The organism is Actinoplanes sp. NPDC000266, assembly GCF_042899005.1.
In the GTDB taxonomy this organism is placed as follows: domain Bacteria; phylum Actinomycetota; class Actinomycetes; order Mycobacteriales; family Micromonosporaceae; genus Actinoplanes.
On the sequence record NZ_JBIAZI010000002.1, the window covers coordinates 731,954 to 777,891 of the forward strand.

Consider the following 45,938-nt stretch of genomic DNA (forward strand, 5'->3'; position numbering starts at 1 on the left):
CCGGGGCCGAGCCGGTCGTACGCCGGCACGTGCGCGACGTCGCGGCCCTGCTGGAGTCGGCGCTCGCGGCCGCCCGCACCGACGTCGTCGTCGTGTCCGGTTCGTCGTCGGCCGGCGCCGCCGATCACCTGCACGGCGTGCTCGGCCGGCTCGGCGCGACCTGGCACGTCCGCGGCGTCGCCTGCCGGCCCGGTCATCCGCAGGCGCTGGCCGAGCTGCCCGACGGCCGCTGGGTGGTCAGCCTGCCCGGCAACCCGTTCGCCGGGCTGGTGGCCGCCCTGACGCTGCTCGAGCCGCTGCTCACCGCGCTCGGCGGCCGGCCGCCGGCCGCCCTGCCCGAGGTCCCGGTCGGCGGCACGGCCCAGCTGATGCCCGGCGGGGTACGCATCGTGCCGGTGCGCCGCGACCCGGACCGGCGGATCGCGGCCTGGCGGATCGCGGCCGGGACGAGCTCGGCCGGCCTGCGGGCGGCGGCGGGGGCCGACGCCCTCGCCGTACTGCCGGAGACCTGGGCCGACGGCGACCCGGCGCCGATCCTCGCCGTCCCCTGAGCGGTATACGCTCGGCGCCGGGGTGATGACCATGGCGGGGCTTCTCGGCCGGCAGCGGGAGTGCGAGACGCTCGACCGGCTCGTGGCGACCGTGCGGTCCGGCCACAGCGCGGTGCTCGTGCTGCGCGGCGAGGCCGGCATCGGCAAGACAGCCCTGCTCCGTCACCTGCACGACGCCGCCGGCGACGGCGCCCGGGTCGCCCGGGCGGCCGGCGTCGAATCCGAGATGGAGCTGGCCTTCGGCGGCCTGCACCAGCTGTGCGCGCCCTTCCTCGACCGCCTCGACCGGCTGCCGGCCCCGCAGCGCGACGCCCTCGCCACCGCGTTCGGCCTGGCCGCGGGCACCCCGCCCGACCGTTTCCTGGTCGGGCTGGCCGTGCTGAGCCTGCTAGCCGAGGTGTCGGCCGAGCGGCCGCTGCTCTGCCTGGTCGACGACGCGCAGTGGCTCGACCGGGTGTCGGCGCAGACCCTCACGTTCGTCGCGCGGCGGCTGCTGGCCGAGCCGATCGGCCTGGTCCTGGCCGTCCGTTCCCAGGGTGCGGACAAGGAATCGGGCGTCCTTCCCCAGCTCGACGTGGGCCGCCTCAGCGACGCCGACGCCCGCGCGCTGCTCGACTCGGTCACGCCGGGCCGGATGGACCAGCGCGTCCGCGACCGGATCGTCGCCGAGACGCAGGGCAATCCGCTCGCCCTGCTCGAGCTGCCGCGCGGCCTCTCCCCGGCCGAGCTGGCCGGCGGGTTCGGCCGGCCCGACGCGCGGCCACTGGCCGGGCAGATCGAGCAGAGCTTCCTGCGCCGGGTCGCCGCGCTGCCGCCCGGGACGCAGCGCCTGCTGCTGATCGCGGCGGCCGAGCCGGTCGGCGACGTCACCCTGCTGACCCGGGCCGCCGAGCGGCTCGGAGTCGATGTGGCGGCGGCGTCAGCGGCCGAGGCGGCCGGGCTGATCACCCTCGGCGCCCGGGTGCGTTTCCACCATCCGCTGGTGCGCTCGGCGGCCTACCGGGCGGCCGAGCCCGGCGACCGGCAGGAGGCGCACCGCGCGCTGGCCGAGGCCACCGACGGGTCGGACCCAGATCGGCGGGCGTGGCACCGGGCGAACGCCACCGTCGGCGCCGACGAGGAGGTCGCGGCCGAGCTGGAGGCCTCGGCCGGCCGGGCGCAGGCCCGGGGCGGTGTGGCGGCGGCCGCGGCTTTCCTGGCCCGCTCGGCCGAGCTCTCCCCCGATCCCGTACGCCGCGGCGAACGCGCCCTGGCCGCCGCGCGTGCCACCTACAGCGCCGGCGGCTTCGACGCCGCGCTCGAACTGCTGGACGCGGCCGAGCTGAGCCCGCTCGGCGACCGCGGCCTCGCCTCGTCCCATCTGTTGCGCGGCCAGATCGTCTTCGCCTCCCGCAGCGCCGGGGCCGCCCTGCCGCTGCTGCTCGAGGCGGCCCGGCGCCTGGAGCCGATCGACGCCGGGCTGGCCCGCGAGACGTACCGCGACGCGCTCTACGCCTCGCTCACCGCGGGCCGCCTGCCCAGCGGCGCCCAGGTCGCCGACGTGGCCCGGGCCGCGCTGGCCGCGCCGCCCGGACCGGACCCGGAGACGGGCCGGCTGCTCGACGGCCTCGCCACCATCGCCACCGAGGGCTACGCGGCCGGGGTGCCGATGCTGCGCGAGGGCCTGTCGGCGCTGCCGGTCGCGGACCTCACCGGCGAGCAGGGGCTGGGCTGGCTGCCGTTCGCCTGCCGGATGGCCCACGACGCCTGGGAGTTCGCGACCTGGTCGGCGCTGTCGGCCCGGCTGGCCGAGATGGCCCGCGAGGTGGGCGCGCTGTCGGTGCTGCCGTCGGCGCTGCTGCTCCGGCTGTCCAACCGGGTCTTCGCCGGCGAGTTCGGCGCCGCCGAGTCGCTGGTGGCCGAGTCCACCGCGATCGGCGAGGCGACCGGCAGCCGGTTCTTCGCCCAGTACGGGGCGATGGTGCTCGAGCCGTGGCGCGGGCGCGAGGAGGCGACCCGTGAGGTCGTCGACGCGATCACCCGCGACCGGGCCCTGCGCGGTGAGGGCAAGGTGCTCACCGCGACCCAGTGGGCCGAGGCGGTGCTCTACAACGGGCTGGGCCGGTACGAACAGGCGTACGCGGCGGCCGAGCGCGGCGCCGGAAACCCGCAGGAGCTGGGCCTGTCCACCTGGTCGACGGTCGAGCTGGTCGAGGCGGCCGCGCGCAGCGGACGGCCCGAGCGGGCCGCGGCCGCCGCCGAGCGCCTCGACGAGCTGGCCCGGGCCGCCGGCACCGACTGGGCGCTGGGCACGTCGGCCTGCGCCCGGGCCCAGGTCAGCGAGGGCCCGGCCGCCGACGAGCTCTACCGGGAGGCGATCGAGCGGCTCGGCCGGGCCGAGGTCGGGGCGCAGCTGGCCCGGGCCCGGCTGCTCCACGGCGAGTGGCTGCGCCGCGAGGGCCGCCGGGTGGACGCCCGCGAGCAGCTGTCCGCCGCCTACGAGGCGCTGAGCCGGATGGGCGCCGAGGCCTTCGCCGAGCGGGCCCGGCGCGAGCTCCAGGCCACCGGCGAGACGGTACGCCCGCGCGCGGTCCCGCCCGTCGCGAGCGCGCTCACCGCGCAGGAGGCGCAGATCGCGCGGCTGGCCGGCGCCGGGCTGACCAACCCCGAGATCGGCGCGCAGCTGTTCCTCAGCCCGCACACCGTCGAGTGGCACCTGCGGAAGGTCTTCGCGAAGCTGGGCATCGCGTCGCGCAAGCAGATCCGGGCCAGCCTGCCCGAGGGCATGGCGGCTACCGCCTGAGGCATCGCTCCAACCCGGCGAGCTCGCCCTCGGCGGCGGCCCGGAAGGCGTGCACGAGCCGCCGGTGCTCATTCGTGTCGACCGCTTGGCGTCGCTTGCCGGCGAGCGCCTGATGCCCCCGCCGGACGAGTTGGCGTGCATGGTCCTCCCCCAGACCCAGAACCTGTGAGATGTGGCGGTACGGATAGTCGAATGCTTTGCGGAGCAGATAGGCCGCCCGTTCGGCGGGCGTCAATCTCTCCAGCAGCATGCGTAACGCGGAGTCGACCGCCTGACGCCTTTCCGCGAGCTTTTCCGGGCCGGGGCCGCGCTCCACCGCCTCGGTCATGACGTACGTCTCACGACGCCACCGGGCCGACTGCTTGACGTTGATGGCGAGCCGGACGGCGGTCACGGCGAGGAACGCGGGCGGGTTGGCCACGGCCGTACGGTCGGCGCGTTCCCACCGCAGCCAGGTCTCCTGCACGACGTCCTCGGCTTCGGCCCGCTCGCCGATGACGTGCAGCGCCGCCGCCAGCACGCGCGGGCGCGCCGCCTCCCACTCGCCGATCACCGTCCGCCCCCTTCGTCCGCTCCCGGTGACCAGCCTTCCCCCGTGACCCCGTGGCCCGCGCCCCGTGGACACCGTGGTCGCCTCCGTGGTTGTCACGGGTGAGGCTCTTTCCTCATCGGCATTCCGACAATAGGATTCGGTGAACCGGACGCGTATTGCCGGGTGACGATAGCGTCACCGCTCGCGTTCAAGTGGAAAATCACGGCGCTGATCTGCGCTTTCTCCCGGCGGCGGCGCCGGAAGCGGCTTTGTTACCCGCGAGCAACCAGTGGCAATCCATCAGGAAACAAGAAACACCGCCCTATCGTCCGATTCGCAATTCTTTCTCGATTCGATTTGTGCGGGCGGTTTTCTCGTGAACACCGAAACAATGGCGGGCCCACAGAATGACGCCGAGGCCCGGATGGTCGCCCTGCACGCCGCGCACGCCCGGCCGCTGCTGAGCTTTCTGCTCAACCTGTGCAACGGCGAGCGGCACGCCGCCGAGGATCTCCTGCAGGAGACGATGATCCGGGCCTGGCGCAACCTCGACACCGTGCCCACCGAGCACGAGAACGCCCGCCGCTGGCTGTTCACGGTGGCCCGGCGGGTGGCCATCGACGCGGTCCGGATGCGCAAGGCCCGGCCGGCCGAGACCGGCAGCCTGGACATGAGCCGCCTGCCGACCGGCGACGACACCACCGAGACCGTGGTCGCGGCGGACACGCTGCGCCGGGCCGTGGACGGGCTCAGCGACGCCCACCGGACGATCCTGGCCGAGCTCTACATCGAGGGCCGGTCGACCAAGGAGACGGCGAACCGGCTCGGCGTGCCGGTCGGCACCGTCAAGTCCCGGGCCCACTACGCCCTGCGCACCCTCAAGGACGCCCTGCTCAGGGTCTCAGGATGAGGTGAGGACCCAGCGCCCCTGCTCGAAGGTGAGGATGCCGAGGGCGTCGCTCCGCAGGCCGGAGTGGTCCTCGGCGCTGAACCGCAGCGGGCCGTTGATCCCGTCGAGCCGGGCGTTCTCGATGGCCGCCCGCAGCCGTTCCCGGTCGGTGCCGCCGGTCGTGACGACCGCGCCGGCGATGAGCTGGAGGGCGTCGGCCGCGAACGAGGCGAAGCCGGAGTACGCCCCCTCGGCCCCGGCCAGGGTCTTCGGGAAGGCCAGATGGACGCCCTCGGCGGTCACCTCCGGCCCGGCCCCGGCGCCCAGGTAGATCTCGCCGGTGTAGTGCGCCGCCCGCAGCTCCCGCACCACGATCGGGGCCGCCGGCGAGACGGCCCAGACCACCACGGCCCGCGGCCGGGCGGCGACGATCTTCGAGACCTGGATGGTCATGTCGGCGTCGGCCTGCCCGAACTGCTCGGTCTCGGCGACGTCGACGCCGGCCGCCCGGGCCCGGCGGGTGAACTCCTGCTGGCCCTCCTGACCGTAGATGTTGCTGACCGCGACGACGCCGACCCGGGTCACGCCCCGGCGCACGAGCTCGTCGGTGATCAGCTGGGCGTCCTGGCCCGGCGTCTGGGTGGTCTTGAAGACGTACCGGCGGTCGCGGACCGGGCTGGTGACCGCGCCGGCCGCCGCGAGCGAGACCGTGGGCACCCGGTTCTCGGTGATCGCGGGGACGGCGGCCAGGGTGCACTGGCTGCACCCGCCGGTGATGACCGCGTCGGCGTGGTCGTTCTTGATCAGGTCGTTGATGTTGGCGACCGAGGTGTTGTTGTCGGTGCGGTTGTCCTTGACGACCAGTTCCAGCCGGCGGCCGCCGAGCACGCCGCTCGCGTTGAGCTGCCGCGCCTTGAGCTCGAGCGCGCGGCGCGACGCCGTGCCGATGGAGGCGGTGGGCCCGGACAGTTCGAGGCTCACGCCGACGACGATCTCGTCGGCGGCCTTGGCCGGGGTGGCGCAGCCGGCCAGCAGCAGCGCCAGCAGGGTGAGGGGGACGAAGCGTCGCATCGCTATTCCTTACTGAGGTACGCCTCGCGCACGCGGGCGTTGCCCCGCAGGACCCTCGTCGGTCCCGAGGCACTGATCCGGCCGCGTTCCAGCAGGTAGCCCCGGCGGGCGACGCGGAACGCGACCTCGGCGTTCTGCTCGACCACGAGCACACCGGTCTCGGCGCCGGCCAGCGCCGAGATGATTTCGGCGACCTCGGCCATGACCCGCGGGGCCAGCCCCAGCGACGGCTCGTCGAGCAGGATCAGCTCCGGGCCGGCCATCAGCGCCCGGCCGATGGCCAGCATCTGCTGCTCGCCCCCGGAGAGCGTGCCGGCGGCCTGACGGCGGCGCTCGGCCAGCCGCGGAAACCTGGTGTAGACGTCGTCGAGCGAGGCCGCGAGCATGCCGGCGGGCTGGCCGCGCCCGCCGAGCAGCAGGTTGTCGTGCACCGACAGCGGCGCGAAGACGTGCCGGCCCTCGGGCACGGTGGCCACGCCGGCCCGGGCGCGGCGCTGCACCGGCCAGTCGCCGATCTCGCGGCCGTCGAGCAGGATCTGCCCCATGCGCGGGCGGACCAGCCCGGCCACCGCCTTGAGCAGGGTGGACTTGCCGGCGCCGTTGCGGCCGATCAGGCAGACCACCTCGGAGGCGTTGACGACCAGGTCGACGCCGTGCAGCGCCTCGATACGCCCGTATCCGGCGACCAGCCCGGTGACCCGCAGCAGCGGCTCGATCATAAGTACGCCTCTTGGACGACGGGATCGGCGGCGATCTCCCCGGGGGTGCCGTCGGCCAGCAGCGAGCCCTGGTCGAGCACGAGGACCCGGTCGCTGACCCGCAGCACGCTCGGGACGTCGTGCTCGACCAGCAGCACGGTGACGCCGCGGTCACGGACGCGGCCGAACAGCTCCAGCAGTTCGTCGCTCTCGCTGCCGGCCAGGCCGGCCAGCGGCTCGTCGAGCAGGATGACGCGCGGCCGCAGAGCCAGGGCGCGGGCCAGTTCGAGGCGCCGCTGACGCCCGTACGGAAGCTCGCCCGGTCTTATGCCGATATCGTCGGTCAGGCCGACCTCGTCGAGCAGATACCCGGCGCCGGGGTCGACCACCAGGACGTTGTCGAGGACGCTGAGCGAGCCGAAGAGCTGCAGGTTCTGAAACGTACGGGCCAGGCCGGCCCGGGCGATCCGGTGCGGGCGCAGCGCGGTCAGCTCGCGGCCGTCGAGCAGCGCCCGGCCCCGCTCGGGCCGGACCGTCCCCGACAGCACGTTGATCAGGGTGGTCTTGCCGGCGCCGTTCGCGCCGATCAGGCCGACGATGCCGCCGCGGTCGTGCCGCAGTGTCAGCCGGTCGAGCGCGGTCACTCCGCCGAACCGCACGGTGACGTCCTGGACCTCGAGGACGGCGTTCATCGCCGCCTCCCCCATCGGATGCCCGCCAGCCCGCGCGGGAGAAGCAGAAGACTCAGGATCAGGGCTATTCCGTACGCCGTGAGCTCGCTCCCGCCGCCGACCTGATCCTTGGCGACCTGGGCCAGGCTGATCACCACGAACGCGCCGAGCGGGGCGCCCCACACCTGGTCGCGGCCGCCGACGCTCACGATGATCAGCAGCTCGACCGAGTTGAGCAGCCCGAGCATGCTCGGGTCGACGAAGCGGTACCAGTGCGCGTAGCCGCTGCCCGCGATCGAGGCGAGCACGGCCGCCACCACGAACGCGGTCCGGCGCAGCGCCCCGATGTCGATGCCGCTGGCGGCGGCGCCGACCGGGCTGTCGCCGGCCGCGGTCAGCGACCTGCCCAGCCGCGACCGGATCAGCAGGTCCACGCCGATCATGGCGACCAGCAGCACCCCGGCGAACAGGTAGTAGGTGCCCTCGTCGCCGCCGGGCAGCGGCGGCAGGCCGGTGATGCCGGCGCTGCGGCCGGTGAACGGCAGCTCGTTGGCCAGCGCGGCCAGGGTGAGCCCGAACGCCAGGGTGGCCAGGGCCAGGTAGTGCCCCTGCACCCGGAAGATCAGCAGCCCGAGCAGCCAGGCGGTGGCGCCCGCGAGCACGGCCCCGGCGAGCACGCCCCACCAGATGTCCACGTGCCAGCGGGTGGTGAGGACGGCCGACGTGTAGCCGCCGATGCCGTAGAACGCGGCCTGCCCCAGCGAGACCTGCTGGGCCAGCCCGGTCAGCGGCACCAGGCCGAGGGCGCCGATGGCCAGCAGCACCATGAGCACGGCGGTCGACATCGTGTAGAACGACGAGCGGGTGAAGACCACCGGCACGAGCAGGAGCAGGACGGCGAAGACGGCGTACTTCCTCATACGCGCCGGGCCCTCCGCAGAGTGACCAGACCGCCGGGGCGGACCAGCAGCACCAGCACGAGAAGCCCGTACACGATGGAGTCGCGGTAGCCGCTGCTGACCAGGCCGGTCACGAACGCCTCGACCACGCCCACGGCCAGGCCCCCGGTGACCGCGCCGAACGGCGACGAGAGGCCGCCGAGGACGGCGGCGGTGAAGCCCTTGAGCCCGAGCGTCACCCCGACCGTGGGGTCCGGTGGCTGCAGCGGCGCCAGCACGATCCCGCCGATGCCGGCCAGCACGGCGGCCACGACCATCGCGATCAGGCCCATCCGCATCGGCGACAGGCCCATGAGGCGGGCCATCTCGCGGTCGGCCGCGGTCGCCCGCATCGCCCGGCCCCAGCCGGTGCGGTTCAGCAGCGCCCACACCGCGGCCGCGGCCAGCAGGGTGGCCCCGGCGCACCACAGGTACTGGGTGGACAGGAAGGTCCCGAACAGCCTGACCTGGTCGTTCCCGCCGAAGGGATCGGCCGGGTGCTGCTCGGCCCCGAAGACCAGCAGCGCCGCCCCCTGCACCAGGATAGACGCCCCGATGGTCAGGATGATCAGCCGGTCCGGCCCGGCCTTGCGGGCCGGGGCCAGGACGGCCACGTGGATGAGGGCGCCGATCGCGGCCGCGACGGTCAGGGCCAGCGCGGCCGCGGCGATCTTGGGCGCCCCGGCGCCGGCCGCGACCGCGTAGGTGAGCCCGCCCAGCATGACGAAGTCGCCCTGGGCGAAGTTGATGATGCCGGTGACCTGGTAGAGCAGCGAGATGCCGAGACCGACCACGGCATAGGTGCTGCCGTCGGCCAGGCCGATCAGCACATAACTCAACGCCGCGTCCACGAGCTCGCCCCGTCGCCTTTCCGACACCTGCCTTCACCGCAAGCAACGGGGCGTGGCTAAAGATGTTCAGTGACCGGGCCAGTTGTCTCCGTCACCTGTCGTCGCTGCGGCCGCTGAAGATGGTCAGGAAGAACAGGAACACGTTCAGGATGTCGAGGAAGATCGACGCGGCCAGCAGGGGCGCCGAGTCGATGTCCGTGTTGCGGCGCAGCCGCTGGAAGTCGACCAGCGTGAGCGCGGCGAAGATGACCAGCCCGATGATCGAGTAGATCAGCGCGCCGTTCGGGATGTTCACGAAGATCAGCACGATGCTGAAGGCGATCAGCGCCAGCAGCGCCCAGAACGCGAACCGGGCGACCTGGCTCAGGTCACGCCGCGTCGCGTAGCCGGCCGAGCCGAACCCGGCGATGAACAGCGCCGTCGCGCCGCCCGCCTGCCACAGGGCCTGCGGGTCCTGGCTGGCGTAGAAGGCCAGCGTGGGCGCCACCGCGAGCCCGATGAACAGCCCGAACAGGGCCAGCAGCCCCACCGTCCACTCGCGTGAGCGGCGGGCCGTGAACTGCATGCCGATCAGCGCGCCGAACGACAGGATGTACGAGATGATGGCGGCTCCGCCGCCCAGGTCACGCCCCAGATAGGCGCCCAGGGCGAACAGAGCCGCCGTTCCGGCCACGAACGCCATCGTGCGTGCGAACAGCGCGTGGCTCTGGTCCCGGGCAGCGACCCCCGCCGGCCCGTAGGCGATCGAGTCATTCATGACTGCACCTTCTTCCTTCGACCAGAACCACGTACCCGCGCGCCCCGTGTTCAGGGTCCGGACGAGAGTGCGGTCACACCGTGGCGGCGCTCACCGGGGGTGGCGGCGGCGGGCCCTCACCCCCGGGCTCCTCCACGTTGGCCGGGTCGACGGTGATGGTCAGGCGGGCCACGTAGCCGCAGGAGACGTCGCCGGTGACCGTGGCCATCTCGCGGGCGGCCAGGTCGTCGCGGAAGACCATGTCGGTGGCCAGGCTGATCCGCGCCATGTTCGCGACGCTCTGCTCGTAGCCGGGCGCGGTCGCGTACACCTCGTCGGCGACCTCCTCGGGAAAGGCGATCTGCGACGTCTTGCGGATCGGGCCGGCCCCGCCGGTGGCGTCGGTGAGCGACGAGTAGACCTCGAAGTGGATGTGCGGCCAGCGCCCCTGGTAGCAGGCCGGGAAGACGCTGGTGAAACTCACCCGGCCCGAACGGTCGGTCACCTGGATGCCGCGCAGGTAGTTCTCCTCGGTCACACCGCTGGAGTACAGCGAGTAGCGGCCCTCGCGGTCGCAGTGCCAGGCGTAGACGGCCGCGCCGGCCAGCGGCTTGCAGGTCAGGTCCTGCACGACCAGCGAGAAGGTGAGCGGCACGCCGCCGGCCACCCCCGTGGGCCCGCCGAACGAGGAGCGGATGTCGCGGCGGACGACACCATTGATCGTACGGACGTCCGGGCCGTTGGATCCGTCTGCCGGGAACGGACCCGCGGTCTCGGACTCGACCTCCTCGAGGCAGGCCTTGACGGTGGCCGCTTGCGCCCCGCCGGGCCACAGGCCGGTGAGCGCCAGCGCACCGGTGCCGCCGGCGACTGCGAGCAGCCGCCGGCGGTCGAAGGTGAACCCTTTGTCGTGCACCGCCCGTACGTAGGCCTCGTTGCTGTTCTCCATGAGCTTCCTCCCTGAAGGGGTTGGAGCCCGGAGCCTCACATCGAAGTCTATGAATGGCCTGTGATTGATCTATATCCGCTCATACCGGAAAGGTCATACCCGGGGCGACACGTGGTAGTGGGCTATCCGCCAGCCTCCGGCGGTGCGCTCGACCACGACGGTCAGGTTGACCAGGGCCCGGATCTCGGGGCCGACCGTGAAGTCGGCCTCGGCCCAGCCCAGCACCGCGTCGTCGCCGAGGCGGCGGGTCAGCCGAAGGCGGTAGTCGACTGTCATGCCCCGAGGCTGGCCGGCGTAGTAGGTCTCCACGCCGGGACGGCCGACCGTGTACGGGCGCAGGCCCTGGAAGACGGCGTCTTCGGTGAACAGCGCGGCCACCGCAGCCGGATCGTGCTCGGCGATCGCCTTCCGCCATTCGTCCAGTACCGGGCGGAGGACCGCCTCGTCGAGGAAGTCGGTCATCAGTGGCCCGCGCTCTGGCCGCCGTCGACGTGCAGGATCTCGCCGGTGACGAACGGCGCGTTCTCCAGGAACAGGATGGCGTCGGTGATGTCGCTGATCGCGCCCATGTGGCCCACCGGGTGCAGGGCCGACAGGAACTCGTGCGTCTCGGCCGGGTGCATCGGGGTGGCGATGATGCCCGGGGAGACCGCGTTGAAGCGGATGCCGCTCTTGGCGTACTCAATGGCCAGGCTCTTGGTCGCCGAATTGAGGCCGCCCTTGGTGAGCGAGGCGAAGACCGAGGCGAGCGCGCTGACCGGGTGGTCGGTGAGCGTGGTGGTGATGGTGACGACGTGACCGCCCTCCCCCTGCGCCAGCATCGCCTCGACCGCCTTCTGCGTGACCACGACGAAGCCGCGCAGGTTGATCGCGGTGACCGCGTCGAAGTCCTCGGCCGTGTATTCGGTGAACGGCTTGGCGATGAAGACGCCGGCGTTGTTGATGACGGTGTCGACGCGGCCGAACTCGCTGAGGGCGACCTCGACGATCCGGGCCCCCACGGCCGGATCGGCGATGTCACCCGGCACGGTCACGACGCCGGGATCGTTGGAGGGCGCGATGGTGCGCGAGTTCGCGACGACGTTCCAGCCGAGCTTGCGGTACGCGGCGACGGTGGCGGCGCCGATCCCCTGGGAGGCACCGGTGACGACAGCTACCTTGTTGTTTGTCATGACCAGAGAGTGCGTCGGGTTCGGATCGAGCGGCACGACTGCTTTCCTCCCTCGTGAGAGGCTGCCCCTACCATGGAGCTCCGTCAGCTGCGCTACTTCGTCGCGGTCGCCGAGGAACTCAGCTACGCCCGCGCCGCCGAGCGCCTGCGCATCGCCGGGCCGTCGCTGTCACAGCAGATCAAGGCGCTCGAGCGGGACCTCGGCACGCAGCTGTTCGACCGGGACCGCCGCACGGTGCGCCTCACCGCGGCCGGGCAGGCACTGCTCCCGCGGACCAAGGCGCTTCTCGATCACGCCGACGACCTCCGGCGTACGGCCAAAGGCCTGTCCTTGAATCAGCCCGTACGCCTGGGCTACGTCAACTGGCGGCCGCCCGACCTGGAACAGCGGGCCGCCGGCGTGGCCCAACTGCTGGTCGACGCCTGGGTGCTGCCGTCACACGCGCAGGCCGCCCGAGTCGTCGACGGCAGCCTCGACCTGGCCATCTGCTGGGTGCCGACCACCACGATCACCGACGACAAGCTGGAGGCGCGGCTGCTCGGCTCCGACCGGCTCTACGCGATCGGCGCCGGCGCCGACGGCGACCCGGTCCGCGCCGCCGACACCGTCGTGCTGATCGACGCCGACGAGACCAGCTGGTCGTCGTGGAACCGCTGGGCGCTGGCGATGGCGGCGGAGACCGGGGCCCGGGTCGAATACGTGGCCGAGGGCGGCGTCACCGGGGCCGCGTTCTTCGACCACGTGCGCCGGCTGCGCCGCCCGGTCGTCAACAACCCGAAGAGCCAGACCGCACCGGTGCCGCCCGACCTGGTGGCCCGCCCCATCCGCCATCCGGCCCCGTACTGGACGTGGTCGCTCGTCTCCCGCATCGACGAGCCGCGGACCGCGGTGAAGGCGGTCGTGGAGGCACTGACCCGGTCGGTCGACCGGACCTGCCTCGACGACCCCAACGCGTGGCTGTCACCGGAGGACCCGCACCGGCCCTAGCCTCCGGTGACGAGCCTGATCGTGAAGCCGCCGGCGTCGCGGTACATGGCGACGTGGTCACAGGACTGGTGAGCGATCCACAGGCCCAGCCCGCCCGCCACGCCGTCGCCGGTGGGCAGCAGGCCCGCGAACGGGTCCTTCGGGCCGGGACCGCCGTCGGTGACCGAGACGACGATGCGATCGGCCGAGCTCCACAGGCGCAACCGCACCGGGGCCCGGCCGTGCCGATAGGCGTTGGCCACCGCCTCGCTGACCGCCACGACCAGGTCGTCCACGTCGTCCGGGGCCAGCCGGCCGCCGTCGGCGTCCCGCACCGCCTGCCGGGCGTCGCCCAGGGTCGGCTCGGCGATGTCGGCCCGCGGCGCCTCGCGCTGAAGCGGGTCGGGCACCGGCGGGCGCCGGTCGCTGAGGAAGGTCACCGGGTCGACGTACGTCTCGTTCGGCACGTGGCGGCCGTCGGGCAGCGCGGTCCGCGGATGGGTGCGCAGCACGTCCTCGCGCACATGCCCGGGGGCGGTCCGCATGTCGTACGCGCACATGCTCCAGAGCGGGAACTCGTCGTACGCGTGGTTGATCGCGGACTCGTAGCGGGCCCACGAGTCCCAGGCCGGCCCGAACATCTCGGTGGTCAGCTCGCCGATGATCCGGATCTGCGCCGCGCCGCCGGCCACGTGGCCGGCCAGCAGTTTGCGGTACGCCCGGATGGCGCCGGCCGGGCGCGCGTACATGGCCCCGCCGGACATGAAGGTCACCGGAGCGTCCCCGGGCAGCGCGGCCCGCACCACCCCGGCCGCCCGCTCCCCCAGAGCGACGATGGTGGGCTCCCCCGCGGCGACGCCGCCGAGCAGGAAAGGCACGGCCACGGCGAGCAGATCGTCGTCGGAGTCGTAGCAGACGGCTTCGTGGTAGTAGCCGTGATAGCCGGCCGCGGCACCAGTTCTGGTCATCGGGTCGCCTCCACCCGGACGTGCGTGAGTTCGAGCAGGCCGGCGAGGCGGGCCACCGCGCCGAGCCCGGTGCGCAGCACCGCAGTCGTGGACTGCGACTCGGCGTACCGCTGAAGGGTCAGAAGGGCCCGATGGTCGATGAACCGCAACCCGGACCCGTCGACGACCACTTCGTCGCCGGCCCGGTCGAGATCGGTGCGCCGCAGCGCGGTGGCGAAAAGCTCGCCGGCCGAGGTGTCGAGCTCACCGTCGAGAACCGCCTCGGCGCTGGTCGCGCCCGGGTGCAGCTGGAACGACACGCCGGCGGCGTGACTCGACTCGTGCAGACAGGCCAGCTCGGCCACGGCGTGATCGCCCAGCTCTCCGCGGTCGTAGGCGCAGACAGCGCTCATCGGGTGGTGCCGCATGTAGCGGCCGATCACGTATTCGTACCGGGCGAAGGCGTCGCGCTGCTCATCGGTGCGCACCAGAGGCGTGACATCGGCAACCACGCGAAACCCGGTGAAGCCGGCGGCGAGGGCATCCTCGGTCGCGGCGGCATAGGCGGCCACCTGCCCGGCCGGGTCGACAACCTCGTCACCGGCGTAGGCCTCGGTGAACCGGATGACGCGAACGGCGTCACCGCCCGGAAGGCCGGAAACCTCGGCGTGCCGGCTGGGGACATACCAGACCCGCTCGCCGGCCGCGAGACCCGCGTCGACACACTTGCGGGCGTACGCGTCGAAAAGACTTTGATCTTCATACGACCAGCACTCGTGCCCGGCTCTGATCGCCGGACTCATGCGCCGGGCACCGTGGCACTCATCACCCAGCAACAGTAGCCACCTCAGCCGAGGGCCGCGACGGCTGGAGTCCCGGGGGCGGCGCATGCGGGACTCTTGCCCCAACGAGTGAATCTTGTAACGTGGCGGCGTGTCGGCTTCCTGGCAGATGAAAGGCGTAGCCCTGTTCGTGCGAATGGCCTACGCGCGCCGCTTCAGCAGCACGGCGGCCGGGGAGCGAACGCTCGCCCGCCGAAAGGGCCCATCGGCGCCGCCGTTCACGACGGTGATGTCGACGGTGAACGGCTTCCCGGTGCACACCATGGGCGAGCCGTCGCCCGGCCCCGCGGTCCTCTACCTGCACGGAGGCGCCTACACGAACGAGATCGTGAAGGAGCAGTGGGCCCTGGTCAAGGACATCGCCGAGCAGACCGGCCGCGACGTGCACGTGCCGATCTACGGGCTGGCGCCTCGGCACAACGGCCTGGAGGCCTTGGCGTTCGTGACCGAGGTGATCCGAGGCCTGGGCCGCCCGTGCTACCTGGTGGGCGACTCGTCGGGTGGAGGGCTGGCCATGCTGGCGGCACAGGCTGTGCCGTCGTCGGTGGTGGGGTTGACGATGATCGCGCCATGGCTGGACCTGACGATGTCGAACCCGGAAGTGGACGCCCTGGAGCCGCACGACCCGTGGTTGGCCCGGGCGGGGTTGAGGCCGATAGCAGCGGCCTGGGCGGGTGACCTGGCGCTGGATGATCCTCGGGTGAGCCCGCTGTACGGTGACTTGTCCCAGCTGCCGCCGACCCAGATCCTGGTCGGCACCCGAGACATCACGATGCCGGACTGCCGCCTGCTGCGCGACCGAGTCCCCACGCTCACCTATCACGAGCAGGAGGGCGCCATCCACGCCTACCCCCTGCTGCCCGTCCCCGAGGCAGCCGCCGGACGCCAGGCGATCTACGACCACATCAGTTCGACCTCTTGACAGTCCTTCAGGCGATCTGGCGGAGGTCGTTGCCGTAATCGAAGATGATCCGCATTCGGGCCCCGAGCGCTCGCGCATACCTGCTCAAGGTCGCCACCTCATTGGTCTCGAGCTCCCCGTTCTCGATCTGGCTGACCCGCCCGGGCGAGACACCCATCAGCTCGGCCACCTGCCGCTGCGTCATGCCCAGCCGCTTACGCTCCTCGGCGAGGTGATACGCGCTGACCCAGGCTTCGGTGCGAGCGCGCTCCGCCGCCAGAGCTTCGTCGTCTCCGTCGTGCAGTTCCGCGCGGAGATCCTCCCAGTCCTCGAACTCGCTCATGAGTCGTCCCTTCGCTTTCTCTCTTCAGCCAGCCAGAACGGCCTGTGACCACGGGTCGAAAACGAACAACACTCTGATCGAAACATCCCGGCCCGAACGGGGCCGCAGCTCCTTGAGGTTGCGGAGAGTGGACCCCTGCAACGTGTCGACCATCGGACGGCCGAGCGCCGGCCCGATCTCCGCCAGCATGTCGATGGCGACGTTCACCGACCGGAACACGTCCGGATCCGCCTGCCGAAGCGCCCGCAGCCAAGCGCGCACGTCAGCCGTGGTCTTCATCGACCAGCGCCGTTGCGGGTCTTGAGACATGGGACAACTATAGCCCGAGCTAAACAAGCGGGGAGTGGTTCGTGCCCTGCGAGGCTCGCCGCCACCCGTCGTCGCGGGTGACATCGACCAAGACAGCCAGGTCTCTACCGACCGCAACTCGAAGCCAGGATCCGCGATGTCGTCGGGTCTGTGTCCGGAAGCGTCAGCCAATGCAATTGCGGTCTACGTGAACCAAAGGTCAGCTCCGACAGTGGACCAACAACCTTGACAACTCGAGGTCTCACTAGTTGGAAGAACCCAAGGTCCAACGAACGTCTTGACGGCTCGGCCGACGCCAGCACCTCAATGATTGACTATAAGCGTGATGCTTCGGCGGTAGACGTCCGGATCTGCCGAGGAGAGTGCGGCCTGCCAGCGTCACTGCGTTCAAGGCGCATCGGAAATCAGCCACGCTATCCAGCCGGCGACTTAACGCCCGTTGGCATGGATTCCAACCCCTCGGTAGGCTTTTCATTAGAGGGATGAAAATGCCGCGTGATATACGGTATTGTCTTGAGTATTCAGCTTGCGAAGGAGGTGCTGCGCGTGGAATGTGAGTTTTCGGACTTCTCCTACGGCTACGCCGCTATCAGGCAGGCGGAGAGCGATCTGAACGCAGCCTTCGGCCCCTCTGGACCGCCACTGCAACCCTCCCTACGGGACGAGGCGAGCCTGGGGTGGGACGTGGGCCTTCTCGTTCCCGGATGCATTGTCTTCATGCAATTTAAGCTTTCAGAATTCATCACGCGCGGTCATCCGGATTCACCGACATGGTCAGCGGTCAACGCCCCCCATTACAGGTTTGCAGTGAACACAAATCATCACCAGTTCGAGGCGTTGTCCTTGTTGGAGCGCAGGTTGCGGCGAAGTCGCGTATTCGGCACGGTCCTCTACCTCGCGCCACGCTTCTCAATGCATTCCGAATTCGATCGGGCGTACCGCGGCGGAACCGTCCTTGAAAATTCAATGATTGCCTCGCCACAAGAGTTCACGAGGATGCCGCCCGACTGGCATTACTATGTTACTGACGTTTACGGCTCAACATCCATTCTCTCAGATCCAACGCCGGTCGAGTCGCCGACAACCTGGCAAGGTGTCCAGGCGGGAGTGCGCCAACGGTCACGCAACACGAGTTTTTCAGACGGCTACCGACTATATGACCTTCTAGGTCTCGTCGCTAGCGTGGCTGATGAGATGCGAATGCCAATTTTGTTCAATGATGAGTATCCGCCATTGCAGCAGATCCAGCGCTTCGCCCACATGCTGAACTGCAGCCTTGTGCTACCGCTGTGGGCCGTTTGAGGACATTGTCTTCAGCGCCGCTTCCGACTCACTCTCATGCCGCTGAGCTCGCGCAGGAGAGAAGTCAGCCAGCTGGCTCGCCCTTCGGGGACCAGCGCCTGCTGTTGCTGGGTGCGCCTAGCCCTGAGCTTGCGCGACGGTAGCTGCGCCTCTCTCACAGCGACCGTGCAGCCTCACTGAATTGACACCCACCACCTCATCGCCTGGTCCGCCGGCAGTCGTACGGCCCTGCACAACCTGGTCCTGCTCTGCTGCCTCCAGGCCGAGGGCTGGGAGATCCGGCTCGGCTCCGACGGGCGGCCCGCCTTCGTCCCGCCGGGCTCGATCGAGTGTTATCGGCAGCCCCTCCGCAACCTCTGACACCGGCACCCGTGAACGGCCGAGAGACTTTCTGTTGGGGCGCGACGCGGCTAGCTCTTCTCGAGCGCCTTCTCCAACTCCGCCTTTGTCATCTTCGAGCGGCCCTCGATGCCTCGCCGCTGGGCCTCGGCGTACAACGTGGCCTTCGAACGGGCCTTCTCCGACGACTTGCGGCCCGCGCTCGGCTTACCCAGCTCGTGCCAGCTCGACTCGGTCATATCGACGCCGAACTTGGTGGCGGCCCTCTTTATCCGGCGGAACGCCTCGTCTCGTTCCTTGTCGGAGACGTCCCGGACCTGGTCGAAGCGGGCTATCGCGTTGCGGACGTGCTTCGCGTCGTTGAGGGGTTCCTTGCGGACGCGCGGGAACGCGAACGTGCTGTCGGGCATCGCGTTGCGGTCGGAGGCGTCCAGCGTGTTGTCGGCCATGCCTGTCTTATGCCGCGATCGGGTGCCGGTAAAACGCGATGTCGGCCGCCGGCATCGGGCGGGCGAAGTAGTAGCCCTGCGCGTAGCGGTAACCCAGGCGGTGCAGTTCGGCCGCCTGCTCGGCCGTTTCGACGCCCTCCGCCACTGCCGCCAGGCCCATGCCGTCGCAGATCTGGATCAGCGCGGCCACCACCACCGCCTCCTGGCCGTCCGACGTGACGTCGTCGACGAACGACTTGTCGATTTTGATCACGTGTGCGGGGCAGGTCCGCAGCAGCCCCAGCGACGAGTGGCCCGTGCCGAAGTCGTCCAGGGCTATGCGCACCCCCAGGTCGGCGATGGCCTGGAGCTCGACCAGCGCCTGGCCGCCGTCGAAGACCGCCGTCTCCGTCACCTCGACGGTCAGCGCCTTCGCCGGCAGACCCGTGCGGCGCAGCACCGCCGCCACTTCTGAGGCGAATCCCGCCTCGCGCAGCTGGCGGGCCGACACGTTCACGCTGACCTTCGGCGGTGCGCCCGGCACCGACCGCCAGCGGGCCGCCTGTTCGCACGCCTCCTGGAGGATCCACGCGCCGAGCGGCACGATCAGGCCCGTGTGCTCGGCCGCCGGCACGAACACGCCCGGCGGGATCGGGCCCCGCTGCGGGTGGGTCCAGCGGACCAGGGCCTCCACCGCGACCATCTCGCCGTCCGGCATCGACACGATCGGCTGGTACGCCAGGTGCAGCTGGCCGGCGTCGAGGGCCACCCGCAGGTCGGCCGCGAGCCGGGCCTGTTCGGCGCTGCGCTGGTCCATCGCGTCGGCGTACGCGACCTGCCGGCCCTTGCCCTGCGCCTTGGCCTCGTACATGGCCACGTCGGCCCGGCGCAGCAGCTCGTTAGCGGTGTCGCCGGGCCGGGCCGCGGCCAGTCCGATCGAGGCTTCCACGACCAGCTCGTGGGCGCCCGCCCGGACCGGTTCGCGCAGCCGGTCGGCGATCGCCGCCACTGTCGCCGGCGCGTCCCCTCGCAGCAGCAGCGCGTACTCGTCGCCGCCGAGCCGGGCCACCACGTCGCCCGGCCCGAGCCGGCTGCCGAGCGAGGCCGCCACCGCGATCAGCAGCGCGTCGCCCACGGCGTGCCCGAGGTCGTCGTTGATCGCCTTGAAGTCGTCCAGATCGATCAACGCGACGGAGACCTCGGAGTCGGACGCCAGCGCCACGCCGACGGAACGGAGCAACACCGTCCGGTTCGGCAGCCCGGTCAGCGCGTCGTGACTGGCCTGGTGGTCGAGCACGTCCAGCAACCGCACGTTGTCGCGCAGCGCCACCATCTGCCGGGCCGCCACCAGCAGCGTCACCGTCACCGAGCCGATCGCGATCGCCAGCAGGTCGCCGGTGCGCGACGCGGCGCTGAACAGCAGTAGTCCCCCGGTCGCGATCACCGCCGCGTACGGCATGACCGAAAGCCCTCGAGGCACCGGCCTGGGCATCGGGCGCCCGGCCCGGGACGCCCGTGTCTGCCGGTCGGCCGCGACGCAGAGGAACAGGCAGGTGGTCGGCAGCAGGATGTGGGCCGTGTTCATGTACGGGTGCCCGTTGAGCAGCGGCGCCAGCGCCCCGCCGCCCGCGCCGACCGCTCCGGTCAGCGCCAGCAGGTGCAGCGCCCGCCGGTCGATCGGCCCGGTGCCGGTGAAGGCCACCTTCACGAACGCGAACACGCAGATGAAGCCGGCCGCCACCACGACGAGGATCGCCCCGGCCCCGGTTCCGCCGTGCCCCAGCCAGTCGCTCCACGACTCCGACATCAGGTGCCACGCGAAGGTCAGCACTGTGACGATCACGGTCGCGATGTCGAGCCCGAAGCGCGCCCATTCGATGTGTGTCCGCCGGGCCCCGGGAATGCGCAGCAGCCCCAGGATCATCGCCACGAGCCCGGAGACGTAGATCGCCGCGGTCACCCCGCCGATCCGCTGCCCCTGCTGCCCGCCGCTGAAGTAGTCGTACGCGTTGCCGGCCGCGCCGAGCCCGATGAGGCAGATGCCGACCCCCGCGTACCGCCAGTAGGTCCGGCCGAGTCGCGAGGCCCGCCAGCATGCGGCCGCCGCCAGCGGCACCGTCGCCAGCAGCGGCAGCCAGCCGACGATCGGCGGTGTCCACCGCAGCAGCCCGATCGTGAACCAGATCGCCGCGAGGACGACCAGCCCACCGGCCGCCACCAGCGTGCGCGTAGGCCGGAAGGGAGGGATCACAAGGCTCTCATCGGCCACTCACGGCCGTTGCTGAAGGCAAAAGTTTCTGTTGTCGCGCGGCCCGCGCCGCATCTACGGAGATGTCCCCCGCATCCCCGAAAGGACCCTCATGAGGAAGTTGATCGCCGCGAGCGCTCTCGCGGTGGCCGTTCCCTGCGGCGTGGTCGCCCTGTCGATGCTGCCGTCCGAGGCCGCCGCGACCACCCCCGTCGGCGGCGGCGTCTACACCCTGGCCTCCGCCTCCAGCGGCAAGTGCGTCGACGTCACCGGCGCCTCGGCCGACAATTCGGCCCTGCTGATCCAGGTCGCCTGCGACGCGACCGCGACCAACCAGCAGTGGAAGGCCGTAGCGCAGGCCAACGGCCAGTTCAACCTGGCCAACGGCAAGAGCGGCCGCTGCATGGATGTGCCGAGCGCCTCCACCACCTCGGGCACCCAGTTGCAGCAGTACGGCTGCGGCGACGGCCTGAAGACCAACCAGCTCTGGACGTTCGCCGCCTCCACCGCGGCCAGCGGGAAGTTCCTGGTCAAGAGCGTGGCCACCGGCCTGTGCGTCAGCAACCGGGACGGCTCGACGGCCGGCAACAACCCGATCGTCGAGGAGACCTGCTCGGACATCGCCCGCATGCAGTGGTCGTTCAACTACGTGTCGGGGCCGACGAGCCCCACCACCCCGCCGCCGTCGGGCACCGGCCGGCAGATGGAGGACCTGGACCGGGGCCTGATCAGCGTGCGCTCGGGCAACGGCAACCTCGTCTCGTGGCGGCTGCTCGGCACCGAGGCGTACTCGACCGGCTTCAACGTCTACCGCGCGGGCACGAAGCTGAACGCCACCCCGATCACGAACTCGACGAACTATCTCGACTCGGCGGGTGCGGCCAATGCCTCGTACACGGTCAAAGCAGTTGTCAATGGTGTTGAACAGGCCGCCTCGGAGTCGTCGCTGACTTTCGGGAACGGCTATCTGGACGTACGTCTGCAGGTGCCGCCGGCCGGCGACGGCTACACCTACTCGGCCAACGACGCCTCGGTCGGTGACGCCGACGGGGACGGGCGTTACGAGATCTTCGTGAAGTGGGATCCGTCGAACGCCAAGGACAATTCGCAGTCCGGGGTCACCGGGAACGTCTTCGTCGACGCGTACAAGCTCGACGGGACCCGCCTGTGGCGCATCGACCTGGGTCGCAACATCCGGGCGGGCGCGCACTACACCCAGTTCCAGGTGTACGACTACGACGGCGACGGCCGGGCCGAGATCGCGATGAAGACGGCCGACGGCACAAGGTCGGGCACCGGCGTGGTGATCGGCTCTTCGACGGCCGACTACCGCAACTCGTCGGGCTACGTCCTGTCCGGCCCGGAGTACTTGACGATGTTCAACGGTTTGACCGGCGCCGCCATGTCGACGGTGAACTACGTGCCGGCCCGCGGCACGGTGAGCAGCTGGGGCGACAGCTACGGCAACCGGGTGGACCGTTTCCTGGCCGGCACGGCCTACCTCGACGGCCAGCGCCCCAGCCTGATCATGGCGCGCGGCTACTACACGCGGGCCGTGGTCGCCGCCTGGGACTTCCGCAACGGCACCCTGACCAGCCGCTGGACCTACGATTCGGGCAACAGCAACACCGGCGCGTACGGCCAGGGCAACCACCAGCTCTCGATAGCCGACGCCGACGGTGACGGCAAGGACGAGATCATGTACGGCGCCGCCGCCATCAACGACAACGGAACGCTGATGTGGCGCAGCGGCCTGGGCCACGGCGACGCCCTGCACGTGGGCGACTTCATCCCGTCCCGAGCGGGCCTGGAGGTCTACCGCCCGTCGGAGAGCACATCCCAGCCCACGGACGCGATGCTGGACGCCCGAACCGGCGCCGTCATCTGGTCCCACCCGTCCTGCGGTTGCGACAACGGCCGAGCCGTGGCCGGCGACGTCTACGCCGGAAGCGCGGGCGCCGAGGCCTGGTCGTCATCGGTGGACGGCCTGTCCAACACGAGCGGCCAGAACGTGGGCCGCAAGCCTTCCTCGACCAACTTCCTGGCCTGGTGGGACGCCGACCCGGTCCGCGAGCTGGTGGACGCGACGCGCATCGACAAGTACGGCACGAGCGGCGACACCCGCCTGCTGACAGCCTCAGGAGTGGCGTCGAACAACAGCACCAAGCAGACCCCGGCCGTCTCCGGCGACCTGCTGGGCGACTGGCGCGAGGAGGTCGTGTGGCGCTTGTCCGACTCGTCGGCCTTGCGCATCTACAGCACCCCGACGGTCACGGACCGCCGCCTGACGACACTGATGCACGACTCCCAGTACAGGGTGGCCATCGCCTGGCAGAACACGGCCTACAACCAGCCCCCACACCCGAGCTTCTTCCTGGGCAACGGCATGACAACCCCACCCCAGCCGTCCATCTACGTCCGCTGACCCTTCCGACCGAGCGGCGCGCCCCGGGGCTCACCAGTACCGGGCGCGCCGCGCACGACCAGCTCAGCAGTCCGCGGCGGGTGCGGCGTGAAGGCTCCACTATCGAGGCCGTCGCGCTCGGTACACGGCGTGAAGGCCATCGGCGGAGGTCCCGGTGCTGACCATCAGCAGAACAATCCAGACGCTGAACGTCCAGTCCGTTCCCTCGGGCTCGGAGATGAGCAGCACCACGATCACGGCAGCGGCCACCGACATCTCAGCGTACGTGCGGTCCGGCCCGGCCGACCGCTGTCGTTCGCCCTCCACCGCTGCGGCGGGAAAAGTCGGCTGCCTGTCGAAGCCGAGCCGGATCTGCCATCCGGGATCGGGTGGCCGCGGCGGCAAGCTCAGGGCTAGGCGCACCCAGCACCAGCAGGCGCTGGTCGCCGATGAGTGTGGCTCCTGCTGGTACAGCTCTTGGAAGGCGTTGGCCGGATGGAAGATGAATGACGTGCCAGAACGCCCTGTAACTCCTGGCCCGCACGACGATCCGTCGATATCCGATGACGAACTCATCCGCCGGCGGACGGAATGGTTCCGATATGTACGAGGAGGCGGAGTCATGCAACCGCATCTGCCGCCTACCGAAGCGGTCTGATGCACTCACCTGCGCGGTCGGCCGCGGATCCGGATGGCTGCCCGGTCCTGGGGTCAGGTCTCCGGCGATAAGAGGATCGCTGCGAAACGGGCGATCTATGGTGAGGGCAGCACGTGGGAACCTGGGGCACTGGTCCGCTGGACAGCGACATCGCGGTGGAAGCCGTCGTCGCCGCGGTGGTCGTTGCGTCGCAGCTTCCCGAACTCCGGAGTCTCTGGGGCGAGGGCTACTCCGCTAGTCGACGAGCGCAGGGTCATCCGCGCTGCGCTGGACCGTGCGACGAGCAGGGTCGTAGCGCCTCTCGGCACGTAGACTCTGATGGATCCTTGACGGCTTGGTCGCCCGCACTGTTCGACATTTCCGCGCGTTACGGGCCAACATGACTTACACGGAGTTGGGGATCTGCGCCGTGTTGGCCGCATCGACCCGCGGGCTGGGCCAGCAGCCGCCAACGGAAGCGGGGTTATGGTGGATCATCAGTGACCCGGGAGTGAGGCTGCGGATGATCGATATGCAGGAATTCGCGCGGCGGCTGAGCACTCTCGGCGCCGATGCGTTCACCAGCGACGACGTCGTAGACCTGGCGACCGCCGGCGAGGTTCGCATCAGTGCTGACCTCGAGATCGACGCCACCCTGGCGCAGCGCTTGCTCGACCAGATTTCGCCCCCGCCGCCGATCACCGGAGCGCAGATCGCGGCGTCGCAGTGGCCGCCACCTAAGTCTTCCCGGCCCGCGGCGCCGTCGGTGTCGTTCTCCAGCCCTGGTGCCGTCGACGGCCCGGCCGATCAACCGGGCCGGCCCCGCGGTTCTGGGCCCGCGCGCAGCGGTCGGCGACCCGGCTCTCGACGAAGCGGCAGTTGAAACCGACGAGGCCGGCGACCTGAAGCCCCACCCCGAGGAGATCACGCGAGCGCAACCGGTCCGGTGGGTTCCGGGTCCCGTCGTTCCTGCTCGCCCGGCATCCGCTGACGGCTTTCCGCGACGATGAGCTGATCCACCGGCACGAGGCGATGCGCGGCCCGCCCACGGCCTGGAAAGTCGCTAGCGGGTGAGTTATGAAGGGGCCATCCAGCGGTCCAGCTCGGTGAGAATGGATGTCACTTCGGGCAGGAGGCCGGCTGCTATCTCGCTGGGCGCCTGACCCTCGATGGCCCGGCGGCCCGACTCGCCGAGGATGACACGGAAGACGCCGGCCAGCGCGATGCCCTGCAGCTTGGCGATTTCCGGCGCGACAGTGCTCGTCTCGGCGATGGCCGCGGCCAGGGCGGTGGCCTGCCGGTCGGCCAGTTCCAGGGCGAGCCGGTGCACGGCGGGACTCATGGCGGCGAGGGAGCCGAGCGTGCCCCTGGCGAGCTCCGGCGGCATGTCGCGGATCGCGGAGACCGATTGCAACACGTACTCCCGGACGGCGGCGGCCGGGCTCGTTGTGGTGTCCCGGGAGCGGATCAGCTCGCACAGCCGCTCCTCGATCTCCTGCTCACGGTCGGTAACCAGCTGTTCCTTGGTCGGGAAGTAGTTGTAGAGCGTCTGCTCCGCCACCTCGGCCGCCCGGGCGATCTCACTGACCGTCACGCGTTCGTAGCCGCGCTCGGCGAACAGCCGCGTCGCCGTGTCGGCGATGAGCCGGCGAGTGCGCGCCTTCTTGCGTTCCCGGAGTCCGGTGTCTGTCACCGTCAGAGTGTACCAAGCCACAAATTTAGAGCGGACACTATTTTTGGCGTACGCTCCAAGGAACGCGAGAGCCGAGCCGAGGAGCACGTGATGAAGGCAGCCCGTTTCAGCCGCTTCGGGGGACCGGAAGTCCTGGACGTCGTGGAGGTGCCGGAGCCGCACCCCGGTCCCGGCGAGGTCCGGATCGCGGTGCGCGCCGCCGGCATCGGCCTCAGTGACATGAAGAAACGTCAGGGGCTGATGGGCGAGACGCTTCCGCAGACCCTGGGCCATGAAGCCGCGGGCGTCGTCGACGACCTCGGCGACGGGGTCACCGGCGTGGCAGTCGGCGACCGGGTGTTCGGGTTCGACGCGGGCGGGGCCGCGCAGGCCGAGTTCGCGGTGCTGTCCGCCTACGCGCCGATCCCGGCGTCGCTGGACTTCGCGACCGCCGCGGCACTGCCGGCCGCGATCGAGACCGCCGTGCGGGCGCTCGACCGCCTGGGCGTACGCGACGGCAGCACGCTGCTCATCAACGGCGCGTCCGGCAGCGTCGGCAGCGCCGCGGTCCAGTTCGCGGTGGCGCGGGGCGCACGGGTCATCGGCACCGCGAGCCCGGCCGGCCACGATTTCGTACGCTCGATGGGAGCCGAACCGATCGCATACGGTGACGGGCTCATCGAGCGGGTCCGAGCGCTCTCACCCGGCGGTGTCGATGTCGCGCTCGACGTGGCCGGCAGCGGCGTCCTGCCCGAACTCATCGATCTCGCCGGCGGCGCCGAGCACGTACTGACGATCGCGGACTTCGCCGGCGCGCGGCGGCACGGCGTGGCGTTCAGCCGGGGCGAGGACGGACGCGCGCTCCACGCCCTGACCCAGGTCGGCGAACTGATCGAGTCCGGGCGCTTCCGCCCGCCGACAGTACGCACCTACCCGCTCGCCGAGATCGCCGAAGCGCACCGGGTCAGCGAGCAGGGCCGGGTCCGGGGCAAGCTCGTCCTGCTCGTCGGAGCGATCCCCCGCCCGCCGTACGATCCGGAGCTGCTGGCGATGGTGCCGGAGCAGGAGATCCCGCCGTTCACCAGGGAACTGCTCGACGCGATGAGGTCCGCCCCGGCGCCGGGCATCGCTGAGCTGGAACCCGCCCTGGCCCGCACCGGTGTGCGTCACGAGGAGCGGACGGTGCCCGGGCCGTCAGGCGACATCATCTTGTCGATCTTCACACCGCCGGTTCCCCGTCCGGGCATGCCCGCGATGTACTCGATCCATGGCGGCGGCATGATCGCCGGCGACCGGTTCGGGGGCCTGGACGCCTTCGGCTTCATCGACTGGGTGGCCGAGTTCGGCATGGTCCTGATCTCCCCCGAATATCACCTGGCGCCCGAGGTGCGGGGCACCGCGCTCACCGAGGACTGCCGCGCCGGACTGGCCTGGACCTTCGAGCACGCGGCGGAGCTCGGCGTCGACCCCGCGCGGATCGTGGTGGCGGGGTTCTCCGGCGGCGGCGGACTGGCGGCGGGCACCGCACTGCTCAACCGCGATCGCGGCGGCCCGGCCCCACTCGCCCAGCTGCTGATCTGCCCGCAGCTCGACGACCGGGGCCGGACCGTGTCGGCCCGCCAGTTCTCCCGGGCGAACGGCGCCCGGCGCGGCTTGACCACGGAACACATCGCGTTCGCCTGGGACATGGTGCTCGGCGAAGGCCACAGCGACGCCTCACCGGACCCCGTCGTGGCACCGGCCCGCGCGCTCGACCTCACCGGCCTGCCGCAGGCCTACATCGACGCCGGATCGGCCGAGGTCTTCCGCGACGAGGCCGTCCAGTACGCCACACGGTTGTGGGCGGCCGGAGGCCAAGCGGAACTGCACATCTGGGCGGGTGGGTGGCACGGCTTCGAACAGGCCGGCACCGCGGAGATCTCCATCGCGGCCCAGGCAGCCCGCAAGAGCTGGATCCGCAGAGTCCTGTCGGTATAGCCGGGCGCGCCGCGGCTTACCACCAGGTGCGTTCCAGGGCGCGGTCCGTGCCGCCGGTGCCGTCCAGGCCGTCCAGCGTGTCGACGTCGGCGGAGGTCAGGTCGAAGTCGAAGACCTGCGCGTTCTGCTCGATGCGCTCGCGGTGGGTGGACTTGGGCAGCACGATCAGGCCGCGCTGCAGCGCCCAGCGGATCAGCACCTGCGCCGGCGTGCGGCCCACCCGCTCGGCGATCTCGGCCACCTGCTGGTCGCGCAGGTGACGGCCGGTTCCCAGCGGGCTGTACGCCTCCAGCGCCAGACCGCGTGCCTCACAAGCGGCCAGCAGGTCGCGGCGGAACTCGAACGGGCTGAACTGCACCTGGTTGACGACCGGGTTCACGTCGGCCACCTTCAGCAGGTCTTCGATCTCGGAGGCGCCGAAGTTGGAGACGCCGATCGAGCGTGCGTAGCCGTGCTCGCGCGCACGCTGCATGCCGTCCCAGGCCCAGGTCGGCCCGCCCTGCGGCCAGTGAACGATGTACAGGTCGACGTACTCGAGGCCGAGACGCTCGAGGCTGCGCTGCGCCTCGGCCTCCGGGTCGCTCGAGCCCGGGTAGAACTTCGTCGTGATGTAGACGTCCTCGCGGGCCACGCCGCTGTCGCGCAGCGCCCGCCCGACGCTGGCCTCGTTGCCGTACGCCTGTGCGGTGTCGATGTGGCGGTAGCCGGCCTCGAGGGCCCAGCGCACCGCGTTCTCGCACTCGGGCCCTTCGGGCACCTGCCACACACCCAGCGCGAGCAGCGGAATCTCGTTGCCGTCGGCGAGCACACGCGCCCGCCCGTCCTGGGTCAGCTTCTCTGCAGCCATCGTCGTCTCTCCTACTGCCCTACTGCGTGATCAATCCTGGAGATCCCCAGTCTGCACGCTGCGAAACTCAGCAGTCGTCCTGGTGCCAGGCACCGGCTTCGCGGGTCCAGGGCTCGGACTCCTGGTTGATCGCCTTGACCGTGTAGGTGTAGGTGACGCGGGCGAGGTCGCCGGACACCTGCGCGGAGTACGTCTCCATGGGCAGCGCACTGCCGTACATCTGCTTGGCCGCGTCGACGATCGCGGTGAACTCGGCCTGCGAGGTCCGCTTGCGGCATCGTTCGGAGAGCATTTTGTACGCCTCGACCCCGTCGCCGGTGAGGAAAGCATCACTGTAGGCCTGTACCGCCGCCTTCAACTCATCCTCACCGGCGGCCGCCGGCGCAGACGAAACCGGCGCGGACGAAACCGGCGCGGACGAAACCGGCGCGGACGAAACCGGCGCCGCAGGTGCGGCGGGTGCCGCGGTGTCAGTGGTGCTGTCGCCGCATCCCGACACCAGAAAGCTCACAACCAACGCAGCCGAGATGATCTTGAAACGCATGCGGCCATCCTGCGGCATAGGTCGCCGGCGATGCGATCAGGGGGACGGGCATGATGATCGAATGCGCACCGTCGACGAGCTGACCGCAGTGCCCGAGCGTGCTGGGCGGTGGCGACCAGCGCGGCCTGCCCTCCCTGGCCGAGGCCAACGGTCTTCCCGGCGACGAGCGGCCGCCCGCGGCGCTGCTGGTCGGGTACGACGTGCTCGGCGGGCTCTTCGAGCTCAACGGGCCCGACCCGGCCGCCGCCGGGCGCCCCGGTGATCCGGGTGAGGTGTGTTATTTCGGGCCCGACACCCTGGACTGGGAGGCCCTCGGCGCCGGACACGGCGCCTGGCTGTCCTGGATCGCCGGCGGCGGGACCGCCGAGTTCTACCAGGCGCTGCGCTGGCCGGCCTGGCGCGAGGAGACCCGCCGGCCGCCCCTGACGCACGGCATCGCCGTCTACCCGTTCCTCTCGACCCGGGAGGCCCAGGCCGACCTGGCCGCCACCACCCGCAGTCCCGTGCCCATGGCCGAGCTGGAGTCGCTACAGAGGTGAACACCTTCGGGGCGTTTCCCCGATCCTGCAACTGGCTGGCGAGGGGGCGCTCGGTCTCGACGACACGGTGGAGCGGTGGCTTTGCGGCACCCGCCGCTGTCCGGGCCGGGAGCCCGGGCGGTCCGCCGGTCGGCGCGATGCCTCGATGATCAGCACGCCGCACGACGTCAACCGCTTCCCCGGCGCGCTGCGGGGCGGGCGACTGCTGAAGCCGGCCCAGCTCAGAGAGATGCGGGCGACCGTGCCGGCCGAGCCGTTCGCGGCCATCTGGGACGAGCCCGGCCACGGCCTGGGGCTGATGAAACGCCGCCTGCCCGGCGGCGGCTGGGCCTGGTTCAACGCCGTCACCGTGGCCATCGCCAGCGCGCTCGAACCGGGGCAGGACCCGGCGGCGCAGGCCAAGGCGTCGGCCGCGCTCATCGACCACGCCCTCCGCGCCGGTCAGCGGTCAGTGTTCAGCACGGCCCAGACGATCTTTCCGCCCCGGATGCGGGTGGCTCCGACGTGGGTGCTGACGGCGGCGATCAGGTGGAGGCCGCGGCCGTGGTCGATGCCGGGCTCGACCGCCCGGGGCATGGCGGTGGAGGCGTCCTGGACGGCCACGCGCAGGTAGCGGCCGGGGCAGGAGACGACGACCTCGAAATCGGAGACGGCGTGCAGGATGGCGTTGGCCGCCAGCTCGGTGACGACGAGGCGGGCGTCCTCCCAGACGGCGTACAGGTCCCAGGCGGTGCACGCCTCGTCGACCAGGGCTCGGGCGGCGCGGGCGTTGGACGAGACGGGGGTCAGGCAGCGGCGCATCCAGCGGGGCACGTACGCCCGTACGGCCGCCATGACCTGGTCCCGGTCTTCGTAGAGGGCCACGAAGCTGCGATAGGCGGCGAGGTCGCGGGCGATGTCGGGGTCGGCCGCGTACAGGAGCACGGGCACACCCCAGGTCTCCCGCGCCTGGTACGACGCGGTGGCGAAGGTGGTGAGGTGGCCGGGGGTGGCATGCCGCAGGCCCGAGAGGTCGACGATCACGGCGGCGGGGCACTCGGCGGCCGCCTTGCCGATGGCCGTGCGGACGGTCGTCAGCGTGGTCCGGGAGAGCACACCGGACAGCCGGACCGTGATGGATCCGGTGTCCCTGTCACGCTCCGTTGTCGTCTTCACTGCAAAAATCGATACATCCCCACAAATCCGTCAGAGTCAGACGGGTGCCATTGTTCGGGCCACACCTTCACCCTGGCGTCTGGTGGTTCGAACGGACTACGCCGATTACGAACAGCGCGAACCCCGGTCTGTCGTATCCGCGAAGCGGGATTGATCCGGGCGCTCGACAAGGGCACTGTGGGTCACAGCGAGAGGGTGACCGGCGATGATCAGCGTTTTCGAGACCAATGATCTCGATCTGGCGTACGAGATGCTCACCCGCACCTACTCGCGGACCCGGATCACGGTGACCGACGGACGGGTCGGGATGCGGATCGCCCGGATGGATCTGGGCCCCGTCTCGCTGCACCACGTCACGTTCACCATGAGCCACCGGGCCGACCTGGCGCCGATGGGCCTGATCGCGATCGGCCGGGCGCTGGCCGGCCACACCCGCTGCCGCACCGGCACGAACACCCTGGACAGCGTGGCCGGCGACCTCTTCGTGGGCAACCAGCCGGACGTGGCGCTGCACACCGAGAGTGAGGACCACGACGGCGAGTACGCGATGTTCCCGCCGGACGTCTTCGCGCGGATCGCCGACGCCGCGCCCGGGCGGGCCGCGCAGCCGATCCGGTTCACCGGATATCGGCCGGTGTCCGAACGGGCGGCGTCGTTCTGGGCTCGGACGTACGACCACGTCCGCGACTACGTGGCCGGGCTGTCGGTGGACGACGAGCCGTTGCTGGTCGGCTCGGCCGTGCAGATGCTGGCCTCGGTGACCCTGTCGGCCTTCCCGAACACCGCCCTGCGCGATCCCACCATCGAGGACCGCCACGACGCCCATCCGGCGACCGTGCGGCGCGCGGTGACGTTCATCGAGGACTACGCCCACCAGGACATCACGCCGGCCGACATCGCGGCCATGGCCCGGGTGACGATCCGGGCGCTCCAGCTGGCGTTCCAGCGTCACCTCGGCACGACGCCCACGGCCCTGCTCCGGCGTGTCCGCCTGGAGCACGCCCACCGGCAGCTGCTCGCGGCCGACCCGGCCACCACGACCGTGTCGGCCGTGGCCATGCAGTGGGGCTTCGCCAGTCACAGCACGTTCACCGCCCACTACCGAGCCGCCTACGGGGTCCTGCCGTCCGCGACCCTGCGCCGCCGCTGATCATCTCTTTCGGGTGAACAGTTGTCCGGCAACAACCAATATCCGGCAGCATGAGGTGCCGTGGAATACATCCCCGCCACCAGCGCCGCCGAGGTCCTGACCGCCCTCGCCGACGGGCAGACCCAGGTGCTCGCCGGTGGACAGAGCCTCTTCTTCACCACCCCGCCCCGCCGGGTGGTCGACATCAACCGGGTCGCCGAGTTCGACGTGCTGACCGAGGTGGACGGCGCGCTGCGCGTCGGCCCGACCGTGCGGCACCGGGCGTTCGAGACGGATGCCGTCGGCGGCGCCCTCGGAGATCTACTGCGCATTGTCGTACGCCACATCGGCCACCCGCCGGTCCGCGCCCGAGGCACCATGCTGGGAAGCCTCGCCTATGCCCACCCGGCCGCGGAGTGGACGGTCCTGGCGATGATCGTCGACGCGTCGCTGGAGCTGGCCGGCCCGGCCGGGTGCCGGACGGTTCCCGCTGCGAGGTTCTTCACCGGCGCCGGTACGACCGCTCGCCGCCCCGACGAGCTTCTCGCGGGCGTACGGCTGCCGACGTTGCCGCCCGGCACCGGCACCGGCTACGCCGAAGATCGCCGAGGACCGGGCATCTGGGCGTACGCGGCCACGATGGCCGCCGTCACCACGACCGACGACGTGGTCACGGCCGCGGCCGTCGGCCTGGTCAACGCCGGCCCCTGCCCAGTACGGGCCCACGCCGCCGAACGGGCCCTGATCGGCACGACGTTCTCCGACACGGCGATCATCGCGGCCGCACACGCCGCCGCGGCCGAGGTCACCGACGGCGACCGCCGGCGAGCCGTCCAGGTGCTCACCCGGAGAGCATTGACACAGGCCCGGGAGGCCAGCTACCAGGGATCTTGGCTTTCCGCGCGGTAGCCTGAGGCGCCTATGTCTGTCGTCATCCCGTCGAGGCGCCGCCTCGCCCTCCTGCTCGGCGCCGTCCTCGTCATCCTGGCCGCGGTCAACGTCGCGGACAAGTTCGGCCCCCGCCACACCGGCCTGGTGGCCGGCCCGCTCGTCGCGCTCGGACTGCTCCTGCTGGCCCGCCGCGTCGGCCTGACGTGGCACGACCTGGGCCTGTCCCGCCGAACCCTCCTACCAGGCTTGAAATACGCGGTGGGCGCGATCCTCGCGGTGGCGGTGGTCTACGCGATCGGCGCGGCCCTGCCACTGACCCGCTCGGCCTTCCTCGACGCCCGCTACCACCTGCATCCGGGAGCAGCCCTGCTCACGGCCTTCATCGTGGTCCCGCTGGGCACGGTCCTGCTGGAGGAGATCGCCTTCCGGGGAGTCCTGCTGGGCCTGATCAACCGCCACCGAGGCGCGGTCCTGGCCAGCGTGACGTCATCGGTCCTGTTCGGCTTCTGGCACATCCTGCCGAGCTTGCGCCTGAACGAGGCCAACCAGGCCGTACGGTCAGCCGTGGGCGCGAGCCCGACCGGCCAGGTCCTGGCCGTCGTGGGCGCCATCATGTTCACGGCGGTGGCCGGCTTGCTGCTGTGCGAGCTACGCCGCCGAAGCGGAAGCCTGCTGGCCGCCGCCGCCCTGCACTGGGCCACCAACGGCCTGGGCGTGCTGGTCGGGACGGCTTTGGCCGCCCTGCGCCTCGCCTGATGACCAACCAGCTCGATCGGAGCGTCCAGGCGATGGCCGAGCGGCGGGACGAGCACCCCGTTCTTCGGGTTCGATAAATCTGCATAGGGCGGCTCGCCGCTTATCGGGCTGAAAGACTGGTTCGGTGGTGGAGGCGGATCGGGGGGCTGCGCCGGCGCGGGTCGATCGCACGATCGTGGCGGCCGGGATGGCCGGTGTGCTGGCGGTGGTGGTGTGGGCCGTCGTGGCGCCGGACTCGGTGGCGGGTGCGGGTGATGCCGGGCTCGGGTGGACCATCCGTACGTTCGGCTGGTTCTTCGTCCTGGCCGCCGACGCCTTCCTCGTGCTGGCGCTGGTCATCGCGGCCGGGCGTTTCGGGCGTGTGCGGCTGGGAGCCGACGGCGACCGGCCGGAGTTCACCACCCTGGCCTGGATCGCCATGATGTTCAGCGCCGGCATGGGCATCGGGCTGGTCTTCTACGGGGTGGCTGAGCCGATCCAGCATTACGCCTCACCGCCGCCGGCCTCGGGGGCGGTGGCCGGGACGCCGCACGCGGCCTCGGTGGCCATGCAGTACACGCTGTTCCACTGGACGCTGCACCCGTGGGCCATCTACGCGATCGCCGGGCTCGCCCTGGCGTACTCCACCTTTCGCAAGGGGCGGGGGAACCTGCTGTCCGCCGCCTTCCGTCCGCTGCTGGGTGCCCGCGCCGACGGGGCGGCCGGCCGGGTGATCGATCTGATCGCGGTCTTCGCCACCGTCTTCGGGTCGGCGACCAGCCTGGGCATCGGCGCTCTCCAGGTCGCGGCCGGGCTCGACATCGTGGCCGGGATCCCGGACACCCGTACCGTCGAAGTGGTCATCGTGGCCTCGCTGATCGGGGCCTTCCTCGTCTCCGCGATGTCCGGCCTCGACCGGGGCGTCAAGTGGCTGTCCACGATCAACGTCTGGCTGTCGGTGCTGCTGCTGGCGTTCATCTTCGCGCTGGGGCCGACCGTCTACGCGCTCGAGGTGCTGCCGGCGGCGGTCGGCGACTACCTGAACTCGCTGCTGGTGATGTCGACGCGGACCGGCGCCTTCTCGGACCCGTCGTGGATGGGCGCCTGGACGCTCTTCTACTGGGCGTGGTGGATCTCGTGGGCGCCGTTCGTCGGCACCTTCATCGCCCGAATCTCCCGCGGCCGGACCGTACGGCAGTTCGTCGTCGGCGTGCTGCTCATCCCGAGCGGCGCCAGCGCTGTCTGGTTCGCCGTCATGGGCGGCAGCGCCCTGCGCACCCAGACCACCGGCACCGCCGACATCGTGGCCGACGTCGGCCAGGGCGCCGAGAACGCGCTCTTCGGCCTGCTCGACGCCCTGCCGGCCGCGACCGTGACAACCGCGCTGGCGGTCGTGCTGGTGGCGCTGTACTTCATCACCAGCGCTGATTCGGCCTCGCTGGTCCTGGCCTCGCTGTCGTCGCGCGGCGCCCTGCACCCGCCCCGCCCGCTGGTGGTGACATGGGGCGTCCTGATCGGCGCCACCGGCGGCACATTGCTGCTGGCTGGCGGGTTGCAGGCGTTGCAGCAGGCCACAGTGGTCATCGCGCTGCCGTTCTCGGCCATCATGCTGCTGCTGGCCGTCGCCCTGATGAAGGACCTGGCCGCCGAGCGGGTTCTCCCGGCTCAGACCGTGGGATAGCGGCCGGGGTGGGTTCGGGACCAGGCGGTCAGCACTGACCAGCCGGCCATGGCCCGGACGTAATGGTCGCCGCACTCGATCTCGTTGTAGGGGTTGCGGCGGGTGCCGTCGTAGCGGGCGCGGACGCCACGGATGATTTCCAGGCCCTCCTCGTCGAGGCCCTCGTAGAAGCAGTGGGCGGCCACCTGATACTCGACGCCGGTCCACACCTCGTCGCAGTAGCGCAGCGGGACCGCCGGGCGGCCGCCGTGTGGCCAGGAGCAGACGACCAGCCCCGTCTCGTCGCCGTCGGCGAACGAGCGGTAGCCGTGCGGCTCGAAGCCCGTCCGCAAGTTGTATCTGACGATCGACTTCAGTGCCGTTCGGACCCGGTCGGCCGGGAGCAGGTGGCCCAGGCCCAGCTCGTGCGCCCACCACTGGCCCAGCAGTTGGTCGGACAGGCAGCCCCGGCCGAAGTCGTACGCTTCGCCGGACGGCGGCTGGGCGTAGAACTCGCCGTTCCAGAGCAGTTCGTCGTACGCCGCCGACGCCTTGTCGAACATCGCGGCGTACGAGTCGACCGCGCCGGCCGGCGTGGCCATGGCCGACATCGCGCGCAGCGCCGCCAGCCAGAGAGCGCCGACGAACATGTTGGGGCCGTGCAGGGCGATGTCGTACGTCACCGGCTGCTCGCCGCGCAGCACCCCGTCCCCCGACCCGTCCCATTTCTCCGCGATGTGCGCCATGAGCCGGACGAGTGCCGGCCAATACGAGCGGAGCCATTCGTCGCCCGCGCCGTCCAGAACGGAACGGTACGTCTTCAGCACCGCCCCCAGCATGCCGTCCAGCGCCGGCCGCACCGGGCCGCCGATCGGCACCCCGTGCAGTTGCGGCAGATAGAGCGGCAGCACGACCCGATGCGGAATCGACCCGTCCGAGCCCTGAATCTGGAACTCCGTCTCGCGCATGTCGCGCCCCACCGCCGGAAAGAGGCGGGACAGCGCCTGCTCGTAGTTGAGGACGTGATTGCAGTTGAGCGGGCACGATCCGCCCGCGTCGCCGTTCCAGTTGCGGGTCGAGGCACCGAGCGCCCCCTCGAAGGCGAAGGTCTTTCCGTCCGCGGTGCGGAAGACGCTGGGCGATCGTACGAGGGTGGGCTGCGCTTCGATCGTCTCTTTCAGCGGCGTGGGCAGATCACTGGACGAGACCGCCGACGCCCATTCGCGGGAGGCCTCGTCGAGGCGTCCCCGGCCGGCCAGATAGGCGTCCAGAACGTCGAGGGCGCCGCCGAAGCGGGTCGCATAGTGGTTGCCGATCCAGAAACGCGTGGGGCCGTACGTCTGTTGCGGCCCGAACCGGTCGAAATCCGCGTAGCGGTTGGGGAACCACCACGCGTGAATGATGTCGATGGTGGCCGACTCCCCCGGCGCCAGCGCGAAAGCGGGCGCCACGGCGGCGTTCCAGGTCTGGCCGGCCGGGCTGGGGCCGTGCGGCGGGACAATGGGCGAGGCGCCGTCACGCAGGGCGGCCCGCAGGGCGGCGCCGGAGAAGTCGCCGAGCTGGGTCGGCGCCACGAGCCGCAGCGACTCGGCGAAACGCAGAATGGACGAGGAATCGGCGGCGCGGGGCAGCACCGCGGCCGGTGCGTCCGTCCAGAGCAACATCTCCCCGAAACCGGGTGAGTCCTCGGCCAGGGACGGATTGTCCATCAGCACGCCGCTCTGTCCCGGCCGCCGGAGCAGCCGGTTGACGTTGCCGCCGTAGAGCGCTCCCCGCGTACCGGAAAGAGGAGTGACCCCGTCCCAGCCGGCGCCGTTCTGGAGGGCGCCGAGCAGGAAGCCGTGCCGGAATTCGGCCGAGTCGTTGCGCACGGTGAATCGGTAGCGGATCAGCGGGAGCGAGCTGGCGTCGACGTCGCGCGGAACGAACGGCGTGTGCGCCTCGAGCGTCACGGAAACGGGCAGCGCGGGATCGTGATAGGTCACCTGGGCGAAGGGATACGAGGCGGAAAAGGTGGTGTCGGCGACGAAGGGCCAGCGCCACGGGTCCTCCGGCGGAACGTCCGCGTCGGAGACGTTGCCGGCGGGATTCTCCGAAGGCGCGAGAGGAGCCGAGCGCAGCAGCCGTACGACATCTGATGGTGGCTCGAGCGACGAGACCCGCAGGGCGAAGAAACTGTCCGGCAGAAAGCCGGTGTGGTTGGGCACCCCGTGCAATTGCCATTGCCGCAGCGCACCGTCGCCGCACAGCGCCACATGCCCGGTGCCGAGCCCGCCGAGCGGGAACGCCACCGCGCGCCGCGCGTCTCCGGTGTATTGCGCCATGCCAGGCCTCCCATGATGAAATCGGTTTCACGGAAGATAGAGCGAGGGCGCGGCCGCGTCAACACCGAAGCCCTAGAGTGAGGCTCCATGGCCACCATTTACGAGGTAGCGGCGCTCGCAAAAGTCTCGCCCGCCACCGTCTCGCGCGTCTTCAACGGCAACCCGGTGTCGCCCGAGAAGCAGCGAGCCGTGCGCGACGCCGCCGCCCAGCTGGCCTTCACGCCCAACAAGACCGCCCGCCGCCTGCGCAAACAGAGCTCCGAGGTGGTCGCGCTGCTGATTCCGGACATCGAGAACCCGTTCTTCACCGCGCTGGCCCGCGGCGTCGAGGACAAAGCCAGCGAAAAGGGCTACTCGATAGTCCTGTGCAACACCGACGACGACCCCGAGAAGGAGCTGCGCTACCTGCAGATCGCCGCCTCCGAGCAGATGGCCGGGGTGATCCTGGCCCCGAGCTCGGACGAGGCCGACCTGGGAGCGATTTCAGAGCTGGGCAGCCCGGTCGTGGCGGTCGACCGCACCACCCCGTACCCGGTCGACGCCGTGAAGGTCGACAACCGGGCGGCCGGCATCGCCGCCACGACGGCCCTGTTCGAGGCCGGGCACCGCCGGATCGCCTGCATCGCCGGCCCGGTCGGCATCGAGGCGACCGAGGACCGCTTCCTGGGGTGGCGCCAGGTGATGACCGCCCGGCGGGCCGAGATCCCGGACGGATATCTCCAGCACGCCAACTTCCGGGCCGACGGCGGTTACGCCGCCATGAAAAGGCTCCTGGAACTGCCCGAACCGCCCGAGGCCGTGCTGACCACGAACAACCTGATGGGCGTGGGCGCGCTGGAGGCCATCGTCGAGTCCGGCGTGGACCGGGGCCTGGCCGTGGTGGGCGAGCTGCCGTTCCTGTTCCTGACCCCGGCGGCCGTGATCCAGGTGCGCCTTCCGGCCCGCCACCTGGGCCTCACGGCGGCCACGATGCTGCTCGAGCGCATCGGCGGGGACACCCAGCCGCCGCGGACGATCGTCCTGCGCGCGGAGATCGCCTAAATCGATACCAGGCTGGTCAGAGCCGGTACAACCGGCACAGACGCGAGTCCTTGACGAAATCGATTTCTTGGCTTTCACTGTGTCCCACACCGCACCGCCTCTAATCCGCTCCCAATTCGAGAGGGACGCAGGCTCATGAACACCTCGTTACGGAAGCTCGTGGCGCTGGGCGCGCTCGCGGCCACCCTGGCGGCCTGCTCGAGCACCGGCGCTCAGGACAGCTCCGAGAAGTCGCTCGAGATCGTCTACTGGAACTACGGGCCCGCCGCCGAGCAGGGCAACAAGGCCACGGCCGACGCCTTCACGGCCGCGCACCCCGACACCAAGGTGTCGCTGACCCCGGTCACCGGCGAGAACTGGGGCACCTACTACGCCAACGTGGCCACGCTGATCGCCTCGGGCAAGCGCCCCGACCTCATGGTCATCTCCGGCGAGGGCGCCCAGTTCGTGCACGCCAACAAGCTCATCAAGCCGATCAACGAATATCTCGACTCCGACGCCGAGGCCAAGACGATCACCGGCGACATCGCCCAGGGCCTGATCGACGGTTTCACGGTCAAGGGCGACGTCGTCACGCTGACCTACGGCTGGAACGACATGGTCGTCTACTACAACACCGACGTGTTCAAGAAGGCCGGCGTCGAGCCACCCAAGGCCGACTGGACCTGGGACGATTTCGCCGCCACGGCCAAGAAGCTCACCGCCGACACCAACAAGGACGGCAAGACCGACCGGTACGGCTTCACGTGGGCCAGCAATGAGATCTTCCCCGGCATCATGCCCTGGGTGGCCAACGCGAACGGCAACCTGACCAGCGATGACGTCTGCCAGGCGACGGCTGACACGCCGCAGGTCAACAAGGCCGTCACGTTCCTCAACAAGCTCATCACCGACGGCGTCGCCCCCGCGCCGATGCCGATGAGCGACGTCTTCACCCGCTTCCAGAACGGCCAGGTGGCCATGTTCGGCGCCGGCCGCTGGCCGATCGGCACGTTCCTGCCGGCCGGTTTCACGGCGTTCGACATCCAGCTCTACCCCAAGGGCGACACGTACAAGACGGTCTTCGGCGGCGCCGGATATCCGATTCTCAAGTCGTCCAAGAACCCCGATCTGGCCTGGGAATACCAGAAGTTCACGGTCAGCGAGGACATTGAGAAGCAGTACGTCGGTACGCCCGAGAAGCCCGGCGATTCCATTCCGTCGCGCCGCTCGATCGCGCAGACCATCGCCAAGACCGGCGTGCCGCCCGCGAACTCCGACCTGTTCTACGACTCGATCGACAAGTACCCGACGCTCGTGCCGTACCCGGCGCCGGCCAAGTACAGCGCCTTCGAGTCGACCGTCCTGCGCCACCTCCAGCTCATCTTCGCGGGTGAAACCCCGGTCGCCGACGGTCTCAAGGCCATGCAAAGCGAACTGAGCAGCATTGTGACCTGCTGAAATGACTGACGTGATGACACCTCCGGCTCCGGTCGCCACCGACCCGGGCCGGAGGGCCCCGCGCAAGAGGAAAACCGACGGCCTGGCGGCTCTGGGCTTCCTGTCCCCCGCCATCGTGACCTTCCTGATTTTTGTGCTGGCGCCGACGGCCGGCGTGCTCTACCTCAGCTTCTTCGACTGGAACCTGCTGAGCGACGGCACTTTCGTCGGGCTCGACAATTTCGACCGGCTCCTCAGCGACGAGAGATTGCTGAGGGTGTACGGCTCCACGGCGTACATGGCCCTGGCCATTCTGGCCGTCAATGTGGTCCTGGGTCTGCTGCTGGCCGTCCTGCTGGAAACGCGCATGCCGCGCTGGCTGCGCGGTTTCTTCCGCCTCTCGTTCCTGTTCCCGTTCGTCGTCTCGGCCTCGGCCGTCGCCCTGATCTGGCGGTTCCTGCTCAACAAGGACCTGGGTCTGGTCAACTATCTGATCGGGCTCGCCGGCATCGACCGGATCGACTGGCTGGGCTCCTCGGCATGGGCGCCGATCTCGGTGATCGTCGTCAATTCGTGGAAGACGATCGGCTTCTCGATCCTGGTCTACATCGCCGGTCTGCAGGCCATTCCGGACCAGCTCAAGGAGGCCGCGATCGTCGACGGGGCCAACGCCTGGACCCGGTTCTGGCGCATCACGTTCCCGATGCTGTCGCCGACCATCTTCTTCCTGGTCGTCATCAACACCATCAACTCGTTCCAGATCTTCGCCGAGCCCCGGGTGCTGACACAGGGCGGGCCGGGCGACGCCAGCCGCACGATCGTCGAATACCTCTACGACCGCGCCTTCGGCGATTTCGACCTCGGGTACGCCTCGGCCATCGGCATCACGTTCATGCTGATCCTCATCGTGCTCACCGCGATCCAGTTCCGGTTCTCCCGCAGATGGACGTTCTACGAATGAGCCGCATCCTCTCCCGCATCGCGACGTTCGCGATCCTCGTCGTCGCCGCCCTCGCCATCACCGCGCCGTTCCTGTGGATTTTCCGGGGCGCCGTCTCGGGTTCCGACGCCGAGCTCTACAAGCTGCCGCCGACCTTCGATCCGGCCAACCTGACCGCGGGCAACTTCGGCAAGGTCACCGAGCAGGTGCCGTACTTCCGGTTCTTCCTCAACTCCGTCATCGTGGCCACCACGGTCACCGCGGCGCAGATCGTCACCTGCGCGACCGCGGCCTATGCCTTCGCCCGCCTGCGGTTCCGGGGCAAGGGCGTGCTGTTCGCGATCGTCATCGGCTCGCTGATGATTCCGATCCAGGTGACCATCGTGCCGCTGTTCCTGGTCATGTCGAAGCTGGAACTGACCAACACGCTGTGGTCGCTGATCCTGCCCGGCATCTTCAGCGGTTTCGGCATCTTCCTGCTGCGCCAGCATTTCCTGGCCCTGCCGTACGAACTGGAGGAGGCGGCCAAGCTCGACGGGGCCGGCCATTTCCGGACGTTCGCGCGGGTCATCCTGCCCTTGTCCGGGCCGTCGATCGCGACTCTGGGAATCCTCTGTTTCACGTATTGGTGGAACGACCTGCTGCTCCCGCTGGTGATGATCAGCGACACGGAGAAACAGACCCTTCCGGTGGGTCTGGTGCTTCTCGCGGGCCGTTTCTCCACCGGTTCCCTCGGCACCATCGCGGCCGGCATCGCCATGGCGATCGTCCCGGTTCTGGTCGTCTTCCTGGCCGCGCAGCGCTACATCGTGCAATCGATCGCCTCGAGCGGTCTCAAGCTCTAGGAACCCTCAATGGCTGTTTTGACAAACGAGACCTGGTCGGGTGCCACCGCGTTCTGGCACGAGCTCCCCCGCACGCTCGCGGCCGGGGTGGTCACTCTGGCCGCGTCGGTCCCGCTCTCCTTCTCCCTGCTGTACGGGGCCCCGCGCTGGCTCGCGGCGGCCACGGTACTCCCGATCCTCGTGTCATTGACCGGTGTCGCCTCGTTCGCGGCCCAGGTGGCGCGGGGCGACGGGCCGTCGTTGTCCGCGCTGCGCCGCGTGGATCCCGTACTGGCGCTGCTGTTGTCGGTCTCCGGTCTGGCTCTTCTCGCCCCCTGGGGCGCCGTGCCGGCCGCGGCCGTCGTGATCGTCGGGCCGTACGCGCTGGCCTACGGTGCGGTGCGGGGCAAGCGCGGCCTGGCGGCGTTGCGCGGCGGGGCCATCCTCGCCGCGTACCGCCCCGCCTGGGCCCTGACCCTGACCGGCCTGACCGTGCTCGCCGGTTTCGCGGCCGTCGCCTCGGCCGGCGTCCTGGCCTTCGTGGTGGCGCCGCTGCTGCTGACGATCGCCGGGCGGCAGACCGGCGCGCTGCTGGCGGAGATCGACGCCGTGCAGTCCGGATGGTGACCATCTACGAGGTGGCCGCCCGGGCCGGCGTCTCCCCCTCGACCGTGAGCCGCGTCCTCAACGGCGCCAAGGTCTCCCCCGAGTCGGAACGGCTCGTCCGGGCCGCCGCCGAAGCCCTCGCCTTCACCCCCAACCGCACCGCGCGACGGCTGCGCGGCCAGCACTCGGCGGTGATCGGCCTGATCATCCCGGACATCGAGAACCCGTTCTTCACCGCGCTGGCCCGCGGCGTCGAGGACCGGGCCAGCGCGAAGGGCTACTCCGTGGTGCTGTGCAACACCGACGAGGATCCCAGCCGCGAGGCCACCTACATCGACATCGCGCTGGCCGAACACATGGCCGGCGTGATCCTGGCCCCGGCCGACGACGCCAGCGACGTGAGCCGCCTGGTCGACCAGGGCCGCCCGGTCGTCGCCGTCGACCGCAGCCTGGCCCGGGCCGACGTCGACGCGGTCACCGTCGACAACCGGGCCGGCGGCCGGTCGGCGGCCGAGGCGCTGTTCGCGGCCGGCTTCACCCGGGTCGCCTGCATCACCGGCCCGGCCTCGGTCGAGACCGCCCAGCTGCGCATGGCGGGCTGGCGGCAGGCCGCGGCCCGGCACACCGGCTCGGCCTATCTGGAGGACCTGCTGCGCTACGCCGACTACCGCGTCGAGGGCGGCCGCAAGGCGATGGCCGACCTGCTGGCCCAGCCCGATCCGCCGGACGCCGCGGTGGTGGCCAACAACCTGATGGCGGCCGGCGCCCTGGAGGCGCTGCACGACGCCGGACTGGACCCGCCCGGCTTCGGCCTGGCCGTCTTCGGCGACCTGCCGTTCGCGTCGTTCGCCCGGCGCGGCATCCGCGTCGTCGACGTGCCCGCCCGTGAGCTCGGCGCGGCCGCGGCCGGGCTGCTGCTGGAACGCATCGGCGGGGACACGAGCCCGGCCCGGACCGTGGTCCTGCGTGCCCTATGAGCCTCTCCTTCGGTGTCGACATCGGCACCTCCAGCAGCAAGGGCGTGCTCGTCTCGTCCGCCGGCGAGGTTCTGCGATCCGCGGTGCGCGAGCACGCGGTCGACCGCCCGCATCCCGGCCACGTCGAGATGGACGCTTCGGTCTGGTGGGACGAATTCGTCTCGCTGGCCGAGGAGCTCACGGCCGGCGTCACGGTGAGCGCGGTCGGGGTCAGCGGCATGGGGCCCTGCGTTCTCCTGACGGACAAGGCCGGAAAACCTTTGAGACAAGCGATTCTGTACGGGGTGGACACGCGCGCCACCGCGGAGATCGCCGCCCTGACGGCGCAGCTCGGGGGCGCCGACGTGATCCGGGAACGGTGCGGCTCGGCCCTGTCCACGCAGGCGGTGGGGCCGAAACTGGCCTGGCTGGCGGCGCGCGGTGTCCGGGGCGACCGCCTGTTCATGCCGGCCTCGTGGCTGGCGTACAAACTCACCGGCGCCTACACGCTCGACTATCACTCGGCCAGCCAGTGCACGCCGCTCTTCGACACGCACGCGCTCGACTGGTACGAGCCGTGGGCCTCACTCATCGCCCCGGAGCTGGAGCTGCCGCCGCTGGCGTGGCCCGGCGACGTCGCCGGGACGACCACGCGGGCGCTGGCCGGCATCCCGGCCGGGACGCCGGTCATCACCGGCACCATCGACGCCTGGACCGAGGCGGTCAGCGCCGGCGCGCAACGGCCGGGCGACCTGATGCTCATGTACGGCACCACGATGTTCCTCATCGCCACGGCCGACCGCCCGCTCACCAGCCCGGTGATGTGGGGAACGGTCGGCGCCTTCCCCGGCACCCGCAACCTGGCCGGCGGCATGGCCACCTCGGGCGCCGTCACGTCCTGGTTGCGCGACCTCACCGGCTCTGACTTCCCGTCGCTCATCAAGGAGGCGGAGGATTCCGGGCCCGGCGCCCGGGGGCTGCTCATGTTGCCGTACCTCGCGGGCGAACGCACCCCGTTGATGGACCCCGACGCCCGGGGTGTCATCGCCGGCCTGACCGTGGAACACACCCGTGGGGACCTCTACCGCGCCGCACTGGAGGCGACCGCGCTCGGGGTCCGCCACAACGCCGAGGTCCTGCGGGACTCGGGCGCCGACATCACGCGGGTCGTCGCGGTCGGCGGCGGCACCCGCGGCGGCCTGTGGACGCGGATCGTCTCCGACGTCACCGGCCTGGCCCAGGTGGTGCCGCGGGTGACGACCGGTGCCTCCTACGGAGCGGCCTATCTGGCCGCGCTCTCCCAGGAGCCCGTGGACATCGACGCCTGGAACCCGGCCGCCGAGACTGTTCAACCGTCCACGAAAGACGGCTACGACGAGTTGTACGGGCTCTACCGCGACCTCTACCCCGCCACCCGCTCGATCGCGCACACCCTCGCCACCCGCCAACGGAGGATCCCATGACCTCGTACACCCTCCCCGCCGTAGCGTCGCGCCCCGCCCTGGAGCCGAACACCGCCTACCTCATCGCCAGCGGCGACCTGCGCCCCGCCGCCAACCGGGCCGGATGGCCGGTCCAGGAGCAGATGGAGGCGGCCGTCACCGCCGCACTCGGCGAGCTGGGCTGGAGCGTGCGGCGCGCTCATGCGTACAACCGGGAACTTGGTCATGGCTTCATCTCGAGCCAGCGGATGGGGCTGGAGGTCTTCAAGACGATCCCGCCCGACGCGCCGCTGATCGTGGCCGAGGCGGTGTGGCAGTACAGCCACCACGTCCTGGCCGGGCTGCGCACCCATCGCGGCCCGATCCTGACCGTGGCGAATTTCGCGGGCGACTGGCCCGGCCTGGTCGGCCTGCTCGGCGTCAACGCGGGCATGGCCAAGATGGGCGTGCCCTACTCCACGATCTGGTCCGTGGACTTCACCGACGACTGGTTCAAGGCCGGGCTCCGCAGCTGGGTGGTCACGGGGACCATCGAGCACGACACCTCGCACGTCTCCGATCTCCCGGACCTTGCGGAAGGCCCGGAAACGGATCTCGGCCGGGCGCTGGCGGCGGAACTGCTGGCCGACAAGGCCATCATCGGCGTCTTCGACGAGGGCTGCATGGGCATGTACAACGCCATCATCGACGACGAGCTGCTCAACCCCCTCGGCATCTACAAGGAGCGCCTGTCGCAGAGCGCCCTGTGGGCCGAGATGCAGCGGGTCCCCGACGCCGAGGCGGACGCGGTCGGCGCGTGGCTGAAGGCCGCCGGAATGACGTTCGAGGTCGGCGCCGACGAGGCGACCGAGCTGACGGAAGCGCAGCTGCGCTGGCAGTACAAGATGTACATCGCCGCCCTGCGGATCAGCGACGACTTCGGCCTGGACGCGGTGGGAATCCAGTACCAGCAGGGCCTGAAGGACATCTGCCCCGCCTCCGACCTGGCCGAGGGTCTGCTGAACAACGCCGACCGCCCACCGGTGACATCCCGCGACGGCGCCCGCGTGCTGTGGGAGGGCAAACCCCTCCCCCACTTCAACGAGGCCGACGAGGGCGTGGCCGTGGACGCCCTGATCACCAGCCGCCTGTGGACCGCGATGGGCCTGGACCCGGCCACCACGTTGCACGACATCCGCTGGGGCGAGGACTACGACGGCGAGTTCGTCTGGGTGTGGGAGATCTCCGGCTCGGTCCCGCCGTCCCATTTCGGGACGGGCTACGCCGAGGCGGTGGGCCTCCGCCAGGACCCGGTCTACTTCCCGCTGGGCGGCTCGACCATCAAGGGCATCTCCAAGCCGGGCGAGGTGGTCTGGTCCCGGGTCTTCATCCAGAACGGCGCCGTACACGCCGACCTGGGCCGGGCCACCGCGGTCGCCCTGCCGGCCGAGGAGTCGGAGCGCCGCTCCCGGGCCACCACCCCGGCCTGGCCCATCATGCACGCCGTCCTGCATGGCGTCACCCGCGACCAGTTCATGGCCCGTCACAAGGCCAACCACTTGAACGTGGCGTACGCCCCCGACGCCGCCACCGCCGACAAGGCTCTGCTGGCCAAGGCGGCCTTCTTCTCGGCCCTCGGCATCGAGGTCCACCTCTGCGGCAAGGTGACCGTCTGACACGGCGACGCCGGCGGGCCGCGCGTGCCGGCCGGGGGGCGGGGGGGGGTGCGTCGCCGGGCGGGGGGGGGGAGGG

The 45,938-nt window shown here is 70.7% G+C and carries 43 protein-coding genes and 2 pseudogenes (1 of these 45 cut by a window edge); 24 read left to right on the top strand and 21 right to left on the bottom strand.

Annotation, left to right across the window (positions count from 1 at the left end):
* Positions 1 to 551: the 3' portion of a molybdopterin-binding protein gene (locus tag ACFY36_RS09800; RefSeq protein WP_499745517.1), read on the top strand. 604 nt of this gene lie to the left of the window's left edge; only the last 551 of its 1,155 coding nucleotides appear in the window; the start codon falls outside the window, past its left edge; it ends in the stop codon at positions 549 to 551.
* A gap of 31 nt (positions 552 to 582) precedes the next feature.
* Positions 583 to 3,333, top strand: a complete 2,751-nt coding sequence (locus ACFY36_RS09805) for a helix-turn-helix transcriptional regulator (protein ID WP_499745518.1) — start codon at positions 583 to 585, stop codon at positions 3,331 to 3,333.
* Here the strand turns inward: ACFY36_RS09805 and ACFY36_RS09810 are convergent.
* On the bottom strand, positions 3,323 to 3,886 hold the full coding sequence (locus ACFY36_RS09810) for a sigma factor (RefSeq protein WP_499745519.1): 564 nt from the start codon (positions 3,884 to 3,886) through the stop codon (positions 3,323 to 3,325). The two genes, ACFY36_RS09805 and ACFY36_RS09810, sit on opposite strands and share 11 nt — an antisense overlap.
* Positions 3,887 to 4,241: 355 nt before the next feature.
* Here ACFY36_RS09810 and ACFY36_RS09815 point away from each other — a divergent pair, with 355 nt between their 5' ends.
* Complete coding sequence (locus ACFY36_RS09815; protein ID WP_499745520.1) at positions 4,242 to 4,775, top strand: sigma-70 family RNA polymerase sigma factor; 534 nt, start codon at positions 4,242 to 4,244, stop codon at positions 4,773 to 4,775.
* Here the strand turns inward: ACFY36_RS09815 and ACFY36_RS09820 are convergent.
* The 9 genes from ACFY36_RS09820 to ACFY36_RS09860 form a co-directional block, all read right to left on the bottom strand.
* Entirely contained in the window at positions 4,767 to 5,825 is a 1,059-nt protein-coding gene (locus ACFY36_RS09820; protein WP_499745521.1) for an ABC transporter substrate-binding protein, read from the bottom strand. The two genes, ACFY36_RS09815 and ACFY36_RS09820, sit on opposite strands and share 9 nt — an antisense overlap.
* Positions 5,826 to 5,827: 2 nt before the next feature.
* Positions 5,828 to 6,544 carry an ABC transporter ATP-binding protein gene (locus tag ACFY36_RS09825; RefSeq protein WP_499745522.1) on the bottom strand — a complete coding sequence of 239 codons (717 nt, stop codon included), beginning with the start codon at positions 6,542 to 6,544 and terminating at the stop codon, positions 5,828 to 5,830.
* Complete coding sequence (locus ACFY36_RS09830; RefSeq protein WP_499745523.1) at positions 6,541 to 7,215, bottom strand: ABC transporter ATP-binding protein; 675 nt, start codon at positions 7,213 to 7,215, stop codon at positions 6,541 to 6,543. The genes ACFY36_RS09825 and ACFY36_RS09830 overlap by 4 nt, the downstream gene beginning before the upstream one ends.
* Positions 7,212 to 8,114 (bottom strand): branched-chain amino acid ABC transporter permease, encoded by a 903-nt coding sequence (locus ACFY36_RS09835; RefSeq protein ID WP_499745524.1) that lies wholly within the window; start codon positions 8,112 to 8,114, stop codon positions 7,212 to 7,214. Before ACFY36_RS09835 ends, ACFY36_RS09830 begins: the two co-directional genes overlap by 4 nt.
* Positions 8,111 to 9,010 carry a branched-chain amino acid ABC transporter permease gene (locus ACFY36_RS09840; RefSeq protein WP_499745525.1) on the bottom strand — a complete coding sequence of 300 codons (900 nt, stop codon included), beginning with the start codon at positions 9,008 to 9,010 and terminating at the stop codon, positions 8,111 to 8,113. The genes ACFY36_RS09835 and ACFY36_RS09840 overlap by 4 nt, the downstream gene beginning before the upstream one ends.
* Positions 9,011 to 9,074: 64 nt before the next feature.
* Positions 9,075 to 9,740 carry a Bax inhibitor-1/YccA family protein gene (locus tag ACFY36_RS09845; RefSeq protein ID WP_499745526.1) on the bottom strand — a complete coding sequence of 222 codons (666 nt, stop codon included), beginning with the start codon at positions 9,738 to 9,740 and terminating at the stop codon, positions 9,075 to 9,077.
* Positions 9,741 to 9,813: 73 nt separating this feature from the next.
* A complete protein-coding gene (locus ACFY36_RS09850; RefSeq protein WP_499745527.1) occupies positions 9,814 to 10,668 on the bottom strand; it encodes an intradiol ring-cleavage dioxygenase in 855 nt (284 codons plus the stop codon).
* Positions 10,669 to 10,761: 93 nt separating this feature from the next.
* Positions 10,762 to 11,130 carry an SgcJ/EcaC family oxidoreductase gene (locus ACFY36_RS09855; protein ID WP_499745528.1) on the bottom strand — a complete coding sequence of 123 codons (369 nt, stop codon included), beginning with the start codon at positions 11,128 to 11,130 and terminating at the stop codon, positions 10,762 to 10,764.
* Positions 11,130 to 11,840, bottom strand: a complete 711-nt coding sequence (locus tag ACFY36_RS09860) for an SDR family NAD(P)-dependent oxidoreductase (RefSeq protein ID WP_499745529.1) — start codon at positions 11,838 to 11,840, stop codon at positions 11,130 to 11,132. The genes ACFY36_RS09855 and ACFY36_RS09860 overlap by 1 nt, the downstream gene beginning before the upstream one ends.
* 72 nt (positions 11,841 to 11,912) lie before the next feature.
* Between ACFY36_RS09860 and ACFY36_RS09865 the strand changes: the two genes are divergently transcribed.
* Complete coding sequence (locus tag ACFY36_RS09865) at positions 11,913 to 12,827, top strand: LysR family transcriptional regulator (protein WP_499745530.1); 915 nt, start codon at positions 11,913 to 11,915, stop codon at positions 12,825 to 12,827.
* Here the strand turns inward: ACFY36_RS09865 and ACFY36_RS09870 are convergent.
* Positions 12,824 to 13,774 carry an anti-sigma factor RsbA family regulatory protein gene (locus ACFY36_RS09870; protein ID WP_499745531.1) on the bottom strand — a complete coding sequence of 317 codons (951 nt, stop codon included), beginning with the start codon at positions 13,772 to 13,774 and terminating at the stop codon, positions 12,824 to 12,826. The genes ACFY36_RS09865 and ACFY36_RS09870 overlap by 4 nt on opposite strands.
* Positions 13,771 to 14,556, bottom strand: a complete 786-nt coding sequence (locus ACFY36_RS09875) for an MEDS domain-containing protein (protein ID WP_499745532.1) — start codon at positions 14,554 to 14,556, stop codon at positions 13,771 to 13,773. The genes ACFY36_RS09870 and ACFY36_RS09875 overlap by 4 nt, the downstream gene beginning before the upstream one ends.
* A gap of 130 nt (positions 14,557 to 14,686) precedes the next feature.
* Between ACFY36_RS09875 and ACFY36_RS09880 the strand changes: the two genes are divergently transcribed.
* On the top strand, positions 14,687 to 15,517 hold the full coding sequence (locus ACFY36_RS09880) for an alpha/beta hydrolase fold domain-containing protein (protein WP_499745533.1): 831 nt from the start codon (positions 14,687 to 14,689) through the stop codon (positions 15,515 to 15,517).
* A 7-nt stretch (positions 15,518 to 15,524) separates the two neighbouring features.
* Here the strand turns inward: ACFY36_RS09880 and ACFY36_RS09885 are convergent, their stop codons facing one another.
* Both ACFY36_RS09885 and ACFY36_RS09890 read right to left on the bottom strand, forming a co-directional pair.
* Positions 15,525 to 15,839, bottom strand: a complete 315-nt coding sequence (locus ACFY36_RS09885) for a helix-turn-helix domain-containing protein (RefSeq protein ID WP_499745534.1) — start codon at positions 15,837 to 15,839, stop codon at positions 15,525 to 15,527.
* Between the two features lie 24 nt (positions 15,840 to 15,863).
* Positions 15,864 to 16,148, bottom strand: coding sequence for a type II toxin-antitoxin system RelE/ParE family toxin (locus tag ACFY36_RS09890; RefSeq protein WP_499745535.1), 285 nt, complete (start codon positions 16,146 to 16,148; stop codon positions 15,864 to 15,866).
* A 513-nt stretch (positions 16,149 to 16,661) separates the two neighbouring features.
* Between ACFY36_RS09890 and ACFY36_RS09895 the strand changes: the two genes are divergently transcribed.
* Positions 16,662 to 17,450, top strand: coding sequence for a hypothetical protein (locus tag ACFY36_RS09895; protein WP_499745536.1), 789 nt, complete (start codon positions 16,662 to 16,664; stop codon positions 17,448 to 17,450).
* 410 nt (positions 17,451 to 17,860) lie between these two features.
* Here the strand turns inward: ACFY36_RS09895 and ACFY36_RS09900 are convergent, their stop codons facing one another.
* Together ACFY36_RS09900 and ACFY36_RS09905 are read right to left on the bottom strand one after the other, a co-directional pair.
* Positions 17,861 to 18,238, bottom strand: a complete 378-nt coding sequence (locus ACFY36_RS09900) for a DUF6582 domain-containing protein (RefSeq protein WP_499745537.1) — start codon at positions 18,236 to 18,238, stop codon at positions 17,861 to 17,863.
* Between the two features lie 7 nt (positions 18,239 to 18,245).
* Complete coding sequence (locus tag ACFY36_RS09905; protein WP_499745538.1) at positions 18,246 to 20,468, bottom strand: putative bifunctional diguanylate cyclase/phosphodiesterase; 2,223 nt, start codon at positions 20,466 to 20,468, stop codon at positions 18,246 to 18,248.
* A gap of 109 nt (positions 20,469 to 20,577) precedes the next feature.
* Here ACFY36_RS09905 and ACFY36_RS09910 point away from each other — a divergent pair, with 109 nt between their 5' ends.
* The 3 genes from ACFY36_RS09910 (at position 20,578) to ACFY36_RS09920 (ending at position 24,389) form a co-directional block, all read left to right on the top strand.
* Positions 20,578 to 22,890 (top strand): rhamnogalacturonan lyase family protein, encoded by a 2,313-nt coding sequence (locus ACFY36_RS09910; RefSeq protein ID WP_499745539.1) that lies wholly within the window; start codon positions 20,578 to 20,580, stop codon positions 22,888 to 22,890.
* Positions 22,891 to 23,044: 154 nt separating this feature from the next.
* On the top strand, positions 23,045 to 23,527 hold the full coding sequence (locus ACFY36_RS09915; protein WP_499745540.1) for a hypothetical protein: 483 nt from the start codon (positions 23,045 to 23,047) through the stop codon (positions 23,525 to 23,527).
* A gap of 379 nt (positions 23,528 to 23,906) precedes the next feature.
* Positions 23,907 to 24,389 (top strand): hypothetical protein, encoded by a 483-nt coding sequence (locus tag ACFY36_RS09920; protein WP_499745541.1) that lies wholly within the window; start codon positions 23,907 to 23,909, stop codon positions 24,387 to 24,389.
* A gap of 192 nt (positions 24,390 to 24,581) precedes the next feature.
* Here ACFY36_RS09920 and ACFY36_RS09925 read toward each other — a convergent pair whose 3' ends face one another.
* A complete protein-coding gene (locus ACFY36_RS09925; protein ID WP_499745542.1) occupies positions 24,582 to 25,199 on the bottom strand; it encodes a TetR/AcrR family transcriptional regulator in 618 nt (205 codons plus the stop codon).
* Between the two features lie 90 nt (positions 25,200 to 25,289).
* On the opposite strand from ACFY36_RS09925, the pseudogene ACFY36_RS09930 reads away from it, so the two are divergent.
* Positions 25,290 to 26,186: pseudogene (locus ACFY36_RS09930) on the top strand (NADP-dependent oxidoreductase); the annotation flags it as partial.
* Between the two features lie 213 nt (positions 26,187 to 26,399).
* Positions 26,400 to 27,155 (top strand): annotated as a pseudogene (locus tag ACFY36_RS09935) (alpha/beta hydrolase fold domain-containing protein); the annotation flags it as partial.
* 16 nt (positions 27,156 to 27,171) lie between these two features.
* On the opposite strand, the gene ACFY36_RS09940 reads toward ACFY36_RS09935, so the two are convergent.
* Both ACFY36_RS09940 and ACFY36_RS09945 read right to left on the bottom strand, forming a co-directional pair.
* Positions 27,172 to 28,002 carry an aldo/keto reductase gene (locus ACFY36_RS09940; protein WP_499745543.1) on the bottom strand — a complete coding sequence of 277 codons (831 nt, stop codon included), beginning with the start codon at positions 28,000 to 28,002 and terminating at the stop codon, positions 27,172 to 27,174.
* A 67-nt stretch (positions 28,003 to 28,069) separates the two neighbouring features.
* A complete protein-coding gene (locus tag ACFY36_RS09945; protein WP_499745544.1) occupies positions 28,070 to 28,546 on the bottom strand; it encodes a nuclear transport factor 2 family protein in 477 nt (158 codons plus the stop codon).
* A gap of 98 nt (positions 28,547 to 28,644) precedes the next feature.
* On the opposite strand from ACFY36_RS09945, the gene ACFY36_RS09950 reads away from it, so the two are divergent.
* Entirely contained in the window at positions 28,645 to 29,085 is a 441-nt protein-coding gene (locus tag ACFY36_RS09950; protein ID WP_499745545.1) for a DUF2625 family protein, read from the top strand.
* A gap of 441 nt (positions 29,086 to 29,526) precedes the next feature.
* On the opposite strand, the gene ACFY36_RS09955 is transcribed toward ACFY36_RS09950, so the two are convergent.
* On the bottom strand, positions 29,527 to 30,240 hold the full coding sequence (locus tag ACFY36_RS09955; RefSeq protein WP_499745546.1) for an ATP-binding protein: 714 nt from the start codon (positions 30,238 to 30,240) through the stop codon (positions 29,527 to 29,529).
* Between the two features lie 205 nt (positions 30,241 to 30,445).
* Here ACFY36_RS09955 and ACFY36_RS09960 point away from each other — a divergent pair, with 205 nt between their 5' ends.
* The 4 genes from ACFY36_RS09960 (at position 30,446) to ACFY36_RS09975 (ending at position 34,676) form a co-directional block, all read left to right on the top strand.
* Positions 30,446 to 31,390 carry a helix-turn-helix transcriptional regulator gene (locus ACFY36_RS09960; RefSeq protein ID WP_499745547.1) on the top strand — a complete coding sequence of 315 codons (945 nt, stop codon included), beginning with the start codon at positions 30,446 to 30,448 and terminating at the stop codon, positions 31,388 to 31,390.
* A gap of 60 nt (positions 31,391 to 31,450) precedes the next feature.
* Complete coding sequence (locus ACFY36_RS09965) at positions 31,451 to 32,278, top strand: FAD binding domain-containing protein (RefSeq protein ID WP_499745548.1); 828 nt, start codon at positions 31,451 to 31,453, stop codon at positions 32,276 to 32,278.
* A gap of 12 nt (positions 32,279 to 32,290) precedes the next feature.
* Positions 32,291 to 33,016, top strand: a complete 726-nt coding sequence (locus tag ACFY36_RS09970) for a CPBP family intramembrane glutamic endopeptidase (RefSeq protein ID WP_499745549.1) — start codon at positions 32,291 to 32,293, stop codon at positions 33,014 to 33,016.
* A gap of 124 nt (positions 33,017 to 33,140) precedes the next feature.
* On the top strand, positions 33,141 to 34,676 hold the full coding sequence (locus tag ACFY36_RS09975) for a BCCT family transporter (protein WP_499745550.1): 1,536 nt from the start codon (positions 33,141 to 33,143) through the stop codon (positions 34,674 to 34,676).
* Here the strand turns inward: ACFY36_RS09975 and ACFY36_RS09980 are convergent.
* The gene (locus ACFY36_RS09980) at positions 34,661 to 36,979 is read right to left on the bottom strand and encodes a GH116 family glycosyl hydrolase (RefSeq protein WP_499745551.1); all 2,319 of its coding nucleotides are present in this window, start codon (positions 36,977 to 36,979) and stop codon (positions 34,661 to 34,663) included. The two genes, ACFY36_RS09975 and ACFY36_RS09980, sit on opposite strands and share 16 nt — an antisense overlap.
* Positions 36,980 to 37,066: 87 nt before the next feature.
* On the opposite strand from ACFY36_RS09980, the gene ACFY36_RS09985 reads away from it, so the two are divergent.
* The 8 genes from ACFY36_RS09985 (at position 37,067) to ACFY36_RS10020 (ending at position 45,862) form a co-directional block, all read left to right on the top strand.
* Positions 37,067 to 38,020, top strand: coding sequence for a LacI family DNA-binding transcriptional regulator (locus tag ACFY36_RS09985; RefSeq protein WP_499745552.1), 954 nt, complete (start codon positions 37,067 to 37,069; stop codon positions 38,018 to 38,020).
* A 135-nt stretch (positions 38,021 to 38,155) separates the two neighbouring features.
* Entirely contained in the window at positions 38,156 to 39,460 is a 1,305-nt protein-coding gene (locus tag ACFY36_RS09990) for an ABC transporter substrate-binding protein (RefSeq protein ID WP_499745553.1), read from the top strand.
* 1 nt (position 39,461) lies between these two features.
* Positions 39,462 to 40,400, top strand: a complete 939-nt coding sequence (locus tag ACFY36_RS09995) for a carbohydrate ABC transporter permease (RefSeq protein WP_499745554.1) — start codon at positions 39,462 to 39,464, stop codon at positions 40,398 to 40,400.
* On the top strand, positions 40,397 to 41,224 hold the full coding sequence (locus tag ACFY36_RS10000) for a carbohydrate ABC transporter permease (protein ID WP_499745555.1): 828 nt from the start codon (positions 40,397 to 40,399) through the stop codon (positions 41,222 to 41,224). Before ACFY36_RS09995 ends, ACFY36_RS10000 begins: the two co-directional genes overlap by 4 nt.
* A 9-nt stretch (positions 41,225 to 41,233) precedes the next feature.
* Complete coding sequence (locus tag ACFY36_RS10005; RefSeq protein WP_499745556.1) at positions 41,234 to 41,830, top strand: hypothetical protein; 597 nt, start codon at positions 41,234 to 41,236, stop codon at positions 41,828 to 41,830.
* The gene (locus tag ACFY36_RS10010; protein WP_499745557.1) at positions 41,824 to 42,786 is read left to right on the top strand and encodes a LacI family DNA-binding transcriptional regulator; all 963 of its coding nucleotides are present in this window, start codon (positions 41,824 to 41,826) and stop codon (positions 42,784 to 42,786) included. The genes ACFY36_RS10005 and ACFY36_RS10010 overlap by 7 nt, the downstream gene beginning before the upstream one ends.
* Complete coding sequence (locus tag ACFY36_RS10015; protein WP_499745558.1) at positions 42,783 to 44,228, top strand: FGGY-family carbohydrate kinase; 1,446 nt, start codon at positions 42,783 to 42,785, stop codon at positions 44,226 to 44,228. Before ACFY36_RS10010 ends, ACFY36_RS10015 begins: the two co-directional genes overlap by 4 nt.
* Positions 44,225 to 45,862 (top strand): fucose isomerase, encoded by a 1,638-nt coding sequence (locus ACFY36_RS10020; protein WP_499745559.1) that lies wholly within the window; start codon positions 44,225 to 44,227, stop codon positions 45,860 to 45,862. Before ACFY36_RS10015 ends, ACFY36_RS10020 begins: the two co-directional genes overlap by 4 nt.
* Positions 45,863 to 45,938 lie beyond the last annotated feature (76 nt).

What these genes read in the sequence shown, in the direction of transcription:
- ACFY36_RS09805 (WP_499745518.1), top strand. Translation starts at nt 583, where the DNA reads ATGGCGGGGCTTCTCGGCCGGCAGCGGGAGTGCGAGACGCTCGACCGG.
- ACFY36_RS09900 (WP_499745537.1), bottom strand. Translation starts at nt 18,238, where the DNA reads ATGGCCGACAACACGCTGGACGCCTCCGACCGCAACGCGATGCCCGAC.
- ACFY36_RS09845 (WP_499745526.1), bottom strand. Translation starts at nt 9,740, where the DNA reads ATGAATGACTCGATCGCCTACGGGCCGGCGGGGGTCGCTGCCCGGGAC.
- ACFY36_RS09890 (WP_499745535.1), bottom strand. Translation starts at nt 16,148, where the DNA reads ATGTCTCAAGACCCGCAACGGCGCTGGTCGATGAAGACCACGGCTGAC.
- ACFY36_RS09910 (WP_499745539.1), top strand. Translation starts at nt 20,578, where the DNA reads ATGAGGAAGTTGATCGCCGCGAGCGCTCTCGCGGTGGCCGTTCCCTGC.
- ACFY36_RS09820 (WP_499745521.1), bottom strand. Translation starts at nt 5,825, where the DNA reads ATGCGACGCTTCGTCCCCCTCACCCTGCTGGCGCTGCTGCTGGCCGGC.
- ACFY36_RS10010 (WP_499745557.1), top strand. Translation starts at nt 41,824, where the DNA reads ATGGTGACCATCTACGAGGTGGCCGCCCGGGCCGGCGTCTCCCCCTCG.
- ACFY36_RS09825 (WP_499745522.1), bottom strand. Translation starts at nt 6,544, where the DNA reads ATGATCGAGCCGCTGCTGCGGGTCACCGGGCTGGTCGCCGGATACGGG.
- ACFY36_RS09835 (WP_499745524.1), bottom strand. Translation starts at nt 8,114, where the DNA reads ATGAGGAAGTACGCCGTCTTCGCCGTCCTGCTCCTGCTCGTGCCGGTG.
- ACFY36_RS09995 (WP_499745554.1), top strand. Translation starts at nt 39,462, where the DNA reads ATGACTGACGTGATGACACCTCCGGCTCCGGTCGCCACCGACCCGGGC.
- ACFY36_RS10015 (WP_499745558.1), top strand. Translation starts at nt 42,783, where the DNA reads ATGAGCCTCTCCTTCGGTGTCGACATCGGCACCTCCAGCAGCAAGGGC.
- ACFY36_RS09860 (WP_499745529.1), bottom strand. Translation starts at nt 11,840, where the DNA reads ATGACAAACAACAAGGTAGCTGTCGTCACCGGTGCCTCCCAGGGGATC.
- ACFY36_RS09985 (WP_499745552.1), top strand. Translation starts at nt 37,067, where the DNA reads ATGGCCACCATTTACGAGGTAGCGGCGCTCGCAAAAGTCTCGCCCGCC.
- ACFY36_RS09855 (WP_499745528.1), bottom strand. Translation starts at nt 11,130, where the DNA reads ATGACCGACTTCCTCGACGAGGCGGTCCTCCGCCCGGTACTGGACGAA.
- ACFY36_RS09875 (WP_499745532.1), bottom strand. Translation starts at nt 14,556, where the DNA reads ATGAGTCCGGCGATCAGAGCCGGGCACGAGTGCTGGTCGTATGAAGAT.
- ACFY36_RS09920 (WP_499745541.1), top strand. Translation starts at nt 23,907, where the DNA reads ATGACTTACACGGAGTTGGGGATCTGCGCCGTGTTGGCCGCATCGACC.
- ACFY36_RS10000 (WP_499745555.1), top strand. Translation starts at nt 40,397, where the DNA reads ATGAGCCGCATCCTCTCCCGCATCGCGACGTTCGCGATCCTCGTCGTC.
- ACFY36_RS09865 (WP_499745530.1), top strand. Translation starts at nt 11,913, where the DNA reads ATGGAGCTCCGTCAGCTGCGCTACTTCGTCGCGGTCGCCGAGGAACTC.
- ACFY36_RS09970 (WP_499745549.1), top strand. Translation starts at nt 32,291, where the DNA reads ATGTCTGTCGTCATCCCGTCGAGGCGCCGCCTCGCCCTCCTGCTCGGC.
- ACFY36_RS09870 (WP_499745531.1), bottom strand. Translation starts at nt 13,774, where the DNA reads ATGACCAGAACTGGTGCCGCGGCCGGCTATCACGGCTACTACCACGAA.
- ACFY36_RS09830 (WP_499745523.1), bottom strand. Translation starts at nt 7,215, where the DNA reads ATGAACGCCGTCCTCGAGGTCCAGGACGTCACCGTGCGGTTCGGCGGA.
- ACFY36_RS09885 (WP_499745534.1), bottom strand. Translation starts at nt 15,839, where the DNA reads ATGAGCGAGTTCGAGGACTGGGAGGATCTCCGCGCGGAACTGCACGAC.
- ACFY36_RS10020 (WP_499745559.1), top strand. Translation starts at nt 44,225, where the DNA reads ATGACCTCGTACACCCTCCCCGCCGTAGCGTCGCGCCCCGCCCTGGAG.
- ACFY36_RS09945 (WP_499745544.1), bottom strand. Translation starts at nt 28,546, where the DNA reads ATGCGTTTCAAGATCATCTCGGCTGCGTTGGTTGTGAGCTTTCTGGTG.
- ACFY36_RS10005 (WP_499745556.1), top strand. Translation starts at nt 41,234, where the DNA reads ATGGCTGTTTTGACAAACGAGACCTGGTCGGGTGCCACCGCGTTCTGG.
- ACFY36_RS09980 (WP_499745551.1), bottom strand. Translation starts at nt 36,979, where the DNA reads ATGGCGCAATACACCGGAGACGCGCGGCGCGCGGTGGCGTTCCCGCTC.
- ACFY36_RS09960 (WP_499745547.1), top strand. Translation starts at nt 30,446, where the DNA reads ATGATCAGCGTTTTCGAGACCAATGATCTCGATCTGGCGTACGAGATG.
- ACFY36_RS09990 (WP_499745553.1), top strand. Translation starts at nt 38,156, where the DNA reads ATGAACACCTCGTTACGGAAGCTCGTGGCGCTGGGCGCGCTCGCGGCC.
- ACFY36_RS09850 (WP_499745527.1), bottom strand. Translation starts at nt 10,668, where the DNA reads ATGGAGAACAGCAACGAGGCCTACGTACGGGCGGTGCACGACAAAGGG.
- ACFY36_RS09940 (WP_499745543.1), bottom strand. Translation starts at nt 28,002, where the DNA reads ATGGCTGCAGAGAAGCTGACCCAGGACGGGCGGGCGCGTGTGCTCGCC.